A 47,132-nucleotide genomic window follows, 5' to 3' on the forward strand; every position below is an offset into this window, starting at 1 on the left:
CCCGGCGATCGAGGCCCAGCAGGCCGAACGCCTTGCACGGCTGCGCGCCGACCGCGACCGGGCGGCCGTCGACACGGCGCTCGCCGCGCTGAAGAAGGCCGCCGAGGGCACGGACAACGTGCTCTACCCGATGAAGGACGCCCTCAAGGCCCGGGCCACGGTCGGCGAGGTCTGCCACGCGCTGCGCGAGGTCTGGGGCACGTACGTCCCGACCGACGCGTTCTGATCTTCCGCGATACGAAACACACGGGCGGAGTGTCGTACCCGCGTGCGACACTCCGATCCATGCTGGGTGTCACCGATCTTCCGACCTATCTCGTGGGTCTCGTCCTCATCATCCTTCTGCCGGGGCCGAACTCGCTGTACGTGCTGTCCGTCGCCGCCCGCAAGGGCACCCGGACCGGGTACAAGGCCGCCGCCGGCGTCTTCACCGGCGACGCGGTCCTGATGACGCTGGCCGCGCTCGGCGCCGCCTCGCTGCTCCAGACCACGCCCCTGCTCTTCATGATCGTGAAGTACGCGGGCGCGGGCTATCTGGCCTGGATGGCGTACGGGATGCTGCGGACGGCGTGGTCGATGTGGCGCGGCCGGGACGAGGAGCGCGCCGCGTCCGCCGAGGAGCCCGCACAGGCCCCGACGGCGCCGGGAGAGCACCCGTACCGCCGGGCGCTGATCATCAGCCTCTTCAACCCGAAGGCGATCCTCTTCCTGATCTCGTTCTTCGTGCAGTTCGTGGACCCGGGATACGCCTATCCGGCGCTGTCCTTCCTCGTCCTCGGCACGCTGCTCCAGATCAGCAGCTTCCTCTACCTCACGATGCTGATATTCGGCGGCACCCGGCTCGCCACCGCGTTCCGGCGCCGCAGGCGGCTCTCGGCGGGGGCGACCTCCGCGGCGGGCGCGCTCTTCCTCGGCTTCGCCGCGAAACTCTCGCTCAGCAGCGCCGCTTGACCCTGACACGGTGTGAGGCCGTTCCGTAGGAGTCGTCATGTTCACCATCGGAGACTTCGCCCGGCACGGGCGGGTGTCGGTCCGGATGCTGCGCCACTACGACGCCATCGGACTGCTGCGCCCGGCCCACGTCGACCCCCACAGCGGCTACCGCTTCTACGAGGCGGACCAGCTCGCCCGCCTCAACCGCGTCATCGCGCTCAAGGAGCTCGGCTTCACCCTCGAACAGGTGGGGTCGATCCTCGACGAGCAGATCGGCGCGGAGGAGCTGCGCGGCATGCTGCGCCTGCGCCAGGCCGAGCTGGAGACGGCCCTGGCGGAGGCGGCGGGACGGCTGGCCCAGGTCGGCGCGCGGCTCCGAGCCATCGAGAGCGAGGGGCACATGCCCACGCAGGACGTCGTGATCAAGAGCATTCCGCCGGTACGGCTCGCCGAGCTGAGCGGGGTGGCGGCCGGGTTCGGCCCCGGGGAGATCGGCCCGGTCATCCAGCCGCTGTACGAGCAGCTGTGCGGGCGCCTGGAGGCGGCGGGAATCACGGGGTTCGGCCCCGGGATCGCGTACTACGAGGACGCGGGGCGGGGTGACGGCTCGGTCGTCGTCCACGCGGGGATGACCGTCCCGGCGGGTACGGAGGAGGTGGCCGGCGTCGACATCGTCGTGCTGCCCGGGCTGGACGAGGCGGCGACCGTCGTGCACAGGGGGCCGATGGAGGAGCTCCTGCCGACCGTCCAGACCCTGGCCACCTGGATCGACGCCAACGGCTACCGCTCGACGGGGTACTCCCGCGAGCTGTACCTGGAAGTCCCGGAAGACCGCGCGAAGTGGGTGACGGAACTCCAGGAGCCCGTCACCCGCGCCTAGCGCGAACGACCCGCGCGTGGCGCGCCGAGCGACCCGCGCCCGACGTCAACGACTCGCCTGACGTCGAACGACCCGCGCCCGGCGTCGAACGGCCCGCGCCCGGCGCGAACAGGAGGTGGGGCCCGCCCGGACGCTCGCCGGGCGGGCCCCACCTCCACCTCATTTCGCCAGCGCCCGCTTCAGCTTCAGCGCGCGGCGGGCGAGGCGGCGGACCCTGGGGTGGCGGGGGACCGGGAGACCGCCCGGGAGGCCCAGGACGGTGAGACGGCGGCGCTTGAAGCAGTGCCGCGTCCGCTCCGCGAGCGGCCCCGACAGATGGGCCACCGCCGCCCCCCGTAGATCCGGCCGGATCCTGGGCTGCATCGCGAAGCCGACCGCCGCGACCAGACCCTTCAGGGCCTCCTCGTCCGGGAGGGAGGCCGGCGCCCCGCTCTCCTCCAGGTCGGGGACGAGCACGTCGACGAGGGTGGCCGGGACGCGGTTGCTGTTCTGGAACGGGGTCAGCCGCTCCAGGAGCGTCCGGGTGCCGACCCGGGCCACCGGGATCCCGTAGAAGGCGTGCGCCGTCATCAGCGCCGTCGAGAAGCAGCCCACCACCAGCGCGGGACGCTGCTCCCGGTACACCACCTCGGCGAGCACCGGCCGGTCGAGTACGGTCAGTTCGGCGCCGAGCGCCTCCGCCTCCCGCGCGAGCCGCCGCGTCCAGGCGTCCGGCGCGGTGGGGTGCGGTTTGAAGACGAGCCGCCGGTGCCCGCGCGCGATCGCGCCGCGGACCATCCGTACGTGCAGCTCCTCCTCCTCGGCCGGGGTGAGCAGGGAGAGCGCCGCCAGGTACTGGCCGAGCAGCAGCGCCGGGCCCTCCTCCCCGGCGGCGGGGCCGGCGGAGTCGGCGAGCTCCGCGACCACCTTGGTGAAGGCCTCCGTCTCCACCACCTCGGCCGTCGGCCCGAACTCGCCGAGCAGCAGGGGCGCGAGCCCGGGCACCAGGTCCAGATGGAGCAGCCGCCGCACCCGGTCGCCCACCAGCGGGTCGATCTTGTTACGGGTCGGGCCGTAGCTCATCAGACCGTCGGCGTACACGTCGAGCGCCGCCTCGGGGAAGAGCCGGGCGATCGTCAGCGCCGGCGCCACCTGCACCGACTCCAGGGCGAGTTCGATCCGGTCGTCGCCGAGCCCCCACAGCAGCCGCAGATGGCGTTCGAGCAGCGGCACGTCGTCCGCGCGGGGCGTCCAGCCGGCCGGGTGGAGCGGCGAGATCGCCTCGTTCCAGGACAGCACCTCGTCGAAGCGGCCGCGCAGCCGCTCGAAGCCGGGCATCGCGTCGAGGGCGGGCGTGGTCTCCGGTACCGCCGCGTTGTTGCCGACGAGCAGCAGCCGCCGGTCGGCCGGGCCGAAGCAGCCGCTGTCCAGGGCGGCGGCGAGCGTCGTCGCGCCGTAGAGCGTGGACGCGTAGAAGATCTGGGTGGTCCTCACGCGGCGGCCCCCGAACCCGCGGTCGGGGCGGGGGAGCCCGCGCGGCGGCGGCGCAGCTTGCGCAGCACGCCCGCCCGCTCCTCGTCCATCGAGGACAGGGCCTCGCCGAGCACGTCCTGCGGCATGCGCCGAAGCGCCGCCGCACTCATCGACCGCAATTTCTTCGCCACCGCCGGTTCGAATCGTCCAATGGAGGAGACGTGGTGCGAAATGAGGGCGCAATAGGTACGCACGGCTTTCGGAAGAAGCCGGTCCGCGTCCACGTCGTTCGCTGTTTCCTCGATCACCTGGTCGAAGGCCCGGATGAAATCGAGCTGGCGGATATCGCCGATCTGCGTGAGCGAGGTGGAGACTCCCCGCCGGTAGAAGATCCCGAGCGTGCTCACCGCGGCGAAGGAGTCCGCCTCCCGGTGCAGCTTCCAGATCCACGGCCGGTCCTCCGCCGTCCGCAGCCCGGGGGTGAAGTGGAGCAGCCCGCGGTCGAGCAGCCTTCGGTGGTACATCCCCGCCCAGGCGTACGGGTAGTCGACCGAGGTCGTCCGGTGGGCCGGCAGGATCGCGTCCCGGGGGCGCAGCAGCTCGCCCCGTCGCGCGATCGGGGCGCGCTTCACCGACCGGCTCCGGTCCGTGTTCACCACGTGGTCGGTGCGCAGGAAGTCGCAGTCCAGCTCCTCCATGGCCGTCACCAGGCGGGACAGATGACCGGGGGCGAGCCAGTCGTCGCCGTCGAGGAAGGCGAGGTAGCGGCCGCGGGCGGCGTCGAGGCCGGTGTTCCGCGCGGTGGCGAGCCCCTCGTTCTTCTCGTGCCGGAGCAGGACGGCCCCCGGGATCTCGCGCGCGGCCCGGTCGAGGATCTCCGGCGTTCCGTCCGTCGAGCAGTCGTCGACGAGAAGGAATTCGAAGTCCTCGCGGGCGTTCGCGCGCAGGCTTGTCAGGGTGTCGGGGGCGTATGTCTGCACGTTGAAGAACGGCACGACGACGGAGAGCTTGACCACCCGGCCGACGCTAGGCGCCGCCCCGGCATTCGTTCTGGCCGACAGAGGGATGTTCGGTGAACACGAAGAGGCGGGCGGCTTAACCGCCCCCGATCCCGGCCGTTTTCAGCGTGCGGAGATGCTCTGTTCACCGTTTGTTGTGGCTCAGTTGGGCCGGGAAACAAAATGCCCTTCTAGCGTCCTCGACGTGCCATCACGTACCCATGAACGAGTGCGCGTCGCCGTACTCGCCGACTCCGACACCCGGTGGAAATGGGGCGCGCTCACCGCGCGCCGCATCGCGGCCGCCGAGCCCACCGGCTTCGTCCTGCGGGGCCGGGCCACGCCCACCGCGCGGCAGCTCGCCGAGACCGGGGTGTCCACGACGCCCCCGCGCGAGGTGACGGGCGCGGAGTTCCTTCGTGAGGTACGGGACGGGGAGTACGACCTCGTCGTGCTCGCCCTCGTCGGCGGCACGGTCCGCGCGGTCCTCCAGGGGATCGCCGAACTGGGCCTGGAACGCCGCCCGGTGATCGTCACCGGTTATGTCGGAGTCGTCTACGAGAAGCTCGCCGACGGCCTCCTGCTGCGCCACGGCGCGGACGTCGTCCTCGCCAACTCCCGCCACGACGCGGAGCGTTTCCGCGCCGTGTACGAAGGAGTGGGCGCCGACGCCTCGTCGGTGGTGGAGGCCGCGCTGCCGTTCCTCGGCGGTGCGCCCTACGCCCCCGAGGCCGGCCGGGACACCCTCGTCTTCGCCGCCCAGCCGTCCGTGCCGGTCACCCGCGCCGACCGCGCGTACCTGCTCCGCAGGCTCGTCGAGCACGCCCGGCTGCATCCGGCGCGGGAGGTGCTGCTCAAGCTCCGCTCCAAGCCGGGCGAGCACACGACGCACCTGGAGGAGCTGCCGTACCAGAAGCTGGTGCGCGACCTGGAGACCCCGCCCAACTTCCGTCTGGTGTACGGACACATGGGCGAGGTCCTGGACCGCACCGACCTGCTGGTCACGGTCTCCTCGACGGCCGCGCTCGAAGCGCTCCACCGGCGGATCCCCACGGCGATCCTCAGCGACATGGGCGTGCGCGAGGTCCTCGGCAACCACCACTTCATCGGCTCGGGGCTGCTCACCTCCTTCGACCGGCTCGACGCGGACGTGCGCCCGGAGCCGGACGAGGAGTGGCTCGCCCGGCAGGGCGTGGCGTCCGACGGAGGCTACGAGAAGGCCTTCGACGCGGCCCGTGACCGGGTCGCCGAGCTGCTCGCCGGTCCGGCGCTGCCCCCGATCGACCCCTACTACACAGCGGAGACGGCCCCCGGCTACCTGCCCGGGATCCTCGCCCGCCACCGCCTCGACGTGACGGCGGCGGCACCCCGCGACAGCGGGCTGCGCCGGATCGTCCGGGAGGCGGCGCGGGGCGCGTACCGCCACGGCGTGCAGCGCGTGGCCCCCGTCATCCGCCGCCTTGGAGAACTGTGATGTCCACGACCGTGCTTGCCGTCATCCCCGCGCGGGGCGGTTCCAAGGGCGTCCCCGCCAAGAACCTGGCTCCGGTCGCCGGCGTCCCCCTGGTCTCCCGCGCGGTCCGCGCGTGTCTCGGTGCCCCCCTGGTCACGGACGTCGTCGTCTCCACGGACGACGCGGCGATCGCCTCGGCGGCCCGCGCGGCCGGCGCGGAGGCGATCCACCGCCCGGCCGCTATCGCGGGCGACACGGCGACCAGCGAGTCGGCCGTCCTGCACGCGATGGACGCCTTCGAGGCGACCAGCGGGCGCCGCGCGGACGTGGTCCTCCTCGTCCAGTGCACGAGCCCCTTCATCACGGCGGGCGAGGTGAACGAGGCCGCCGAGCGCGTCGCCTCGGGCGCGGCCGACACCGCCCTGACGGTGGCCCCGAGCCACGGCTTCCTCTGGCGCGAGGAGCTCGACGACACCGGCGCGGGGGGCGGCTACGGCGTCAACCACGACAAGGCGCACCGCCCCCGCCGGCAGGACCGGGAGGCCGAGTACCTGGAGACCGGCGCCGTCTACGCGATGACCGCCGAGGGCTTCCGTACCCACCGGCACCGCTTCTTCGGCACCACCGGCCTCGTCGTCACCGATCCCGCCCGGGTCCTGGAGATCGACGACCCGCACGACCTGGCCCGTGCCCAGGCGCTCGCGCCGCTGCTCGACACCCCGGTCACGCCCGGCTTCGACGAGGTCGACGCCGTGGTCCTCGACTTCGACGGCACGCAGACCGACGACCGTGTCCACCTCGACTCCGAGGGGCACGAGTTCGTCTCCGCGCACCGCGGCGACGGCCTCGGCATCGCCGCCCTGCGCCGCGCCGGCATGCCGGTCCTGATCCTCTCGACCGAGCAGAACGCCGTCGTCGCCGCCCGGGCCCGCAAGCTCAGGATCCCCGTCCTGCACGGCATCGACCGCAAGGACCTCGCCCTCAAGCAGTGGTGCGAGGAACAGGGCATCGACCCGCAGCGCGTCCTCTACGCCGGCAACGACGTCAACGACCTTCCGTGCTTCCACCTCGTCGGCTGGCCCGTCGCGGTGGCGAGCGCGCACGACTCCGTACGGGCCGCCGCCCGTGCGGTGACCCTCACCCCCGGTGGCTCCGGAGCCGTCCGCGAGATCGCGGCCTGGCTTCTCGGACCCGAGCTCCACACCCCCAACTCCTAAGGAACACCAGAACCATGACCACTCGCCTCCGCACCTTCGGCAGCAAGACCGCGGGCCCCGGCCACCCCGTCTACATCACCGGTGAGATCGGCATCAACCACAACGGCGACCTCGAGAACGCCCTCGCGCTGATCGACGTGGCCGCCGAGGCCGGCTGCGACGCCGTGAAGTTCCAGAAGCGCACGCCCGAGATCTGCACCCCGCGCGACCAGTGGGACATCGAGCGCGACACCCCCTGGGGCCGGATGACCTACATCGACTACCGCCACCGCGTGGAGTTCGGCGAGGACGAGTACCGCGCCATCGACGAGCACTGCGAGAAGCGCGGCATCGACTGGTTCGCCTCCCCGTGGGACACCGAGGCCGTCACCTTCCTGGAGAAGTTCGACGTCCCGGCCCACAAGGTCGCCTCCGCCTCCCTCACCGACGACGAGCTGCTGCGCTCGCTGCGCGCCACCGGCCGTACGGTCATCCTCTCCACGGGCATGTCGACGCCGAAGCAGATCCGCCACGCCGTCGAGGTCCTGGGCAGCGACAACATCCTGCTCTGCCACGCGACGTCCACGTACCCGGCGAAGGCCGAGGAGCTCAACCTCACCGTGATCAACACGCTGAAGGAGGAGTACCCGAACGTCCCGATCGGCTACTCCGGCCACGAGACGGGCCTCCAGACCACGCTGGCCGCCGTCGCGCTCGGCGCCACCTTCGTCGAGCGTCACATCACCCTCGACCGCGCCATGTGGGGCTCCGACCAGGCCGCCTCCGTCGAGCCGCAGGGCCTGCAGCGCCTGGTCCGCGACATCCGCACCATCGAGACCGCGCTCGGTGACGGCGTCAAGAAGGTCTACGAGTCGGAGCTCGGCCCCATGAAGAAGCTCCGCCGGGTCCAGGGGTCTGTCGCCGCATGACCGGCCGGCTGGCGTTCGTCGAGAGCCCGGTGCAGCTCCTGAACGTCCTGGAGTGGGCGCACGCCCAGTCCCTCGCCGTCGGGGGCACGACCGCCCCCGACGGCCGGGGGGCCGCGACACCCGCCGGCTCCCAGGAGCCGGACTCCGCCCCTCCTCTTGGCGGGGCGGGTCCGGCGGGGGCCCCGGCGGACCTCACCCTCGTCGTGCTCTCGCCGACCGACCCCATGTCGCGCGGCCAGCTGCGCCGGATGGCCCAGCTGGCCCGCGACGACGGGTTCACGGTCCACTGGCAGGAGGCCCGCGGCGCCCGCGGCTCCCTCCTGCGGACGCTGCGGGAGCTCGCTCCGCTGCTGCGGACGGCGGAGCGCGTGATCGTCGGGGACCCGTTCTCCCGCTACGTCCAGCTCCTGCTCACGCTCTTCGCGCCGAAGCGGCTGACCGTCGTCGACGACGGCACCGCGACCATGGAGTACGCCGCCCAACTAGCCCGTGGCGAGCGGCTGGTGCGCTGGCACCGGCGCGGCAGCCGGGGGCCCCGCGAGTTCGCGCTCGCCCCGGTCACCGCCGCCGCGCGCCGCAAGCTCGCCCCCACCCCGCGCCGTACCGTCGAGATCTTCACCTCGCTCCCGGTCGAACCGCCGCCCGGCACCACCGTCACCCCGAACACCTTCGCCTGGACCCGGTCCCGGTTCGGCCCGCCCCGCCTCACCAAGGGCGCGGACCTGGTCGGCACCTCGCTGGTCGAGACGGGTGTGGTCGATCCCGACCAGTACGCGGGGGTCGTCGCCGAGCTGGCCCGTACCCACGGCGCCACCCGTTACTTCGCGCACCGCCGTGAGGCCACCGAGAAGCTGCACCGGATCGCCGTGGAGACCGGTCTGGAGATCGTCCGGCCCGACCTGCCGCTGGAGCTGATCGCCCGGCGTGGCCCGATCGGCCGTACGGTGGTCAGTTTTCCCTCGACCGTCGTACACACCCTGCCGCTGGCCCTGGCCGGCACGGGGGTGAAGGTCGCCGTCTGCGAGATCGCGCCCGAGTGGCTCAAGGAGAACGCGTCCCCGCGGGCGCAGGGCTTCCTGGCCGGTGTCGCGGGCACGGCGGCCCACGAGGTCGACCGCCTCACCGCACAGTCCTCACAACGGCTCGAATTCGGGTGAGCTTACCCACACGGGATGGTCGTCAAGCCTGGTAAACCGAGATTCTTTCCCCTAACGGGCTGAACTTTTCGTGATCAACGGGCAGTTGATCTCTGAAGGGGCCTACCCTTCAAAAGGTGAACCAGTTGAAGTCCCGTGAGCCCGGCTCCGTCGCTCTGCCCGGAACGCTGTCCCCGTCGCTGCGCGCCGAACTGATCGCCTTCCGCCGCGACTTGCACATGCACCCCGAGCTCGGCAACCAGGAGTTCCGTACGACCGCGGCCCTCAAGGCCCGTCTCGAGGCCGCGGGACTCATGCCCAGGATCCTCGCCACGGGCACCGGCCTGGTGTGCGACATCGGCACCTGGAACCGCGAGCGGCCCATGCTGGCGATCCGCGCCGACATCGACGCGCTGCCCATCCCGGACGTGAAGACCGTCCCGTACCGCTCCACCGTGCCCAACCGCGCCCACGCCTGCGGTCACGACGTCCACACCACGACCGTCCTGGGCGCCGGGCTGGTCCTCGCCGAGCTCGACCGGCAGGGGCTGCTTCCCAACGCCGTACGGCTGATCTTCCAGCCCGCCGAGGAGGTGCTGCCCGGCGGCGCCGCCGACGCCATCGAGTCCGGGGTACTGGACGGGGTCGGCCGGATCATCGCCGTGCACTGCGACCCGAAGGTGGACGCCGGCCGGATCGGCCTGCGCCCCGGGCCCATCACCTCCGCCTGCGACCGGCTCGAGGTCACCCTCGACGGCCCCGGCGGCCACACGGCCCGCCCGCACCTCACCACCGACCTGGTCACCGCCGCCGCCCGGATCGCCGTCGACGTCCCCGCGCTGCTCGCCCGCCGGGTGGACGCCCGTTCCGGGCTCGCGGTGACCTGGGGCCGTATCGAGGCCGGCCACGCCTGCAACGTCATCCCGCAGCACGCCGAGCTCTCCGGCACCGTCCGCTGCCTCGACCTCCCCGGCTGGCGCGAGGCCCCGGACCTGGTGCACGCCGCGATCGACGAGATCGCCACCCTCCACCGCGCCAAGTCGACCATCAACTACGTGCGCGGAGTCCCGCCGGTCGTCAACGACCCGGTCATCACCGAGCTGCTCCGCGACGCCATGACCGCCCGCCGCGGAGCGGAGCAGGTGGAGGACACCGAGCAGAGCCTGGGCGGCGAGGACTTCTCCTGGTACCTGGAGCATGTCCCGGGCGCCATGGCCCGCCTGGGCGTCCGTACCCCTGGTGACCCGACACGCCGGGACCTCCACCGCGGCGACTTCGACGTGGACGAGGCGGCGATCGAGGTCGGCGTCGAGCTCTTCACCGCCGCGGCCCTGATCGACGCCGCTCCGAGGCTCTGAACACGCCGGAGAACGGTTCATCCGTCCGGCCCAGCCGCCCGCGTGCCGTCGCGCGGGACCAGCCCGAACCCCGGTACCAGGGTGTATAACCGGGCGTGCCGGGCCGGACGCCGTCGGTGGCCTTCCTGGCCGGTTCGCGACGATCCGATAACGACTCATGAACGGGTCTTTAACTGACATCTACGCGCGTTACGATCCACGCGAAACCAGCGCCGGAAGAGGCGCTTTCGGTCAGTCTCGAAGGGACCCTCCTCTTGCGCCGGGTATCCAAGATCGTTTCCGCGTCCGCAGTGACCGCGGCCCTCGCTCTCACGGCCACCGCTTGTGGTGAGTCGTCCACCGACTCCGGTTCCGACTCGGGCACCATCAAGGTCGGTATGGCCTACGACGTCGGCGGTCGTGGCGACAACTCGTTCAACGACTCCGCCGCCCGCGGCCTCGACAAGGCCAAGGCCGACCTGGGTGTCGAGACCAAGGAGCTCACCGCCAAGACCGGTGAGACCCCGGCCGACCGCGAGCAGCGCCTCGCCTCCCTCGCCGAGGGCGGCTACAACCCCGTCATCGGTGTCGGCTTCGCCTACAAGGACGCGATCGACAAGACCGCTGCCAAGTTCCCGAAGACCACCTTCGGCCTCGTCGACTCGGTCTCCGACCTGAAGAACGTCGACTCGATCGTCTTCACCGAGGAGCAGGGCTCGTACCTCGCCGGTGTCGCGGCCGCCCTCAAGTCCAAGGACGGCAAGATCGGCTTCATCGGCGGCGTCGACATCCCGCTGATCAAGAAGTTCGCCGCCGGCTTCCAGCAGGGCGTCAAGGACACCAACCCGAACGCCACGGTCCAGATCCAGTACCTGTCCACCGGCACGGACATGTCCGGCTTCGGTGCTCCGGACAAGGGCAAGGCCGCCGCGAAGGGCATGCTCGACAAGGGCATCGACGTCATCTACGCCGCCGCGGGCGGTTCCGGCGCCGGCGCCATCGAGGCCGTCGCCGCCAAGTCCGGCACCTGGGCGATCGGCGTCGACTCGGACCAGGCCAAGGACCCGGCCCTGTCGAAGTACGCCGGCTCGATCCTCACCTCGGTCGTCAAGAACGTCGACACCGGTGTGTTCGAGCTCGTCAAGTCCGTCCAGGACGGCAAGCCGCTGACCGGCACGCACGTCTACTCGCTCGCCGAGAACGGTGTCTCCCTCACCACCACGGGTGGCCACCTCACGGACATCCAGGCCAAGCTGGACGAGGCCAAGAAGAAGATCGTCGACGGTCAGATCAAGGTCGCCACGACCCTCTGACATCCGTCGGAGGGGGGCCCGGAGAGCGGCTTCGGCCGACACTCCGGGCCCCCTTCACGCGTATGCCCGCGGGCAGTTGAACGATTTTCCTGATGCTACGCGCGTAGCGCGCGGCCCACAGGGTATTTTTCGCCACCGACAGCGCCTGCGTCTCCCGCCGAATCCTCCTCACGCTCCCTGCCTAGGAGAGTGCGTCATCAAAGCCTCCAGCCCCAGCAGTCCGAACGCCGTAGAACTCCGCGGCATCACCAAGCGTTTCCCCGGAGTCGTGGCCAACCACGACATCGACATCACCGTGCGCCGCGGCACCGTGCACGCCCTCGTGGGCGAGAACGGCGCGGGCAAGTCGACCCTGATGAAGATCCTCTACGGCATGCAGAAGCCGGACGAGGGCACCATCACGGTCGACGGCGAGCAGGTGACGTTCCACAGCCCCGGCGATGCCATCGTCCGCGGCGTCGGCATGGTGCACCAGCACTTCATGCTCGCGGACAACCTCACGGTCCTCGAGAACGTCGTCCTCGGCTCCGAGAAGCTGTACGGCATCGGTGACAAGGCCCGCGCCAAGATCAAGGAGATCTCCGACGCGTACGGCCTCGGCGTCCGTCCCGACGTCCTCGTCGAGGACCTCGGTGTGGCCGACCGTCAGCGCGTGGAGATCCTCAAGGTCCTCTACCGCGGCGCCCGCACCCTGATCCTCGACGAGCCGACCGCCGTGCTCGTCCCGCAGGAGGTCGACGCGCTCTTCGACAACCTGCGCGAGCTCAAGGCCGAGGGCCTGACGGTCATCTTCATCTCGCACAAGCTGGGCGAGGTCCTGTCGGTGGCCGACGAGATCACCGTCATCCGGCGCGGCACCACGGTCGGCACCGCCGACCCGCAGCACACCACCACCAAGCAGCTCGCCGAGCTGATGGTCGGCGCCGAGCTGCCCTCCCCGGAGACCCGCGAGTCGACGGTCACCGACGTGCCGATGCTGACGGTCGAGGATCTGTCGCTCAGCGCTGTCGACCCCGACGGCGTGGTCCGTGCGGTCCTCGACGACATCACCCTCACCATTCACAAGGGTGAGGTGCTCGGCATCGCCGGCGTCGAGGGCAACGGCCAGTCCGAGCTCGTCGACACGATCATGGGCATGCGCAACGCCGACCGGGGTGTCGTGACCCTCGACGGCGCCGACATCTCGTCCGCCCCGACGCGCAAGCGGCGTGAGGACGGCATCGGCTGCATCCCCGAGGACCGCCACCGGCACGGTCTGCTCCTGGAGGCCCCCCTCTGGGAGAACCGCATCCTCGGCCACGTCACCGAGAAGCCCAACTCCAAGGGCGCCATCCTCGACCTCAAGGCCGCCCGCAAGGACACCGAGCGGATCGTCCGCGAGTACGACGTCCGTACCCCCGGCATCGAGGTCACCGCTGCCTCCCTGTCCGGCGGAAACCAGCAGAAGCTGATCGTCGGCCGCGAGATGAGCCACGACCCCAAGCTGCTGATCGCCGCGCACCCCACCCGTGGCGTGGACGTCGGCGCGCAGGCGCAGATCTGGGACCAGATCCGCGCGGCGCGCCGGGAGGGCCTGGCGGTCCTGCTGATCTCCGCCGACCTCGACGAGCTGATCGGCCTCTCCGACACCCTGCGCGTCATGTACCGCGGGCGTCTGGTCGCCGACGCCGACCCGGCGACCATCACGCCGGAGGAGCTGGGCTCGGCCATGACCGGCGCCGCCGCCGGCCACCTTGAGCACGATGAGAGCCCTGAGGGCACCGACGGCCCGGAGGACGAGGCCCGATGAAGAAGTTCGACAAGGAGCGGGTGCTCCTGGGCATCGCGGCGCCGCTGCTCGCGATCGTCGCCGCCTTCCTGATCACCGCACTGGTGCTCGCGGCCACCGGCAAGGAGCCGTTCAGCGCCTTCGGCATCATGTTCGACTACGGCATCAAGTCGGACAGCCAGGTCTACATCATCAACAAGGCGACGACGTACTACCTGGCGGGCGTCGCGGTGGCCATCGGCTTCCGCATGAACCTGTTCAACATCGGTGTCGACGGTCAGTACCGTCTCGCGGCCTTCTTCGCCGCCGCCGTCGGTGGCGCGCTGACCCTGCCGGGCATCGTCCAGATCCCGCTGATCATCATCACCGCGATGATCGTCGGCGCCATGTGGGCGGGCATCGCCGGTGTCCTGAAGACCACCCGGGGCGTCAGCGAGGTCGTCTCGACGATCATGCTGAACTTCATCGCGACCGCGATCATCGGCTACCTGCTCCAGCCCGGCCGCCTCGGCCACCTGGACGCGGCCGGCACCGAGGTCGCCACGAGCGCGCTCCCGGAGTCCTCGCACTTCTTCGAGTTCCCGACCACGCCGACCCCGATCTACGGCTTCGTCGTCGTCGCGGCCATCGCCGGCGTCGCGTACTGGTTCACGCTCGCCCGCACCCGCTTCGGCTTCGACCTGCGCACCGTCGGCCAGTCCGACACCGCCGCCGCGGCCAGTGGTGTCAACGTCAAGAAGATGGTCGTCACCTCCATGCTGATCTCGGGCGGCATGGCCGGTCTGATCGGTATGCCGACCCTGCTCAACGACTCGTACGAGTACGGCGGCGGCTTCCCCGTCGGCATCGGATTCACCGGTATCGCGATCGCCCTCCTCGGCCGCAACCACCCGATCGGCATCGCGCTCGCCGCGATCCTCTGGGCCTTCCTGGAGCGCGGCGGCCAGCAGCTGGAGTTCGAGGACTACGACCGGGAGATCGTCGGCGTCATGCAGGGCGTCATCGTCCTCTGCGTCGTCATCGCCTACGAAGTCGTCCGCCGCTACGGCATCAAGCGCCAGCAGCGTCAGGTCGGCGAGAAGCTCGCGGCCCAGGCCCGTTCCAACAACTCGACGGAGGTGTCGGCGTGACCGCCACGGCGACTTCCACCCCGCCGCCCGCCGCGCCCAAGGCGTCCGGTGGCAAGGGCGGCCGCACCCGCCTCTCCCTTCCCTGGATCCTGCTGATCGTCGCGGGCGGGCTCATCGCCCTCTCCGCCGTCCGGGCCATCACCGGGGCGCAGGACCTCACCTCCGCCGGCCAGATCAGCGCCGCGCTCTCGCTCGCGGTGCCGATCGGCCTCGCCGGTCTCGGCGGTCTGTGGGCCGAGCGCGCGGGCGTGGTCAACATCGGCCTCGAAGGCATGATGATCCTCGGCACCTTCTTCGGTGCCTGGGCCGGCTGGCAGACCAGCCCCTGGCTCGGCATCCTCGCCGGCGTCGTGGGCGGCATGCTCGGCGGTCTGCTGCACGCGGTCGCCACCGTCACCTTCGGCGTCGACCACATCATCTCGGGCATCGCGATCAACATCCTGGCCGTCGGTTTCACCACCTACCTCGCCAAGCTGTGGTTCAACACCGGCGAGGCCGCGGCCAAGGGCGGCAGCCCCAAGCAGTCCCCGCCGGCCGACGAGATCACCTCGGTCACCGTGCCAGGTCTCTCCGACTGGCTGGCCGACATCGAGAAGCACCACTGGTTCCTGGTCTCGGACGTCGCCGGCATCCTCGGCGGTCTGGTCACCAACCTCTCGCTGGTCACGATCCTCGCCGTGCTGCTGGTGATCGGCACGTTCTTCGTGCTGTGGAAGACCTCGTTCGGTCTGCGGCTGCGCTCCTGCGGTGAGAACCCGATCGCCGCCGAGTCGCTGGGCGTCAACGTCTACAAGTACAAGTACATCGCCGTGATCGTCTCCGGCGGTCTCGCCGGTCTCGGTGGCGCCTTCCTCTCGCTGGTCACCTCGCACATCTACAACGAGGGCCAGACCGGCGGCCGCGGTTACATCGGCCTCGCGGCGATGATCTTCGGCAACTGGCGGCCGGGCGGCCTCGCCATGGGCGCGGGCCTGTTCGGCTTCGCCGACGCGCTCCAGCTGCGCAGCGGCGGCGAGTCCGTGCACGCGCTGCTCCTGCTGCTGTTCGCCGCGCTCGTGGCCATCGCCGCGTGGAAGGCGTACAAGAAGCGCTGGATCACCTCGTCGATCGCCATCGTCATCGGTGTCGGCGTCTTCATCTGGTACCTCGGTACCGAGACCGTCCCGGTCGAGTTCGTCAGCGCGACCCCGTACGTCGTGACCCTGCTGGTGCTGTCGCTCTCCGCGCAGCGTCTGCGGATGCCCAAGGCGGACGGCATGCGGTACCGCAAGGGCGAGGGCAAGTGACGCCCGCCGGCCGGGAGCCCGACTGGGAGCTGCTGCGGGTCACGGCCAGGGACGCCATGTCCCGTGCCTACGCCCCGTACTCCGGTTACCCGGTCGGCGCCGCCGCGCTCGTCGACGACGGACGGGTGGTCTCCGGCTGCAACGTGGAGAACGCCTCGTACGGCATCGGGCTGTGCGCGGAGTGCGGGCTCGTCTCGCAGCTCCAGGCGACCGGCGGCGGCCGGCTGACCCACTTCGTCTGCGTGGACGGCCAGGGCGGGCCCCTGGTGCCGTGCGGACGGTGCCGGCAGCTGCTGTACGAGTTCGGCGGCGCCGAACTCGTCCTGGAGACCCCGGCCGGGTTCGTCACGCTGGCCGAGATGCTCCCGCAGGCCTTCGGCCCCGGCCACCTCGCGAAGTAACACAGCGGAGCGGCCCTTCCGGCACGATGGGAAGGGCCGCTCCTCCTTTCCCCCTCTATGCGCGTAGAAAGAGGCACCACCATGGACGTCATCTCCGTCATCCGCACCAAGCGGGACAAGGGCGAGCTGAGCCCGGAGCAGATCGACTGGGTCATCGACGCCTACACCCGCGGTGTGGTCGCAGACGAGCAGATGTCCGCCCTGGCCATGGCCATCCTGCTCAACGGCATGAACCGCGCGGAGATCGCCCGCTGGACCGCCGCGATGATCGCGAGCGGCGAGCGCATGGACTTCTCCTCGCTCTCCCGCCCCACCTCCGACAAGCACTCCACCGGCGGTGTCGGCGACAAGATCACCCTCCCGCTCGCCCCGCTCGTCGCCGCCTGCGGCGCGGCCGTCCCGCAGCTCTCGGGCCGGGGCCTCGGCCACACCGGCGGCACGCTCGACAAGCTGGAGTCGATCCCCGGCTGGCGCGCGCTGCTCTCCAACGAGGAGATGCTGAACGTCCTGGACACGACCGGCGCGGTGATCTGCGCGGCGGGCGACGGCCTGGCGCCCGCGGACAAGAAGCTCTACGCGCTGCGCGACGTCACCGGCACGGTGGAGGCGATCCCGCTGATCGCCTCCTCGATCATGTCGAAGAAGATCGCCGAGGGCACGGGTTCGCTGGTCCTGGACGTGAAGGTCGGCTCCGGCGCCTTCATGAAGAACCTCGCGGACGCGCAGGAGCTGGCCCACACGATGGTCGGCCTGGGCACGGACAGCGGCGTGAAGACGGTCGCACTGCTCACCGACATGTCGACCCCGCTCGGCCTGACCGCCGGCAACGCCCTGGAGGTCCGCGAGTCGGTCGAGGTCCTGGCGGGCGGCGGCCCGGCGGACGTCGTCGAGCTGACGATCGCGCTGGCGCGCGAGATGCTCGACGCGGCCGGTATCAAGGACGCGGACCCGGCGAAGGCGCTGGCGGACGGTACGGCGATGGACGTCTGGCGCCGCATGATCGCGGCCCAGGGCGGCGACCCGGACGCGACCCTGCCGGTCGCCCGCGAGCAGCACGTCGTGACGGCCTCTTCCTCGGGAGTCCTGACCCGCCTCGACGCGTACGACATCGGCATCGCCGCCTGGCGGCTCGGCGCGGGCCGCGCCCGCAAGGAGGACCCGGTGCAGGCGGGCGCGGGCGTCGAGCTCCACGCGAAGCCGGGCGACACGGTCACGGCGGGCCAGCCGCTGCTGACCCTCCACACGGACACCCCGGAGAAGTTCGACTACGCCCTGAAGTCCCTGGACGCCTCCTGGGACATCGCGCCCGAGGGCACGGCGTTCACCCCGAACCCGATCGTCCTGGACCGCATCGCCTGAGGACTATGCCCCTAACACATTCCGGGTGAACGGGACCGGTGGACCGCCACCGGTCCCGTTCGGCATGCTGGGATCGGTGACGACCGACTGAGGAGCACACCATGGGCGCACTCGCCGTCGAGCCCGGGCAGGGCTGGGACGACCTCGTCCGTCTCTGGCACGAGATGGACTGGCCCGAGGGCTGCAAGGTGGAGATCATCGAGGGGATCATCACCGTGGCGCCTTCGCCCGCCAACCAGCACAACGGCATCGCCAACAAGCTCCAGCGTCGGCTGTATCAGGCGATTCCCGAGGATTGGGGCGTTTACCAGACTCAGGCGGTCGCCATCCCGACGCGCTCGGGGATGTACATTCCAGACCTGTTGGTGACCCCCGAAGTGGCTCTCGACGAACCTGGCCACTACATCCCGGCTACGGCAGCCGAACTCGTTGTCGAGATCACGTCGCAGTCGAACGCCAACCATGACCGCATCAGTAAAGCGGCGGGATACGCCACGGCAGGCGTGCCGCTGTATCTGCTCATCGATCGGTGGGCACCAGGTGGCCCGACGGTGACCCTGTTCGGCGAACCGCGGAGCGACGTCTACCGGGTGCTGCGCGCCGTGAAGTTCGGCGAGGAGATCCACCTCCCCGCCCCCTTCGACCTGACGATCGACACCGGCACGTTCCCGATCTAGGCGCCCCCTGCGGGGCTCCGATGAGTTCCGCCCGCGGCGCGGGTCTTCCTGGTGTGGACACCAGTCAACCGCTCGTACTGACCCTCGCCCCCCGCGCCACCCCCGAGGAGGTCGCCCGGCTGTGCGCCCTGCTCGAAGGGGCGCCGCCCGCCGACGTGATCTGCGACGTCGGCGGGCTGGCGCACGCCGATCTCGCCGCCGTCGACGCCCTCGCCCGTCTGCGGCTCACCGCCGGGCGGGCCGGGCATCGGTTGCGGTTCGAGGGCGCCGGCCGTGAGCTGCGGCTGCTCCTCGGCCTGGTCGGGCTCGCCGACCTCCTCGTCTGACTACGCCTCCAGGCGCTCCGGAAGGTCGAACAGCGGGAACCACCGCTTGGTGTCCAGGAAGAAGTCCATCCCGCCGACCTTGCCGTCCCGCATCTCCAGGACGATCAGGGCCCACGGGCTGTAACCGCCCTCCGGGTCCGGGTGGTAGTGCGCGAACGCCGGCGAACCGTTCGCCACGGTCGGCACCAGCTTCGAGCCCCGGCAGACGTCGCCGACCCCCAGCATCCAGCCCACGATGTCGTCGTGGCCGCGCAGCCACAGGTCGTACGGCGGCATGGACATCGTCGCGTCCTCGTGGAGGAGCGCGGTCAGCGCCTTCATGTCGTACCCCTCGAAGGCCGCGACGTAGCGCTCCAGGAGCTCCTTCTGCTCCTCGTCCAGCGGGTCCGCGGGGTCCGAGGCCGCCGGCTCGTTCTCGGCGATCGTCGCGCGCGCCCGCTGGAGCGCGCTGTTGACCGAGGCGACCGAGGTGTCGAGCAGCTCGGCGACCTCGCCGGCCTTCCAGGCGAGCACCTCGCGCAGGATCAGCACGGCCCGCTGCTTCGGCGGCAGGTGCTGGAGGGCGGCGACGAACGCCAGCCGCACGGTCTCGCGGGACACCGCGGTCTCGGCCGGGTCGGCCACCGAGGGGAGCACCCGGCCGTCCGGGACCGGCTCCAGCCACGTGATCTCCGGCCGGGCGTTCAGCTGGGCCTGGGCGACGGGCGTCGCGGCCGTCAGGTCCATCGGCCGGGCCCGCCTGTTCCCCGCGTTGAGCGAGTCCAGGCAGACGTTCGTCGCGATGCGGTAGAGCCAGGAGCGCAGACTGGAGCGCCCCTCGAAGGAGTCGAAGGAACGCCAGGCGCGGACCATCGTGTCCTGGACGGCGTCCTCGGCCTCGAAGGAGGATCCGAGCATCCGATAGCAGTAACCGGTCAGCTCTGTGCGGTACTTCTCCAGCTCGGAGTTCCGGTCCTCGGTCGCCAGGTCACTCATGCAGGTCCACCCCACTCGCCCCTCACCGGCACCGGTGCTGTGCCGATGAGGGGAAGCTACCGCAGCCCACTGACAACAGGGGTCAGGTTCCCGGCTTCCGTCCGTAGACGTACACGTCGTCGCCGTTCCTGAGCAGGTTCCAGTAGGCCTTGGCGTCGGCCGGACGCATGTTGACGCAGCCGCCGGAACCCGGCGGGTTCCACATGGACTTGGTGGTGGAGTGGAAGGCCTGGCCGCCGTCGAAGAACTGCGAGTACGGCATGGACACGTGGTAGATCGTCGACCAGTGGTTGATGTTGCGCCAGTAGATCTTCTTGGCGCCGGTGCGGGTCTCGGTGCCGTCCTTGCCCGTACGGACCGGTACCGGGCCGAACTTCAGCTTCGAGCCGTCCTGGATCCAGGACAGCTGCCGCGTCAGGTCGACGCAGGCGATCCGGCCCTTGTTGGTCGGACACTTCCCGGCCTTGTTCGGGTTCTTGCCGGCCGCCTTCTGCTGCAGCATCGTGTCCATCGTCCGCCAGGTCAGCGGCCCCGCGTACCCCATGGTCGGGGTGATGCCGTGCGTGCGCTGGAACGACTGGATGGCCTTGCAGTCGGCGAGCGACTGCTTCCCGTCCGCCGTCCGCCCGAGGAACTTCTCCACCTGCTTCTGGTACGGCCCCGTCGTCACGTTGCACGACGCCGCCTGGGCCGTACCCGAGCCGAGGGCGACCGTCAGCGGCACCACCATCGAGGTGATGCCGAGGACGATCCCCGCCCGCTTCTTTATCCCGTGCATGATCACCAACTCCCCCTTGGGTCCTATGACTCATGACGAGCGGGGGAGCGTTCTGGTTGTAACGGATCGGGTATCGATTCAGTGCGCCGTACGGAGCTGGACCCGCCGTGCCTCGGCCCGCGCGCTGTGACTGCCGTACAGGGTGATCGACACGACGCCGAGGACCGCGACGATGCCCAGGAGGACCGTGCCGGCCCAGCCGCCGGAGTGGAAGGCGATCGCGCCGAGCGTGCCGCCCACGCTGCTGCCGATGTAGTAGGCGGACTGATAGAGCGCCGAGGCCTGCGCGCGGCCGGTCTTCGCGGTCCGGCTCACCGAGGAGGAGGCGACCGCGTGCCCGGCGAAGAAGCCGGCCGTGATCAGGACCAGGCCGAGCAGGACGGCGGCGAGGGCGTCGGAGAGCGAGAGCAGCAGGCCTGCCGCGGTGGTGGAGACGGCCAGGTAGAGCGCCCCGCGCCGGCCGAGACGGCCGACCAGCCTGCCCGCGGCGGCCGAGGAGGCCGTGCCGACCAGGTAGACCAGGAAGATCGAGCCGATGACGCCCTGGGGGAGCGAGAACGGGGCCTCGACCAGCCGGTAGCCGATCACGGTGTACACCGCGCCGAACACCGTCATGAACAGGGCGCCGATCGCGTACAGACGCATCAGGAGCGGATCGGCGAGGTGGCCGCGGACCGTCGCCGCGAGCCGCTTCGGGTTGAGCGAACCCGGGGTGAAGTGGCGGGCCTTGGGGATGAGGACCCGGAAGGCGACCGCGCAGGCCACCGCCATCAGACCGACCGCGAGCAGTCCGGCGCGCCAGCCCCACATCTGGGCCACCCAGCCGGTGACGATCCGGCCGCTCATGCCGCCGATCGAGTTGCCCGCGACGAACAGACCGATCGCGGCGACCAGCGCCTTGGGCCGCACCTCCTCGGCCAGGAACGCCATCGCCGAGGCCGGAAGCCCCGCGAGCGCCGCGCCCTGGACGGCGCGCAGGGCGACCAGCCACTCCAGGCTCGGGGCGAAGGGGACCAGCAGTCCGACGCCGACTGCGACGGCCAGCGAGACGGTCATCATCCGGCGTCGGCCGAAGCGCTCGGACAGGGCGCTCATCGGCAGGACGAGGAGGGCGAGGGCGCCCGTCGCGGCGGAGACCGTCCAGGAGGCGGCGGAGGCGCTCGCGCCGAACTCGGCGGAGATCGCGGGGAGGAGGGCCTGGGTGGAGTAGAGGAGCGCGAAGGCGGCGAGACCGGCGGCGAAGAGCGCGAAACTCATCCGGCGGTGACCGGGGGCTCCGGGGGCGAGGCGGGTGTCGGCGACCGTGCTGGTGGCGGCCGCCTTGGTACTGGCGGAAGGCATGTCTCGAACGTAGGACGATTCGTTTCATGCGTCCAATGCATGGAACTGCTGTAATCGTTCCTATGGTGCATGAGTACAGGTCACAGGGTCGGCTGTCACCGAGTAGTTACGAAGAAGACATGGGGCTGCTGCTCGCGCCTCGGCTCGCGTACTTCGCGGCGGTGGCCCGGCACGAGCATGTGACCAGGGCGGCGGCCGAGATGGGCGTGCCGCAGTCGACGCTCTCGCGGGCGATGGTCCGGCTCGAACAGGACCTGGGGGTGGCCCTCTTCGCCCGCAAGGGCCGGACGGTCTCGCTCACCCCGGCCGGCCGGACGTTCCTCGGCTCCGCCGAGCGGGCGCTCGCGGAGGTGGAGCGGGCGGCCGACTCCGTACGGGCGGACGCGGACCCGACGGCGGGGCGGGTCGCGTTCGGCTTCCTCCACACGATGGGCTCCGAGACCGTGCCCGGGCTCATCCGCGCCTTCCGGGTGGACCATCCCAGGGTCCGCTTCACCCTCGTCCAGAACTACGGCGAGGCCATGATCGAGCGGCTGCGCGCCGGTGACCTGGACCTGTGTCTGACCTCGCCCGTCCCGGACGCCCCCGACCTCGTGGCCCGCCGGCTGGACGAACAGCGCCTGAGGCTCGTCGTCCCCGACGACCACCGGCTCGCCTCCCGCAAGCGGGTCCGGCTCGCGGAGGCGGCGGAGGAGACCTTCGTGACCCTGGAGCCCGGCTACGGGCTGCGGCGCATCACGGACGACCTGTGCGCCGAGGCGGGCTTCACGCCGCGCGTCGCCTTCGAGGGGGAGGAGGCGGAGACCCTGCGCGGCCTGGTCGCGGCGGGGCTCGGCGTCGCCCTGCTGCCGCCGCCCGCGGTGCCGCGGCCCGGCGTCGTCGAGCTCACGGTGACGGCGCCGCGCGCGGTCCGCGAGATCGGTGTGGCCTGGCTCGACGGCCACCCGGACACGGCCCCGGTCGCGGCCTTCAAGAAGTTCCTCCTGAGCAAGCGCGGCACCCTCCTCCCCGACTAGGCCCTGTCGTCGAAATGGCCCAGGGCGCGCCGCCGCCCTACCGGCGCGGTGTGCCGCCGAAGCCCGCCGCCAGGGGCATCCGCAGTCCCAGCGGCGGCGGGGCCGCCAGCGCGTCCGCGACCGGGCGGGCGTAGGCGCGGGCGAAGAGGGAGCCGAGGACGAAGTCCGCCGCCAGGGCGTGGACTTCGTCGCGGTACTGGCGCAGTGCGTGGCCGTCCGAGTGGACCTCGAAGCGGCAGGTGTCGCGGTTGGTCTTCTTCGCCCGCTCCGCCAGCCGGTAGGACAGCTCAGGGTCCGTCCTGGAGTCGTTCGTGCCGTGCACGACCAGGATCCGGCGCCCCACCAACTGCCGTACCGGCTCCGGCTCCGCCGCCACGTCGTCCTCCGGCAGCCACGGCGCGAGCGCCAGCACCACGTCGACCGCCGGGTGCCCGGCCGCCCGCAGTGCCGCCCGCGCGCCCATCCCGTGTCCGGCCAGGCAGACCGGGACGTCGCCGTAGCGCCGTACCGCCTCCGCCACCGCCCAGGACGCGTCCGAGGCCAACTGCGAGTCCGTACCGTTCCAGCCGCGCCCCCGGTAGCGCACCACGTGCGCCACAAGGCCCTCCCCGCGCCCCGCCCTGACCAGCCGCCGGCCCAGCGGCAGCAGCGCCGCGTGCGCCCTGGCCGAGGCGCCCCGGGCGGACGCCACCTCCCCGTCCGGGAGGAGCAGGACCACACCGCCCACCGCGCTACCGGGGTGCGATGCGCCGACGGGCCGTCCGAGCCGGGGTGTCCGGCTGCCGGCAGTCCCTACGAGTGCGGAGTGCGCCATGGCAGAACAGTCTCAGAAGCCGAGGTGTACGCCATCCGTACGCGCGGTCACTGTTACGTATCGACGAGCGAGTTGAGGAGGGGCGCTCTACGCGCGTAGGGGCTAGAGTGCGGAAATGACGAGCCAGACCTCCAACGTCCCCACCGCGGACCAGATCCGCCGCGCCCCGAAGGTGCTCCTCCACGACCACCTCGACGGCGGACTGCGCCCCGGCACGATCATCGAACTCGCCCTCGCGCAGGGCTACACCAACCTTCCCGAGACCGAGCCCGACAAGCTCGGCATCTGGTTCCGCGAGGCCGCCGACTCGGGCTCCCTGGAGCGCTATCTGGAGACCTTCGCGCACACGTGCGCCGTCATGCAGACCCGCGAGGCCCTCGTCCGGGTCGCCGCCGAGTGCGCGGTGGACCTCGCGGAGGACGGTGTCGTCTACGCGGAGGTGCGCTACGCCCCCGAGCAGCACCTGGAGGCCGGGCTCACCCTGGAGGAGGTCGTCGAGGCCGTCAACGAGGGCTTCCGCGAGGGCGAGCGCCAGGCCAGGGCGGACGGTCACCGCATCCGGGTCGGCGCGCTGCTGACCGCCATGCGGCACGCCGCCCGCGCCCTGGAGATCGCCGAACTCGCCAACCGCTACCGCGACTCCGGCGTCGTCGGCTTCGACATCGCGGGCGCCGAGGCCGGCTACCCGCCCACCCGCCACCTCGACGCCTTCGAGTACCTCAAGCGGGAGAACAACCACTTCACGATCCACGCCGGCGAGGCCTTCGGGCTGCCGTCCATCTGGCAGGCCCTGCAGTGGTGCGGCGCCGACCGGCTCGGGCACGGTGTCCGCATCATCGACGACATCGAGGTCGCCGACGACGGCTCGGTGCGCCTCGGCCGGCTCGCCGCGTACGTCAGGGACAAGCGCATCCCGCTGGAGATGTGCCCGACGTCGAACCTCCAGACCGGCGCGGCGGACTCGATCGCGGAGCACCCCATCGGCCTGCTCCGCCGGCTGCATTTCCGTGCCACCGTCAACACCGACAACCGGCTGATGAGCGGTACGAGCATGAGTCGGGAATTCGAGCAGCTGGTCGAGGCCTTCGGTTACACGCTCGATGACATGGCATGGTTCACGGTCAATGCGATGAAATCAGCGTTCATTCCTTTCGATGAACGTCTCGCCATGATCAATGACGTCATCAAGCCCGGATATGCCGAGCTGAAGTCCGAATGGCTGTTCCAGCAGACCGCCACGACCAGCGAGTCTTCTCCCCAGGCGGGCTGAGGGAGGGCTTCGGAAATAGGAACAGGGCGGCCGGGGAACATACGCTCGGCCGCCTTTCGGTGTTTGCGGAGGCGTCATCCGGTGGCTAGGTTGCTAAGCCGCTCTGCATTCCCCGAAATTACCTGCTTTCCCCGAAGCATCACGATCCCCAAGATCCCCAAGGATGATTTTCTGATGAAGCAGTCTGCCGCCAAGACGCTCGGTGTCGCCGCTCTCGGTGCCGCTTTCGCCGCTGCCGCCGCCGGCACGGCCACCGCCGCCCCGGCGCTGCCCTCCGCCGACGGCGCGCTCGGCATGGTCACCTCGGCCGTGCCGCTGGGCGACGGCCTCACCGAGCTCCCCGACGGCGCCGCCGAGTCCCTTCTCTCCGGCGAGTCGTCGGTCGACCAGGGCGTCAAGACCCTGCCGGCCGCCGCCGGTCAGGCCACCCAGCACCTCCCGCTGGACGCCGCCAACGGCCCGCTGGCCAACACCCCGGTCGGCGGCCTGCTCGGCGGCCTGCCGATCGGCGCCCTGCCGCTCGGCTGATCACGCCGTACGCACACCGATGGGGCGCTCACCCGAAGCCGGGTGAGCGCCCCATCGGCGTAGGTACGTACGTCCTGCTGCCCCTACCAGGCCGTGCTCGCCTGCTTCTCCGCCGGCAGCAGCAGCCAGAGCGCCAGGTACAGCAGGAACTGCGGCCCGGGCAGCAGGCACGAGACGAGGAAGATGACCCGCATGGTGGTGGCCGAGGTGCCGAAGCGCCGTGCCAGCGCTGCGCACACTCCGCCGATCATGCGTCCGTCACGGGGGCGGACAAGTGCGGCCATGGTGGGCTCCTTCGGGAGGTCTTCCGGAAGCCGCTCCTGCGGGCCTCCGATGACTCCATACTCGCCCCGGACCGGAGGACAAAGCGTCGGTCTACGGGGCGATCCCGACCCTGGGAATCGTCGGGGTAGGCCCCTGAGAACCCTCGTCCCGCAGCAGGGCCGAACCCCGGCCGGGCCTGGTCCCCGAGGAGGACCGGCCGGCGCCCGACGCCCTCCGGCGGCGCAGCCGCGCCCGTCCGGCCGGGACCAGCAGCACATGGGCGAGCGCCACCCCGGCGGCGTTCAGGAGCAGTGAGTCGATGTCCACGACCTGCCCGGGCACGGCGGTCTGCAGCAACTCGACCGCGAGCGACACCAGCGCCCCTGCCGCGACCGTACGGGCCAGCGACGCCCACGGCGACACATGGAGCCGTCCGTCGGCCATCGGGAGCAGGACACCGAGCGGGGCCAGGAGCAGCAGCCCCTCGCCGATCCGGCGGACCGCCTCGGCGGGACCGAGCGCGAGATCCGCCTCGATCCCGGCCAGTGGGGTCAGGTTCGGCGCGGTCACCCAGGCCACGTCACGTGGGCGGAGCGTGACCCATGCGACGAGCAGCAGATGCGCGAGGAGGAGGGCGAACCCCGCCACGCGTACGACCATGGCGGCACTGCCGCCCGAACCTTGACGCTGCACGCCCCCCAAGACGCGCCCCGTCCCGGAATCGGTTCCGCCGGGGGCGGAACAGCTGCGTCAGGATGGAGACGGGCTCGGCAGAGCCGTCGTCGGGGCCGCCGACTCCGGGCGCTCCTTCAGCTCGGTGGTGCACGCGTACCGGCGCGGCGGGTAGGGGCCGGGACCGCCGAGGACCACGCTCGCCTCACCCGCGCCCGCCGAACTGTGCGCCAGGGTGCAGACGATCTGCGACAGCGCCGTCGGCGTCAGGTCCTCGGGCTGCCGGCTCAGCCGCAGCGTGGCCGGCGGATCGCCCTTGTATCCGCCGGTGACCACCAGCGGGCCCTTGACGGCCGTCGAGAAGCCGGCCTGCCGCTCGCTCTCCGAGGGATCGCCCAGCAACTGTGCGAGCAGCGCCGAGGCGGTGGGCACCGGGTCCCCGTCCGCCTTCTCCTCCGGCAGCGGGGTCCGCCGGTCCACCTCCTCCAGCTGCGACCCGCACAGCAGGAAGACCTGGACCGGGACACCCGTCGTCTGGGTGGTGACCCCGTCGCCCGTGACGCTGCACGGCACCCGCGAGGGGGCCGCCCCGGCGTCCACCGGCACCGACGTCGTCCTGATCCCGCACCCGGAGGCGAGCGCGGCCGTCACGACGGCCGCCGCCACCACTCCCGTACGTACTCCCGTACGGCGAAGCCGGCTCAACTCTCCTCCACCTCGTCCTGCTCGCTGTCCTGCGGAAGCCGCAGGACGAACACCGCGCCGTCGCCGTCCGGCGAGTTCGCGGCGGTGATCGAACCGCCGTGGATCAGCGCGTTCTCCATGGCGATGGACAGACCCAGACCGCTGCCCTCCGACCGGGGCCGGGACGCGCTCGCCTTGTAGAAGCGGTCGAAGACATGCGGCAGGACCTCCTCGGGGATGCCCGGACCGTGGTCCCGTACCTCGATCACCAGCTCGCCGTCCTCCGTACGGATCGCCACCCGCACCGGCGAACCGCCGTGCTTGAGCGCGTTGCCGATGAGGTTGGCCAGGATCACGTCGAGCCGGCGCGGGTCGAGCCGCGCCATGATCCCGCGCTCGGCGTCCAGCTCCACGGCGTCCAGCCAGGCCCGGGCGTCGATGCACGCCGTGACCTGGTCGGCGACGTCGACGTCGTCCAGGACGAGCCGCGCGGTGCCCGCGTCGAAGCGGGTCACCTCCATCAGGTTCTCCACCAGGTCGTTCAGCCGCCGGGTCTCGCTCACCACGAGCGCCACGGCCGGCGCGATCATCGGGTCGAGGGAGTCCTGCTCGTCCTCCAGGACCTCGGTCACGGCCGTCAGCGCCGTCAGCGGCGTACGCAGCTCATGGGACATGTCCGCGACGAAACGCCGGCTGGATTCCTCCCGCGCGCTCATGTCCGCGACCTTCTTCTGCAGGGACTCGGCCGCCCCGTTGAACGTCCGTGACAGATCGGCCAGTTCGTCCGTGCCCGAGACCCGCAGCCGGGTGTCGAGCTTCCCCTCGCCCAGCTGGCGGGCCGCCTCGCCGAGACGGTGCACGGGGCGCAGCACCGTGGTGGCCGCGGCCTGCGCGAGGAGCGCGGAGCCGACGAGTGCGAGCGCCGTCGCGATCCCCAACGACCAGGCGAGCGAGTTCAGATCGGCCCGCTCGGCCTCCAGGGACTTGAACATGAAGCCGGTGGGCCCGCCGCCCGCGATCCGCGTCCCGCCGACCAGGTACGGCGTCTTCCCGCGCTGCGTCCGCTGCCAGAACAGGTGGTACGGGCTGGTGTCGCCCTCCATGACCGGCCGCTCGGTGTCCACCGCGACCCGCAGCGAGTCCGGTACGTCGGCCAGGGTGAACGTGTCCGGGTTCGAGGCCCCGATGATCGGCTTGCCCGCGTCCCGCTCCCCGAGCAGCAGCACGCTGTACCCCGCGCTGCCGCTCGCCATCTGTTCGGCGGTACGCCGCAGGTCGTCCTCGGTGGGACGCAGCGGCAGCGTGGCGGCCCGGTTCTGCATCTCCTGCCGGAAGTCGTTCAGCGCCCCGTCCTGGGTCCTGGTCAGCACCGCCTCGCGGTTCAGCCAGTAGGCGATCCCGGACGCGGAGACCGCGGCCGTGAGCGCGACGAGCGCGAAGACGACGACCAGCCGCAGACGCAGGCTGGTGAAGCGCAGCCCGGTGAATATCGCTCGTCTCACGCAGGGACGTCCAGCCGGTAGCCCACGCCCCGTACGGTGCGGATCAGGGTCGGCGAGGACGGCACGTCCTCCACCTTGGCGCGCAGTCGCTGGACACAGGCGTCGACCAGACGCGAGTCGCCCAGGTAGTCGTGCTCCCAGACCAGGCGCAGCAACTGCTGGCGCGACAGGGCCTGTCCGGGCCGGCGGCTCAGTTCGAGGAGCAGCCGCAGCTCGGTCGGCGTGAGCTGCAGATCCTCCCCGTTCTTCGTCACCGTCATCGCGGAACGGTCGATGACCAGCGAGCCGAAGGTCGCCGAGTCGGTGGACTCCCGCTCGCCGCGCCGCAGTACGGCCCGGATACGGGCGTCCAGGACCCGCCCCTGGACGGGCTTGACCACGTAGTCGTCCGCGCCGGACTCCAGACCGACGACCACGTCGATGTCGTCACTGCGAGCGGTGAGCAGGATGATCGGCAGCTGGTCGGTGCGCCGGATGCGCCGGCACACCTCGAAGCCGTCGATCCCGGGCAGCATGACGTCCAGCACGACCAGGTCCGGACGCTGCTCCTTGAGCAGCTTCAGGCCGTCCTCGCCCGTCGCCGCGGTGGCCACTCGGTGGCCCTGGCGTGACAGGGAGAGTTCGAGGGCCGTGCGGATGGCGTCGTCGTCCTCGATCAGCAACAGGAAAGGCACGGACGCCATTCTGTCGCATCCGGCCACCTGAGTTCGACTGTGCGGCGGGACCGGGCCCTGTGACAGGTCTGTGACAGTCGGCGGACACCGCGATGAAGTGGCCCGGGCAAGCTTCTTGGCACACGGACAGAAACACACTCCAACCGACGGGGGGCGCGAAATGAACGCACTGCACAGCACCACCTCAAGCGCAGTTGTCACGCGTCTCCACGATGCCGTCGTGCGGAGCCCGGAGAAGTCCGGCGCGGCAGTGAACGGACGGGGGTGCGTTCGCAGCGTCGGGCGTCAGCACAGGGCGCCGTACATGGTCGCCGTGGCTGACGGGGGAGCGGCGTACGGGGAGGCCACGGGGGAGCGGCAGTCGGGGTCGGAGGCGGAGTTCACCGCCTACGTCCAGGAACGCCGCGCCTCCCTGTACGCCACCGCCTACCACCTGACCGGTGACCGGTTCGAGGCCGAGGACCTGCTGCAGAGCGCGCTGTTCTCGACGTACCGCGCCTGGGACCGCATCAGCGACAAGGCGGCGGTGGGCGGCTATCTGCGCCGCACCATGACCAATCTGCACATCAGCGCGTGGCGCCGGCGCAAGCTGAACGAGTACCCCACCGAGGAGCTGCCGGAGACGGCGGGCGACACGGACGCGATGCGGGGGACCGAGCTGCGCGCGGTGCTGTGGCAGGCGCTGGCCCGGCTGCCCGAGCTCCAGCGCACGATGCTGGTGCTGCGCTACTACGAGGGCCGTACGGATCCGGAGATCGCGGAGATCCTGGACATCAGTGTCGGCACGGTGAAGTCGAGCATCTGGCGCTCCCTGCGCCGGCTGCGCGAGGACGAGGTCCTGAGCTTCGGCCGTGACGAGGAGGAGTCCTTCGGCGAGCTGGTGGCCTGAAGGTCGGGGGGCAACGGGGGAAACACGGGGGAACGTACGGGGGTACGGGGGAAAACAGCGCGGGTCGGACAAGCCGGGGGGGCTTGTACGACCCGCGTTTCTCGTCGTGGTGCCGGCGCCCGTCACGGTCATGACGGTCATGCCGTGGGCCCTTACGCCCGTGCCGGTTACGCCCGTGCAGCCGGGGTCCGGTGGCGGCCCGCCGCTGCCGCGGCCAGGCGCCCCAGGGCCTCCTGCTTGGCGCAGGGGTGGGCGCCCAGAGCCGTCTGACGGGCCACGATGGAGCGCTCCGAGCGCATCAGGCGCCAGCCGCGGCGCAGCAGGAACGGGACCGACTTGCGGCCCTCCCTGAGGTCGCGCAGGAGACGGCGGCGGAACGTCGTCGACGGGCGGCCGCGCAGGCACAGCGCGTCGGCGAGGACGCCGAGCTCCTGGCAGCGCTCCACGATCTCCGCCGCGAAGATCCCCTCCGCGACGAACAGCGGGGTCCGGCCGATGTCCAGGGCCTCGTGGCCCACGCGCGCGCTGGTGGCGAGGTCGTACACGGGGACGTCCGTACGGCCCGTGCGGCACAGCTCCACGATCGCGGCGACGGCGACGTCCGCGTCCCAGGAGTGTGGGGAGTCCCAGTCGATGTCGGCGCTGCCCGCGACGAGCGGGAGCGTCGGGTCGTCGCACTCCTTGTAGAAGTCGTCGAGGCGCAGGACCGGGAGACCGGCGACGGCGGCGAGGGACGACTTGCCGGAGCCTGAGGGGCCCGCGAGCAGGACGACACGGGTCGGGATCGGTAGGGAACTCACGGGACACCAGTGTGAAGCATTCCCCCGGTCAGGGGACCCCCGAGGGAGGGGGTTGGTATCCAGCATCACACCTCAACTACGCTCGGTGCCTCATCGGTTACCCGACGTCGAAGGACTCCCATGGCGCGTCACAAGCAATCCAGGACCCCCGGCCGCGGGGCCGCCCTGCTGAAGGCAGGGCTGACCGCGACGGCGGCGGGAGCGGCGGTGCTCGGCATGGGCGCCACGGCGGCGCAGGCGGCTGCCCCGCTGCCGCTGCCGGTCGACTCGCTCGCCGGCAGCGACATCGCCTCGGCCCTCGGGGCCACCGGCCACGCCGTGGGTCCGCTCACGAACCTTCAGCTCGACCCGCTGGCGAACACCGGGGTCGACCCCCTGGACAACGGCGTCGGCACCCAGGTCGCCGACTTCAAGCCGGTGGGCACGAACGTGGTGACGGACCACGTCACGAAGGGCGGCGGTCTGGACGACCTGCCCCTGGTCGGCGAGGTGACGGGACTGCTTCCGGCGACGTAGGAGCCGCCTGGGGGGCCTGCCGCGTCGGGCGAGCTGCCGCACGATCGCCCCGGGTGCGACCATCGTCGGATGCGAGAGACCGATGAGCTGGTCGACGTGGACGATCCGGCGTGGCCGGAGCTTCAGGGGATTCTCAGGGCGAGCTCCGTGCCGGTCCACGTGCTGCCCGGCGACATCGACGAGGGCCGCCGAACCCTTCTGCACATGCAGGTCAGCGCGCGATCGGTGCTGGGCGCACTGGCGTTGAACACCGGCGGACTGCTCGTGGACGGCGGATGGGTGCGAGTGTTCGGTGGGGGTTCGGGCTCGGTCGCGGAGGGGCGGCTCCTGAGTCTGGCGCAGGTCAACCGTTTTCCCACGGACTTCGACCCCGGCTGGCGTCCCGCGGCAGGACTTGTCGTCGGCCACGACGTCCTCGGAGGGGTCTTCGCGTTGAACGGCGGCGATCCCGCGGCCGCCGGCTGCCCTGGGGCGCCTGGTCAGATGACGTAGTTCGCTCCCGACACCCTGGCGTGGGAGGCGATGGAGATGGGCCACTCCGGGTGGGTCTCCTGGCTGCTCTCGGGCAGGCTGGAGACGTTCTACGACGGACTGCGCTGGCCCGGCTGGAGTGAGGAGACCGCGGCCCTGGCTGTCGGGCAGGGTCTTTCCGTCTATCCGTTCCTGTGGTCCGAGGAAGCGCACGCCGACCTCGCCGCCACGAGTCGGCGGCCGGTGCCGATGCGCGAGGTGCTCGGAGTCGCAGCGGACTTCGCCCGGCAGATGGGACCGTCCGATCCCGGGTTCCTGGGCGACGTGTGACTGGCTTCGCTGCGGGCGCGGTGGAGCAGGAGAGGGCATGAGAAACGGCCCCCGGGTGGTTCCGGGGGCCGTTTCTCGCGCTGTCGGTACCGCCCGGCGACGGCCGCAGCGGGTGCCGCTAGTACGCCGAGCCGCTCGCGCCCAGCGAACCCGTCGGGTGCCAGACCGTCTTCGTCTCCAGGAAGGCCGTCATACGGTCCGTGCCCGGGGACTCCGTGAAGTCCACGGCGCGCGGGCGCAGGACGCGCTTGAGGTTGTCCGCCGCCGCGATCTCCAGCTCGCGGGCCAGATCCGTGTCCGCGCCCGTCAGGTCGATCGCGTTGACGTCCTGGTGGGCCGCCAGGTGCGGGCCCATCTCCGCGGCCTTGCCGGAGAGGATGTTCACGACACCGCCCGGCAGGTCGCTGGTGGCCAGGACCTCGCCGAGGGAGAGCGCCGGAAGGGGCGCCTTCTCGCTCGCGATCACCACCGCCGTGTTGCCGGTCGCGATCACCGGGGCGATGACCGAGACCAGGCCCAGGAAGGTGGAGTCCTGCGGGGCGACGACCGTGACCACGCCCGTCGGCTCGGGGGTCGACAGGTTGAAGTACGGGCCCGCGACCGGGTTCGCCCCGCCCACGACCTGGGCGATCTTGTCCGTCCAGCCCGCGTACCAGACCCAGCGGTCGACGGCCGCGTCGACGACCGCGGCCGCCTTGGACTTCGACAGGCCCTCCGCGTCCGCCACCTCGCGGACGAACTGCTCCCGGCGGCCCTCCAGCATCTCGGCGACGCGGTAGAGGACCTGCCCGCGGTTGTACGCCGTCGCGCCCGACCAGCCGCCGAACGCCTTGCGCGCCGCGACGACCGCGTCACGGGCGTCCTTGCGGGAGGAGAGCGGCACGTTCGCCAGCCACTTGCCCTTCGAGTCCGTCACCTCGTACACCCGGCCGCTCTCGGAGCGGGGGAACTTGCCCCCGACGTACAGCTTGTAGGTCTTGAAGACGTTCAGGCGCCCGGCGGCGGAGCCGCCTTTTTCGACACTGCGCTGCTCAGACATCGAGGTAGGCCTCCAGACCGTGACGGCCACCCTCGCGGCCGAAGCCCGACTCCTTGTAGCCGCCGAAGGGCGAGGTCGGGTCGAACTTGTTGAACGTGTTGGCCCAGACGACGCCCGCCCGGAGCTTGTTGGCCACGGCCAGGATCCGCGAGCCCTTCTCCGTCCAGATGCCGGCCGACAGTCCGTACTGGCTGTTGTTGGCCTTGGCGACCGCCTCGTCCGGCGTACGGAACGACAGCACGGACAGGACCGGGCCGAAGATCTCGTCGCGGGCGATGGTGTGCGCCTGCGTGACGCCCGTGAAGAGCGTCGGGGCGAACCAGTAACCGGCGGCCGGGATCTCGCACGCGGCGGTCCAGCGCTCGGCGCCCTCCGCCTCGCCCCGCTCGACCAGCGTGGTGATGCGGGCCAGCTGCTCGGACGAGTTGATGGCGCCGATGTCGGTGTTCTTGTCCAGCGGGTCACCGAGACGGAGGGTGGAGAGCCGCCGCTTCAGGCTGTCCAGCAGCTCGTCCTGGATCGACTCCTGGACCAGCAGGCGCGAGCCCGCGCAGCAGACCTGGCCCTGGTTGAAGAAGATGCCGTTGACGATCCCCTCGACGGCCTGGTCGATGGGGGCGTCGTCGAAGACGATGTTCGCGCCCTTGCCGCCCAGCTCCAGGGTCACCTTCTTGTGCGTACCGGCGACGGAGCGGGCGATCGACTTGCCGACCGCCGTCGAGCCGGTGAAGGCGACCTTGTTCACGTCGGGGTGCTCGACGAGCGCGGCGCCCGCGTCCCCGTAGCCGGGAAGGATGTTGACGACGCCCTTCGGCAGCCCCGCCTGACGGCAGATGTCCGCGAAGAACAGGGCGGAGAGCGGGGTCGTCTCGGCGGGCTTCAGGACGACCGTGTTGCCGGTCGCGAGCGCCGGGGCGATCTTCCACGCCAGCATGAGCAGCGGGAAGTTCCACGGGATGACCTGGCCGGCCACGCCCAGCGGCCTCGGGTTCGCCCCGTAGCCCGCGTGGTCGAGCTTGTCGGCCCAGCCCGCGTAGTAGAAGAAGTGCGCGGCGACCAGCGGGAGATCCGCGTCGCGCGTCTCCTTGATCGGCTTGCCGTTGTCCAGGGTCTCCAGGACGGCCAGCTCGCGGCTGCGCTCCTGGATGATCCGGGCGATCCGGAAGAGGTACTTGGCGCGCTCGGAGCCGGGCAGCGCCGACCACTTCTCGAACGCCTTCCGTGCCGCCCTCACCGCGCGGTCGACGTCCTCGGCGCCCGCCTGGGCGACCTCGGCGAGGACCTCCTCGGTGGCGGGGGAGACGGTCTTGAAGACCTTGCCCTCGGCCGCGTCGACGAACTCGCCGTCGATGAACAGGCCGTAGGAGGGAGCGATGTCGACGACGGAGCGGGACTCGGGCGCCGGTGCGTACTCGAATGCAGATGCCATGATGATCAGTCCACCGTCACGTAATCGGGGCCGGAGTAGCGGCCGGTCGCCAGCTTCTGACGCTGCATGAGCAGGTCGTTGAGCAGGCTGGAGGCACCGAAGCGGAACCAGTGGTTGTCCAGCCAGTCCTCGCCGACGGTCTCGTTGACCAGGACCAGGAACTTGACGGCGTCCTTGGTGGTGCGGATGCCACCGGCCGGCTTCACGCCGATCTGGACGCCGGTCTGCGCGCGGAAGTCGCGCACCGCCTCCAGCATCAGGAGCGTGTTGGCCGGGGTGGCGTTGACCGCGACCTTGCCGGTCGAGGTCTTGATGAAGTCGGCGCCCGCCATCATGCCGAGCCAGGAGGCGCGGCGGATGTTGTCGTACGTGGAGAGCTCGCCGGTCTCGAAGATGACCTTCAGGCGGGCCTCGCCGGAGGCCTCCTTCACGGCCTGGATCTCCTCGTAGACCTTCAGGTACTTCCCCGAGAGGAACGCCCCGCGGTCGATCACCATGTCGATCTCGTCGGCCCCGGCGGCGACGGCGTCGCGGGTGTCCGCGAGCTTCACGTCGAGCGCGGCGCGGCCGGCCGGAAAGGCGGTGGCGACGGAGGCGACCTTGACGGCGGAGCCCTTCAGGGCGGCCTTGGCGGTGGCCACCATGTCGGGGTACACGCAGACCGCGGCGGTCGCCGGGGTCGTGCGGTCGGTCGGGTCGGGATTGACGGCCTTGGCGGCGAGCGCCCGGACCTTGCCCGGGGTGTCCGCGCCTTCGAGCGTCGTCAGATCGATCATGGAAATGGCCAGGTCGATGGCGTAGGCCTTGGCCGTGGTCTTGATCGAGCGGGTGCCGAGGGACGCGGCGCGCGCCTCCAGGCCGACGGCGTCGACGCCGGGCAGCCCGTGGAGGAAGCGGCGCAGCGCACTGTCGGACGCGGTCACGTCGGCGAAAGCAGATGCTGCGGATGCAGTGGTGGGCATGGTCACCAGTCGAGCATATCTACGCGCGTAGCGGCCTGTACAGCCCCACGGTTCCCCGAGCGGGTTCGTGGCCTCTGTCACAGCGCCGTGACATGGAGCGGACAACTCCCGAATACAAGATCACTAACTTCGTTCTCGCAGCCAGCCAGAACTCACCGGCCCCAACCGAACGAGATGTCAGCGGCATGCGGCTCTTCCCACCCGACCTGTACTGATTCACAGGAGTCGTTATGCGCACCGCCCTTCGCACCGCCGTCGCCGCCGCCCTCCTCGCGGGCGTCGCCGCCACCCCGGCCCTCACCGCCGGCACCGCCTTCGCCGCCGACGCGAAGCCGAAGACGGCTGCCGTGCCCACCGCTGACGCGAAGCCGGCGACCGACGCCCGGCCGGCCATCGACGACCCCGCCGGTCTCGTCCGCACGGAGACGCTCCCCGGCGGGACCATCGCCAAGATCTACAAGGTCGGTGTGACGCACCACCGCGCCGAGCTGTTCTTCGAGGGCAACCCCGTCGGTGTGATCGACGCCAACGGCCGCCCGGCGGCCGGCAACGACAACGGCACCTTCTTCGTGCTCTACGGGGACGGCCGCACCCTCTCCTGGGTGGGCAACTACCTCTCCGGCGCGGACCTCTGGACCTACGAGCTCGCCGACGGCACCCTCCTCGAACTCGGCATGGCGCAGGACGGGCGCTACGGCCTCCAGCTGATCGAGAACGGCAGGGGCCGCGGCTTCACCTACCTGTACAGCGACCGTTCGGTCTGGACGTACGGCAAGGCCGTGGTCGTCCTGGAGAGCGACGGCGGATTCGCCGCGTACATCCCCGGCTCGAAGGTCCAGGCGGCCCCGAAGCCCGTGAAGAACGACACCCCGGCCCCGCTCCCCAAGCCGAAGCCGACGCCGTCCCCGGCCGGTCCCGAGGACGGCGCGCTGTTCGGCCGGCAGGACCTGGGGCACGGCTACAAGGGCGACGTCTACCGCAAGGGCGGCGACCTCACCGCGAAGATCTTCAAGGGGGGCAAGGAGGTCGGCCGGCTGTCGGCGAACCAGACGGACAAGACCTTCGAGAAGAAGGTGTTCGGCGACGAGATCGAGGTGACGCTCTCCTGGAACGGTGAGCTGCGCGCGGACTGGCTCGCCGACCGGCGGCAGGGCACGTCCCCGCAGACCACGAAGACCACGCAGACCACCGTCGTGCCGCAGGGCGGTGTCGCCGCCGGTGCCGAGTTCGGCGCGGAGACGGACCGGACCCTGCTCGTGGCCGGCGCGGGCGCCGCGTCCCTGGCCGCCGCCGGCCTCGGCTTCGTCGCCTTCCGCCGCCGTACCGCGGGCTCCCGCGGCTGACCGCCGTACCGCCACCGACCCGAGACCTGCCGCCGACCCGAGACCTGCCACCGATCCGAGACCTGCCACTGACCCGAGCAGGAGCACCACCCCACCCCGGCCGGCCGTCGCACCCACACCCCGTGCGACGGCCGGCCGCACCCCGTTCGGAGCCGCGCCGTGAACCGCCGTACCGCCGCCCCCGCCCTGTTCGTCCTCGCCGCCCTGGCCGCCCTCAGCGGCTGCGCCGGTGCCGCCGGGCCGGTGACCGACCCGCCGGCGAAGGTCGCCGAGACCCGGTCGCCCGCGCCGACGGCGTCCGTCGCCCCGCTGCCGCGCTCGGAGCCGGTCCGGGTCCGGCTGCCCGCCGCCGGGGTCGACACCGCGCCCACCGGCCCGGTCCTGCGGCTGGGACTGGCCGGGGACGGCACCGTCGAGGTCCCGTCCGAGACGGACGCGGAGCGCATCGGCTGGTACGACAAGGGCGTGACGCCCGGCGAGACCGGCCCCGCGGTCCTGATCGGCCACTTCGACACCGCCCGGGGCCCCGCCGTGCTCAAGGACGTCGCGAAGGTCCGCGTCGGGGACGAGATCACCGTCACCCGCGCCGACGGCACCGATGCCGTCTTCCGCGTCCGCGAGCTGGAGCAGGTCGACAAGAAGGCGTTCCCGACCCGGAAGGTGTACGGGGACACGCGACGGCCCGAACTGCGGCTGATCACCTGCGGGGGAGAGCTCGCCGACGGCCACCGCCCCGACAACATCATTCTCTACGCCGATCTGGTCGCCCGAGCCGCCTGAGCCCGGCCGCGGGCGCTGAGGCAGAATCGGCCTCATGACGAGCCCCCAGCCGCCCGCCGAGCCGGCCTACGCAGACCGTGTCTTCCGTTCGCCCTTGGGGATCGCGGGCGGTGTCCTGCTGATCGGGCTGACCGGCTGGTTCTGCGTCGACGCGATGATCCGGGGCACGGGCCGCACCCCGTGGGTGGCCCTCGCGAGCCTGCTGCTCCTGGTACCGCTCGTCGTGGCGTTCACGATCCGCCCCGCGGTGTACGTCAACGAGGACCGGCTGCGGATCCGTAACCCCTTCCGGTACGTCACGCTGCCCTGGGCCTCGGTCGCGGACGTCCGCGCCGGGTACTCCAGCGAGGTGTTCACCCAGGACGGCGGCAAGTTCCAGCTCTGGGCCGTTCCCGTCTCGCTGCGCCAGCGCAAGCAGGTGGCCCGGCGCCAGGCGCGCGCCTCGCAGGACGATCCGCACGGCCGTACCTCGGTCAACGCGCGCGTGGACGACCGGGGCCGGCTCGCTCCGGCCGATCAGACCATCGCCGACCTGCGGGAACTCGCGGAGCGGTGCGCGACGCGCCCGGAGGCGCAGGGCGAGCCGCGGGTGCGCTGGGCGTACGAGATCCTCGCGCCGGCGGCCGCGGGGCTCGTCCTGCTCGTGATCCTCCTCGCGACCGGCTGAGCGTCCCCACGGAGCCTTCGCGCGACCGGCTGAGCGTTCTCACGGAGCCTTCGCGCGACCGGCTGAGCGTCCCCACGGCGTTCTGCCCGTCAGCGGCTGAGCGTTCTCACGGCGCGCCCGGCCAGACCAGCAGCATGTGTCCGCCGAGCCATGCCGAGGACAGGGCCGCCCCGCCGAGCACCAGGGCGGCCGCAGGGCGGCGGGCGCGGCAGACCGCGCGTGCGAGCGGGAGCAGCAGCGGGAAGCCGGGCAACAGGAACCGGGCGCGGGGGAAGTACACGCCCCCGCTGCCCAGGACCACCAGGAGCAGCACCCCCGAGAAGACCAGCAGCGGCAGCGGCTGCCGGTCGGCGACGCAGAGCGGGAACAGCAGCGCGGCGGCGATCAGCACGAGCGAGACCACGACCAGGAACAGCTGCGGGTCCTCGGCGTAGACGAGATGCCTGCGCAGCTGACGCAGGGTCACCGTGCCGCCGTCCCAGGTGTTGCTCCAGCTCCGCTGTACCGCGAAGTAGCCGTCCCAGCGCCCCACCCGCAGCCCCACCCAGCCGACGTAGCCCAGCCAGCCCAGGGGAGCGGCGAGGGCGGCGGCGAGCGCGGGGCGGCAGCCGCGGCGGGCCGCGAGCAGCCCCGCGACCGTGACGGCCGCGGCGACCGCGACCCCGGTCGGCCGGGTCAGCCCCGCCCCGACGGCCAGCCCCGCCGCCCAGGCCCAGCGCCCGTCCAGGACGGCGTACAGCGACCAGGCCGCCAGCGCCGTGAACAGCGACTCCGTGTACCCCATCCACTGGACGACGGCGACCGGCAGCGCGCCCCACAGCACCGCGAGGACCGTGCCCGCCCGGCGCCCGTACAGCCGGTCGCCGACCGCGAAGATCCCCCAGGCGGCGGCCAGCGAGCAGAGCACCGCCAGGACCAGGCCCACGGAGGCGGGTGAGCCGGGGGCGACCACCGCCACCGCCCTGACCAGGGTCGGGTAGAGCGGGAAGAACGCCATCGTCCGGTCGCCCGGCGGCTCGCCGGGCTCGGGCGTGTAGCCGTGGTCGGCGATCCCGAGGTACCAGCGCGAGTCCCAGGACGTCGCCAGGGCCGGCCAGATGCCGTGGCCCCGCAGATGCGCCCAGCGGCCGAGCACCAGCAGCCCCAGGAGCCGTACGGCCAGATAGCCGGCCAGTGCGGGCGCGGCGTGGCGCAGGGTGCCGCGTACCCGTTCCGGGAGGCGCTCGCCGGGCGGCGACGGCGGCCGCCGGGAGGCGGGAACGGTCGGTCGGACGGTCAGGACCGGGGGCACTGGGGCGGCTCCAGGAACGCTCGGCGGGCTACCGGGTCACCCTGGCCGGAACCACCTGATCGCGGGACGCGCGTTGCGCCGGCTGCCGTACCGAATTCACCCGTACGGGACGGCGCACCGGCGCCCGTACGGGATACGGCGAGGCCCGTACGGAACCGTTTCCGTACGGGCCTCACGCGGAGCTCGGGCCGCTACAGACCGGCCGCCTCCGACAGGTCGCGCTTGATCGCGGCGAGGATCTCGGCGCCCTTCGCGCGCGCCGTCTCCAGCTCGCTCGCGTCGGCGACCGGGACCACGACCTCCAGGTAGCACTTGAGCTTGGGCTCCGTGCCGGACGGGCGGACGATCACCCGGGCCTTGTAGTCGCCCTCCAGGTAGTAGCGCAGGCCGTCCGTCGGGGGCAGCGACTCGGTGCCCTTCGTCAGGTCCTCGGCCGTGGTGACCGTCAGACCCGCGAGGTGGACCGGCGGCCGCGCGCGCAGCGTGCTCATCGCGTTCGCGATGATGCCCAGGTCCTCCACCCGCACCGACAGCTGGTCCGTGGCGTGCAGCCCGTGGGCCACCGCCAGGTCGTCCAGCAGGTCGGTCAGCGTACGGTCCTGCTCCTTGAGCTCCGAGGCCAGCTCGGCGACGAGCAGCGCCGCCGTGATGCCGTCCTTGTCGCGGACGCCCTCGGGGTCGACGCAGTAGCCCAGCGCCTCCTCGTAGCCGTACCGCAGACCGTCGACGCGGGCGATCCACTTGAAGCCGGTCAGCGTCTCCTCGTGGCCGACGCCCGCCGCCTCGGCGATCCGGCCGAGCAGCGAGGAGGACACGATCGACTCGGCGAACACGCCCCGCGCGCCCTTGTGCACCAGGTGCGCGGCGAGCAGCGAGCCCACCTCGTCGCCGCGCAGCATCCGCCAGCCGCCCTCGGCCGCCGGGTCCGGCACGGCCACGGCGCAGCGGTCGGCGTCCGGGTCGTTGGCGATCACGATGTCGGGGGCCACGGCGCGGGCCGCCTCGAAGGCGAGGTCCATCGCGCCCGGCTCCTCCGGGTTCGGGAAGGCGACCGTGGGGAACGCCGGGTCCGGCTCGGCCTGCTCGGCGACGAGCGCGGGCGGCGGGAAGCCGGCGCGGGCGAAGGCGGCCGTGAGGACGTCCTTGCCGACGCCGTGCATCGCCGTGTAGACCGTCCGGACGGACCGCGCGGAGCCCGGGCTCAGGACGGCGTCCGTGCGGGCCAGATAGGCCTCCAGGACCTCGTCGCCGAGGGTCTCCCAGCCGGTCTCCGGGCGGGGGACGTCGTCCAGGGAGCGCACCGCGTCGATCTCGGCGGCGATCTCGGCGTCGGCCGGCGGCACGATCTGCGAGCCGTCGCCCAGGTAGACCTTGTAGCCGTTGTCGCGCGGCGGGTTGTGGCTCGCGGTCACCTCGACACCGGCGACGGCGCCCAGATGCCTTATGGCGTACGCGAGGACGGGCGTCGGCAGCGGGCGGGGGAGCAGGGCCGCGCGCAGTCCGGCGCCGGTCATCACGGCGGCGGTGTCGCGGGCGAAGTCGGCCGACTTGTAGCGGGCGTCGTAGCCGATCACCACGAGGCCGCCCTCCTGGCCCTTCGCCTTGAGGTACGCGGCGAGTCCGGCGGCGGCCCGGATGACGACCGAGCGGTTCATCCGCATCGGCCCCGCGCCCAGCTCGCCGCGGAGTCCGGCGGTGCCGAACTGGAGGGTGCCGCTGAAACGGGCGGCGAGCTCGTTGCTCGTGCCGGCATCGATGAGCTTCGCGAGTTCCTCGCGGGTCTCACTGTCGGGGTCCTCGGCGAGCCAGGCCTTGGCCCGGGCGAGGAGGTCGTCGTCCTGCGTCACGGTGTGCCTTTCGGGGAGGCGGGCGGCGGGTGGGTGCGGGGTGGGCCGCTGCGCGGAGCCTTTCCCCACCCCGCCCCTTCCCGAACCGGGGCCCCGCCCCGGACCCCGCGCCTCAGGCGCCGGGCGGAGAATCCAGCCCGCCCGGCGTTCGAGGGCACGGCCGCAGGCCGTACGGGGGTCCGGGGGGCAGAGCCCCCGGTCACGGGAAGGGGCGGGGCGGGGAAAGAGACCCCGCGCAGCGATCCCTGCGAGCCGGGAGGATCAGATCCGGTCGAGGACCCGCGTCAGCAGCTCGCCCATCCGGGCGGCCGAGTCGCGGCCGGCCTGGAGGACCTCCTCGTGGTTCAGCGGCTCGCCGGAGAGCCCCGCCGCCAGGTTGGTGACCAGGGAGATGCCCAGGACCTCGGCGCCCGCCTCGCGGGCCGCGATGGCCTCCAGGACGGTGGACATGCCGACCAGGTCGCCGCCCATGACGCGGACCATGTTGATCTCGGCCGGGGTCTCGTAGTGCGGCCCGGGGAACTGCACGTAGACGCCCTCTTCGAGGGTCTCGTCGACCTCCTTGCACAGCGCGCGCAGCCGCGGCGAGTACAGGTCGGTGAGGTCCACGAAGTTCGCGCCGACGATCGGCGAGGCGGCCGTCAGGTTGATGTGGTCGCTGATCAGGACCGGCTGGCCGGGGCGCATGCCCTCGCGCAGACCGCCGCACCCATTGGTCAGGACGACGGTCTTGCAGCCGGCGGCGACGGCGGTACGCACCCCGTGGGCGACGGAGGCGACGCCCCGGCCCTCGTAGAAGTGGGTGCGGCCCAGGAAGACCAGGACGTGCTTGGCGCCGATCTTGTACGAGCGGACCTTGCCGCCGTGTCCCTCGACGGCCGGCGGCGGGAAGCCGGGCAGCTCGGTCACGGGGAACTCGGCCTCCGGAGCGCCGAGCGCGTCGACGGCCGGCGCCCAGCCGGAGCCCATGACGAGGGCCACGTCGTGGGTCTCGATTCCGGTCAGCTCGCGAAGTCGCGCGGCAGCGGCCTCGGCGGCCTCGTACGGGGTGGCAGTTGCGTTCACTGACTCTCTCGCCTCGGGGAGGGGGGTCCGAGGGGAGCCCCGGACGGATTTCCTACGCGCAGAAGCGTAGCCCGAGAATTCCTACGCGCGTAGATGACGTTGCGGACGGACATGCGATCGTTGTCTTGTCGTTTCCGACAAACGACCGGCCGGGAGGTGCCCCCGAGCCGTGCCGGAGGCGCGGCGAAGTGCAGGGCCGCCCGGCCCCGGTTCGCCCCGGCGAGCCCGGTCCGCACCGCGCTGACCTGGTCTTTCGGGGCGCTGCCGCGCAGCCCGGGGCGCTGCCGCGCGGGGAGCCGACGCGCGTAGCGCGCGTCCGCGTCAGCAGGGGCGCTTGCGCAGCTCCATCACGTAGTCGTGCGGCGCGCCCGCAGACTCGGCCGCGTCCGCGACCTCGCCCAGGTAGCGGGCGGAGGGAAGCCCGCCCTCGTACGCGTTCAGGACGTACACCCAGGCCGGCTCGTCGCCGTCCAGGGTGTGCACGCGCACCCGCATCCGCCGGTAGATGTCGAGGCCGACACCCTCCCAGCGGTCCATCGACTCCTCGTCCATGGGAGCGATGTCGTACAGCGCCACGAAGACCTGGGAACGAGGCGCCTCGACGATGGTGGCCAGCGCGCCCTCCCAGCCCATCTGCTCGCCGCCGAAGGTCAGCCGCCAGCCGTTCAGCCAGCCGGTGCCGCGCAGCGGGGAGTGCGGGGCGCGGCGGGTCATGAGCCGCGCGTCGAGGTTGCCGGCGTACGCGGCGTAGAGCGACATGGGATCGAGGGTACGGGAGGGGACAGGGTGTCCGGGGAAGTCGGCGGCCGGGGACGCGGCGGCGAGCGTACGGCTCCACCCGCCGGGACCGTGCGGAGGCCGTACGGAGGCCCCGGCGAGAGTCCAGCCCCGGCGTACGGGACAATGGGGTACGCACTTGAAGCGTGCGGGACAATGACGTACGCACTGCATCCCAGCGGGGGGACCCCCCGGCAGAACGAGAGCGCGAGGCGTAGATCCCAGTGACCCGGATCGTGATCATCGGCGGCGGACCCGGCGGATACGAGGCTGCCCTGGTGGGCGCCCAACTCGGCGCGGAGGTGACCGTCGTCGACTGCGACGGTCTGGGCGGCGCGTCCGTCCTGACCGACTGCGTCCCCTCCAAGACGCTCATCGCGACGGCCGAGGTGATGACGACCTTCGACTCCTCGTACGAGGAGCTGGGCATCATCGTCGCCGACGACACCCCGCACGTGGAGCAGGCCGCCCGCGTCGTGGGCGTCGACCTCGGCAAGGTCAACCGCCGGGTGAAGCGCCTCGCCCTGGCGCAGTCCCACGACATCACCGCCTCCGTCACCCGGGCCGGCGCCCGGGTGCTGCGCGGCCGCGGCCGGCTCTCCGGCCGACAGGCCGTGGACGGCTCCCGCCAGGTGATCGTGACCTCCGCCGACGGCACCGAGGAGGTGCTGACCGCCGACGCCGTGCTGATCGCGACCGGCGGCCACCCGCGCGAGCTGCCCGACGCCCAGCCCGACGGCGAGCGGATCCTCAACTGGACGCAGGTCTACGACCTCAAGGAGCTCCCCGAGGAGCTCATCGTGGTCGGCTCCGGTGTGACCGGCGCCGAGTTCGCCGGCGCCTACCAGGCCCTCGGCTCCCGCGTCACCCTGGTCTCGTCCCGTGACCGCGTGCTGCCGGGCGAGGACCCGGACGCCGCCGCGGTCCTGGAGGACGTCTTCCGCCGCCGCGGCATGAACGTCATGGCCCGCTCCCGCGCCGAGTCCGCGAAGAGGGTCGGCGACCGGGTCGAGGTCACCCTCTCCGACGGCCGGGTCATCTCCGGCACCCACTGTCTGATGGCCGTCGGCGCCATCCCGAACTCGGCCGGAATGGGTCTGGAGGAGGCCGGGGTCCGGCTGAAGGACTCCGGGCACATCTGGACCGACAAGGTCTCCCGCACCTCCGCCCCCGGCGTCTACGCGGCCGGCGACGTCACCGGCGTCTTCGCGCTCGCCTCGGTGGCGGCCATGCAGGGCCGGATCGCGATGTACCACTTCCTCGGCGACGCGGTGACCCCGCTGAACCTGAAGACGGTCTCCTCGAACGTCTTCACCGACCCGGAGATCGCGACCGTCGGTTACACGCAGGCCGACGTGGACGCGGGCAAGATCGACGCCCGGGCCGTCAAGCTGCCGCTCCTGCGCAACCCGCGCGCGAAGATGCAGGGCATCCGGGACGGCTTCGTCAAGATCTTCTGCCGCCCGGGCACCGGGATCGTGGTCGGCGGCTGTGTCGTCGCCCCCCGGGCGAGCGAGCTGATCCACCCCATCTCGATCGCGGTCGACAACAATCTGACGGTGGAACAGATCGCAAACGCTTTCACCGTGTACCCCTCCCTGTCGGGCTCGATCGCGGAAGTGGCACGGCAGTTGCACACCCGAAAGGCGACGGGCGAGGGCTGACGGCCCTCCCGCCTGGGGCGATCTGGACAACCCCCGGCAAGCCGGGGCATGGAACGATCAACGACGGGGCTTCCCATACCACTTGGAGGCCCCGTCTGTGCGCATCTTCCTCAATCCGGCGCATAGTGCTGAAAAGTGTCGGCCGCTCAGGTTACTGTCAGTTTCGTGTTCGCTGCAGAACGTCGTCAGTTGATCCTCGAAATGGTGCGCGCCAACGGAGCCGTGTCGCTCCGTGAGCTCGCCCGCGTCGTCCAGACCTCAGAAGTGACCGTACGGCGAGACGTGCGGGCACTGGAGGCAGAAGGACTCCTCGACCGCCGGCATGGCGGTGCGGTACTGCCGGGCGGTTTCACGCGAGAGTCCGGCTTCCCGCAGAAATCCCATCTCGCGACCGCGGAGAAGACGGCCATCGCCGACGTCGCCGCGAGCCTCGTCGAAGAGGGTGAGGCCATCGTCGTCGGCGCCGGGACGACCACGCAGGAGCTGGCGCGCCGGCTCGCCCGCGTGCCCGGCCTGACCGTCGTCACCAACTCGCTGCTCGTCGCCCAGGCGCTGGCGCACGCCAACCGGGTCGAGGTCGTCATGACCGGCGGCACGCTGCGCGGCTCCAACTACGCGCTGGTCGGCAGCGGGGCCGAGCAGTCCCTCCAGGGGCTGCGGGTCTCCCGGGCCTTCCTCTCCGGCAGCGGTCTGACCGCCGAGCGCGGTCTGTCCACCTCCAACATGCTCTCCGCGAGCGTGGACCGGGCGCTGGTGCAGGCGGCGGCGGAGGTCGTGGTCCTGGCCGACCACACCAAGCTCGGCACCGACACCATGTTCCAGACGGTGCCGACGGACGTGATCACCCGGCTGGTCACCGACGAGCCCCCGGCGCACGACGACCGGGCCGCGACGGAGCTCCAGGCGCTGGCCGACCAGGGCGTCCAGATCGCCGTGGCCGGCACGGGCGTGGGCGGTGAAGCGGTCCCCCCGCCCGGACGCCCCCGCCGCGACGTGCCCCTTCCGGGGCAGCGGGGACGCCACCCCAACGGTCAACTCCGCAGCGCGGGCGGGGCATTGACGAGTGAGGTGCTCGCCCCCGAGCGCGCGGCGCGGGTGGCGGACATGCGCAGGCGCTGAGACGCGCTCTGGGGATCCAGGGGCCCCTCCCCCAGGGGGCCGCCGGCCTTCCCGCTCAGCGCTTCAGACCCCGCAGGGTCAGGGCAAGGAGACGGTCGGCCAGCTCCTCGTCCTCGGGAGACTGTTCGGCGGCCAGCACGATCGCGTTGGTGAGCTGCATCAGATCCCCGATCGACACGTCGTCGCGTACGGTCCCGGCCTCCCGGGCCCGCGACAGCAAGGTCTCGCCGGCCGCGCGCAGCGGCACACCGCACTGAGCGAGCGCCGAACTCGCGTCCCGCGAGCCGGACATGGCCGTCATCAGCGCCCGCGAGAGTCCGCGGTACTCACCCGCATGGGTGATCAGGGAGCGCAGCCACTCCACGAGCGCCGGGCACGGCTCGTCGGCCTCCGCCAGCTCCCGGCCACGCTGGAGCAGTGCGGCCAGAGCCTCCTGGAAGACGGCGTTGATCAGCGCCTCGCGGGTGGGGAAGTGGCGGTAGAGCGTGCCGATCCCGACCCCCGCACGACGGGCGACGTCCTCCAGGGAGGCATCGGTGCCGTGCTCGGCGAAGACGGCACGGGCTTCGGTCAGCAGCCGCTCGTGGTTGCGGCGCGCGTCGGCGCGCATGGGGCCTCCCCTCCGGATACGGGCGAAGGGCCCGCAGGCGGTGCGCCTACGAGCCCTTCGTACGGTACCTGCGCCAACCCGCGCCCACGCGCGGGTTCCTGACGCGGTGATCAGTCCTTGATCTCGCAGATCGCGGCGCCGGACGTCACCGACGCGCCGATCTCCGCCGACAGCCCCTTGATCGTGCCGGAGCGGTGGGCGTTGAGGGGCTGTTCCATCTTCATGGCCTCCAGGACGACGATGAGGTCGCCTTCCTTGACCTCCTGGCCCTCCTCGACAGCGATCTTGACGATCGTTCCCTGCATCGGGGAGGCGAGGGTGTCGCCGGAGGCCGTCGGGCCGGACTTCTTCGCGGCGCGGCGCTTCGGCTTGGCGCCCGCGGCCAGACCCGTACGGGCCAGGGACATGCCGAGCGAGACGGGCAGGGAGACTTCGAGACGC

The 47,132-nt window shown here is 71.6% G+C and carries 47 protein-coding genes and 1 pseudogene; 27 read left to right on the forward strand and 21 right to left on the reverse strand.

The features are described from left to right. The 3 genes from M5362_RS32200 to M5362_RS32210 all read left to right on the forward strand — a co-directional run. On the forward strand, positions 1-226 hold a 226-nt coding region (locus M5362_RS32200), incomplete at its 5' end, for a methylmalonyl-CoA mutase family protein (protein ID WP_260231468.1). 59 nt (positions 227-285) lie between these two features. Next, a complete protein-coding gene (gene leuE, locus M5362_RS32205; protein WP_260231472.1) occupies positions 286-951 on the forward strand; it encodes a leucine efflux protein LeuE in 666 nt (221 codons plus the stop codon). Between the two features lie 37 nt (positions 952-988). Continuing rightward, a complete protein-coding gene (locus M5362_RS32210; RefSeq protein ID WP_260231474.1) occupies positions 989-1,813 on the forward strand; it encodes a MerR family transcriptional regulator in 825 nt (274 codons plus the stop codon). Positions 1,814-1,972: 159 nt separating this feature from the next. Here the strand turns inward: M5362_RS32210 and M5362_RS32215 are convergent, their stop codons facing one another. Beyond that, entirely contained in the window at positions 1,973-3,286 is a 1,314-nt protein-coding gene (locus tag M5362_RS32215) for an alpha-2,8-polysialyltransferase family protein (RefSeq protein ID WP_260231476.1), read from the reverse strand. Further along, positions 3,283-4,281 carry a glycosyltransferase family 2 protein gene (locus M5362_RS32220; RefSeq protein ID WP_260231477.1) on the reverse strand — a complete coding sequence of 333 codons (999 nt, stop codon included), beginning with the start codon at positions 4,279-4,281 and terminating at the stop codon, positions 3,283-3,285. Before M5362_RS32220 ends, M5362_RS32215 begins: the two co-directional genes overlap by 4 nt. A gap of 187 nt (positions 4,282-4,468) precedes the next feature. Here M5362_RS32220 and M5362_RS32225 point away from each other — a divergent pair, with 187 nt between their 5' ends. The 13 genes from M5362_RS32225 (at position 4,469) to M5362_RS32285 (ending at position 18,574) form a co-directional block, all read left to right on the forward strand. Beyond that, positions 4,469-5,737, forward strand: a complete 1,269-nt coding sequence (locus tag M5362_RS32225) for a DUF6716 putative glycosyltransferase (RefSeq protein ID WP_260231478.1) — start codon at positions 4,469-4,471, stop codon at positions 5,735-5,737. Further along, positions 5,737-6,933 carry an acylneuraminate cytidylyltransferase gene (locus M5362_RS32230; RefSeq protein ID WP_260231479.1) on the forward strand — a complete coding sequence of 399 codons (1,197 nt, stop codon included), beginning with the start codon at positions 5,737-5,739 and terminating at the stop codon, positions 6,931-6,933. Before M5362_RS32225 ends, M5362_RS32230 begins: the two co-directional genes overlap by 1 nt. 14 nt (positions 6,934-6,947) lie before the next feature. After that, positions 6,948-7,841 carry an N-acetylneuraminate synthase family protein gene (locus M5362_RS32235; protein ID WP_260231480.1) on the forward strand — a complete coding sequence of 298 codons (894 nt, stop codon included), beginning with the start codon at positions 6,948-6,950 and terminating at the stop codon, positions 7,839-7,841. Beyond that, positions 7,838-8,998, forward strand: coding sequence for a hypothetical protein (locus tag M5362_RS32240; protein ID WP_260231482.1), 1,161 nt, complete (start codon positions 7,838-7,840; stop codon positions 8,996-8,998). Before M5362_RS32235 ends, M5362_RS32240 begins: the two co-directional genes overlap by 4 nt. A gap of 116 nt (positions 8,999-9,114) precedes the next feature. Then, on the forward strand, positions 9,115-10,335 hold the full coding sequence (locus M5362_RS32245; protein WP_260231483.1) for a M20 family metallopeptidase: 1,221 nt from the start codon (positions 9,115-9,117) through the stop codon (positions 10,333-10,335). 254 nt (positions 10,336-10,589) lie between these two features. Then, positions 10,590-11,627, forward strand: a complete 1,038-nt coding sequence (locus M5362_RS32250) for a BMP family protein (RefSeq protein WP_260231484.1) — start codon at positions 10,590-10,592, stop codon at positions 11,625-11,627. Between the two features lie 196 nt (positions 11,628-11,823). Beyond that, a complete protein-coding gene (locus tag M5362_RS32255) occupies positions 11,824-13,416 on the forward strand; it encodes an ABC transporter ATP-binding protein (RefSeq protein ID WP_260231536.1) in 1,593 nt (530 codons plus the stop codon). Then, positions 13,413-14,525 carry an ABC transporter permease gene (locus M5362_RS32260; RefSeq protein WP_260231486.1) on the forward strand — a complete coding sequence of 371 codons (1,113 nt, stop codon included), beginning with the start codon at positions 13,413-13,415 and terminating at the stop codon, positions 14,523-14,525. The genes M5362_RS32255 and M5362_RS32260 overlap by 4 nt, the downstream gene beginning before the upstream one ends. Further along, positions 14,522-15,811, forward strand: coding sequence for an ABC transporter permease (locus M5362_RS32265; protein WP_260231488.1), 1,290 nt, complete (start codon positions 14,522-14,524; stop codon positions 15,809-15,811). The genes M5362_RS32260 and M5362_RS32265 overlap by 4 nt, the downstream gene beginning before the upstream one ends. Beyond that, positions 15,808-16,212 carry a cytidine deaminase gene (locus M5362_RS32270; protein WP_260231489.1) on the forward strand — a complete coding sequence of 135 codons (405 nt, stop codon included), beginning with the start codon at positions 15,808-15,810 and terminating at the stop codon, positions 16,210-16,212. Before M5362_RS32265 ends, M5362_RS32270 begins: the two co-directional genes overlap by 4 nt. A gap of 81 nt (positions 16,213-16,293) precedes the next feature. Beyond that, the gene (locus M5362_RS32275) at positions 16,294-17,571 is read left to right on the forward strand and encodes a thymidine phosphorylase (protein WP_260231491.1); all 1,278 of its coding nucleotides are present in this window, start codon (positions 16,294-16,296) and stop codon (positions 17,569-17,571) included. 101 nt (positions 17,572-17,672) lie between these two features. Continuing rightward, positions 17,673-18,248, forward strand: coding sequence for a Uma2 family endonuclease (locus tag M5362_RS32280; protein ID WP_260231493.1), 576 nt, complete (start codon positions 17,673-17,675; stop codon positions 18,246-18,248). A gap of 20 nt (positions 18,249-18,268) precedes the next feature. Further along, positions 18,269-18,574: an STAS domain-containing protein gene (locus tag M5362_RS32285; protein WP_260231494.1), complete on the forward strand. Its 306-nt coding sequence runs from the start codon at positions 18,269-18,271 to the stop codon at positions 18,572-18,574. Here M5362_RS32285 and M5362_RS32290 read toward each other — a convergent pair whose 3' ends face one another. The 3 genes from M5362_RS32290 to M5362_RS32300 all read right to left on the reverse strand — a co-directional run bounded on the left by M5362_RS32290 (position 18,575) and on the right by M5362_RS32300 (position 21,668). Next, positions 18,575-19,549, reverse strand: a complete 975-nt coding sequence (locus M5362_RS32290) for a sigma-70 family RNA polymerase sigma factor (RefSeq protein ID WP_260231499.1) — start codon at positions 19,547-19,549, stop codon at positions 18,575-18,577. 82 nt (positions 19,550-19,631) lie between these two features. Further along, entirely contained in the window at positions 19,632-20,279 is a 648-nt protein-coding gene (locus M5362_RS32295; RefSeq protein ID WP_260231537.1) for a L,D-transpeptidase, read from the reverse strand. 126 nt (positions 20,280-20,405) lie between these two features. After that, positions 20,406-21,668 carry an MFS transporter gene (locus M5362_RS32300; RefSeq protein ID WP_260231500.1) on the reverse strand — a complete coding sequence of 421 codons (1,263 nt, stop codon included), beginning with the start codon at positions 21,666-21,668 and terminating at the stop codon, positions 20,406-20,408. 62 nt (positions 21,669-21,730) lie between these two features. On the opposite strand from M5362_RS32300, the gene M5362_RS32305 reads away from it, so the two are divergent. Next, entirely contained in the window at positions 21,731-22,684 is a 954-nt protein-coding gene (locus M5362_RS32305) for a LysR family transcriptional regulator (protein WP_260231501.1), read from the forward strand. A gap of 37 nt (positions 22,685-22,721) precedes the next feature. On the opposite strand, the gene M5362_RS32310 is transcribed toward M5362_RS32305, so the two are convergent. Then, on the reverse strand, positions 22,722-23,498 hold the full coding sequence (locus M5362_RS32310) for an alpha/beta hydrolase (RefSeq protein ID WP_260231505.1): 777 nt from the start codon (positions 23,496-23,498) through the stop codon (positions 22,722-22,724). A 115-nt stretch (positions 23,499-23,613) separates the two neighbouring features. Between M5362_RS32310 and M5362_RS32315 the strand changes: the two genes are divergently transcribed. Together M5362_RS32315 and M5362_RS32320 are read left to right on the forward strand one after the other, a co-directional pair. Then, positions 23,614-24,768, forward strand: a complete 1,155-nt coding sequence (locus M5362_RS32315; RefSeq protein ID WP_260231506.1) for an adenosine deaminase — start codon at positions 23,614-23,616, stop codon at positions 24,766-24,768. Between the two features lie 174 nt (positions 24,769-24,942). Beyond that, positions 24,943-25,296, forward strand: coding sequence for a hypothetical protein (locus tag M5362_RS32320; RefSeq protein WP_260231507.1), 354 nt, complete (start codon positions 24,943-24,945; stop codon positions 25,294-25,296). Between the two features lie 83 nt (positions 25,297-25,379). Here the strand turns inward: M5362_RS32320 and M5362_RS32325 are convergent, their stop codons facing one another. The 5 genes from M5362_RS32325 to afsQ1 form a co-directional block, all read right to left on the reverse strand. Then, positions 25,380-25,580, reverse strand: a complete 201-nt coding sequence (locus tag M5362_RS32325) for a PspC domain-containing protein (protein WP_260231509.1) — start codon at positions 25,578-25,580, stop codon at positions 25,380-25,382. A 91-nt stretch (positions 25,581-25,671) separates the two neighbouring features. Further along, positions 25,672-26,220, reverse strand: a complete 549-nt coding sequence (locus M5362_RS32330) for a VanZ family protein (protein WP_260231510.1) — start codon at positions 26,218-26,220, stop codon at positions 25,672-25,674. A gap of 90 nt (positions 26,221-26,310) precedes the next feature. Then, entirely contained in the window at positions 26,311-26,937 is a 627-nt protein-coding gene (locus tag M5362_RS32335) for a hypothetical protein (RefSeq protein ID WP_260231511.1), read from the reverse strand. Next, positions 26,934-28,418, reverse strand: a complete 1,485-nt coding sequence (locus M5362_RS32340) for a HAMP domain-containing sensor histidine kinase (RefSeq protein WP_260231513.1) — start codon at positions 28,416-28,418, stop codon at positions 26,934-26,936. Before M5362_RS32340 ends, M5362_RS32335 begins: the two co-directional genes overlap by 4 nt. Then, complete coding sequence (gene afsQ1, locus M5362_RS32345) at positions 28,415-29,092, reverse strand: two-component system response regulator AfsQ1 (protein ID WP_181019089.1); 678 nt, start codon at positions 29,090-29,092, stop codon at positions 28,415-28,417. The genes M5362_RS32340 and afsQ1 overlap by 4 nt, the downstream gene beginning before the upstream one ends. A 160-nt stretch (positions 29,093-29,252) precedes the next feature. Between afsQ1 and M5362_RS32350 the strand changes: the two genes are divergently transcribed. Next, positions 29,253-29,981: a SigE family RNA polymerase sigma factor gene (locus tag M5362_RS32350; protein WP_260231515.1), complete on the forward strand. Its 729-nt coding sequence runs from the start codon at positions 29,253-29,255 to the stop codon at positions 29,979-29,981. Positions 29,982-30,148: 167 nt separating this feature from the next. On the opposite strand, the gene M5362_RS32355 is transcribed toward M5362_RS32350, so the two are convergent. After that, positions 30,149-30,847, reverse strand: coding sequence for a uridine kinase (locus M5362_RS32355; protein WP_260231517.1), 699 nt, complete (start codon positions 30,845-30,847; stop codon positions 30,149-30,151). Between the two features lie 54 nt (positions 30,848-30,901). Here M5362_RS32355 and M5362_RS32360 point away from each other — a divergent pair, with 54 nt between their 5' ends. Together M5362_RS32360 and M5362_RS32365 are read left to right on the forward strand one after the other, a co-directional pair. Further along, positions 30,902-31,297 carry a hypothetical protein gene (locus M5362_RS32360; protein WP_260231518.1) on the forward strand — a complete coding sequence of 132 codons (396 nt, stop codon included), beginning with the start codon at positions 30,902-30,904 and terminating at the stop codon, positions 31,295-31,297. 69 nt (positions 31,298-31,366) lie between these two features. Further along, positions 31,367-32,098, forward strand: a pseudogene (locus M5362_RS32365) (DUF2625 domain-containing protein). Positions 32,099-32,216: 118 nt separating this feature from the next. On the opposite strand, the gene M5362_RS32370 reads toward M5362_RS32365, so the two are convergent. Genes M5362_RS32370 through deoC form a run of 3 tightly spaced genes read right to left on the reverse strand, consistent with a single transcriptional unit; the run spans position 32,217 to position 35,528 of the window. Next, positions 32,217-33,137 carry an aldehyde dehydrogenase family protein gene (locus tag M5362_RS32370; protein ID WP_260231519.1) on the reverse strand — a complete coding sequence of 307 codons (921 nt, stop codon included), beginning with the start codon at positions 33,135-33,137 and terminating at the stop codon, positions 32,217-32,219. Next, the gene (locus M5362_RS32375) at positions 33,130-34,566 is read right to left on the reverse strand and encodes an aldehyde dehydrogenase family protein (RefSeq protein WP_260231521.1); all 1,437 of its coding nucleotides are present in this window, start codon (positions 34,564-34,566) and stop codon (positions 33,130-33,132) included. The genes M5362_RS32370 and M5362_RS32375 overlap by 8 nt, the downstream gene beginning before the upstream one ends. 5 nt (positions 34,567-34,571) lie before the next feature. Then, positions 34,572-35,528, reverse strand: a complete 957-nt coding sequence (deoC, locus tag M5362_RS32380) for a deoxyribose-phosphate aldolase (protein WP_260231523.1) — start codon at positions 35,526-35,528, stop codon at positions 34,572-34,574. Positions 35,529-35,758: 230 nt separating this feature from the next. Between deoC and M5362_RS32385 the strand changes: the two genes are divergently transcribed. The 3 genes from M5362_RS32385 (at position 35,759) to M5362_RS32395 (ending at position 38,318) form a co-directional block, all read left to right on the forward strand. Then, a complete protein-coding gene (locus M5362_RS32385; protein WP_260231524.1) occupies positions 35,759-36,871 on the forward strand; it encodes a hypothetical protein in 1,113 nt (370 codons plus the stop codon). A 159-nt stretch (positions 36,872-37,030) separates the two neighbouring features. Further along, positions 37,031-37,651, forward strand: coding sequence for a class F sortase (locus tag M5362_RS32390; RefSeq protein ID WP_260231527.1), 621 nt, complete (start codon positions 37,031-37,033; stop codon positions 37,649-37,651). 34 nt (positions 37,652-37,685) lie between these two features. Beyond that, the gene (locus tag M5362_RS32395; RefSeq protein ID WP_260231528.1) at positions 37,686-38,318 is read left to right on the forward strand and encodes a PH domain-containing protein; all 633 of its coding nucleotides are present in this window, start codon (positions 37,686-37,688) and stop codon (positions 38,316-38,318) included. A gap of 106 nt (positions 38,319-38,424) precedes the next feature. Here the strand turns inward: M5362_RS32395 and M5362_RS32400 are convergent, their stop codons facing one another. From M5362_RS32400 to M5362_RS32415, 4 genes are all read right to left on the reverse strand, one after another. Beyond that, positions 38,425-39,609: a hypothetical protein gene (locus tag M5362_RS32400; protein WP_374214561.1), complete on the reverse strand. Its 1,185-nt coding sequence runs from the start codon at positions 39,607-39,609 to the stop codon at positions 38,425-38,427. A 191-nt stretch (positions 39,610-39,800) separates the two neighbouring features. Beyond that, complete coding sequence (locus M5362_RS32405; protein ID WP_260231529.1) at positions 39,801-41,456, reverse strand: phospho-sugar mutase; 1,656 nt, start codon at positions 41,454-41,456, stop codon at positions 39,801-39,803. 261 nt (positions 41,457-41,717) lie between these two features. Further along, a complete protein-coding gene (locus M5362_RS32410; protein ID WP_260231530.1) occupies positions 41,718-42,521 on the reverse strand; it encodes a purine-nucleoside phosphorylase in 804 nt (267 codons plus the stop codon). A 321-nt stretch (positions 42,522-42,842) separates the two neighbouring features. Continuing rightward, positions 42,843-43,280, reverse strand: a complete 438-nt coding sequence (locus tag M5362_RS32415) for a gamma-glutamylcyclotransferase (protein WP_260231531.1) — start codon at positions 43,278-43,280, stop codon at positions 42,843-42,845. 242 nt (positions 43,281-43,522) lie between these two features. Between M5362_RS32415 and M5362_RS32420 the strand changes: the two genes are divergently transcribed. Both M5362_RS32420 and M5362_RS32425 read left to right on the forward strand, forming a co-directional pair. Further along, positions 43,523-44,962 carry an NAD(P)H-quinone dehydrogenase gene (locus M5362_RS32420; RefSeq protein WP_260231532.1) on the forward strand — a complete coding sequence of 480 codons (1,440 nt, stop codon included), beginning with the start codon at positions 43,523-43,525 and terminating at the stop codon, positions 44,960-44,962. 165 nt (positions 44,963-45,127) lie between these two features. Beyond that, on the forward strand, positions 45,128-46,081 hold the full coding sequence (locus M5362_RS32425; RefSeq protein WP_260231533.1) for a DeoR/GlpR family DNA-binding transcription regulator: 954 nt from the start codon (positions 45,128-45,130) through the stop codon (positions 46,079-46,081). 55 nt (positions 46,082-46,136) lie between these two features. Here the strand turns inward: M5362_RS32425 and M5362_RS32430 are convergent, their stop codons facing one another. Both M5362_RS32430 and M5362_RS32435 read right to left on the reverse strand, forming a co-directional pair. Beyond that, positions 46,137-46,691, reverse strand: coding sequence for a TetR/AcrR family transcriptional regulator (locus tag M5362_RS32430; RefSeq protein WP_260231534.1), 555 nt, complete (start codon positions 46,689-46,691; stop codon positions 46,137-46,139). Between the two features lie 110 nt (positions 46,692-46,801). Next, positions 46,802-47,132 (reverse strand): biotin/lipoyl-containing protein (locus M5362_RS32435; RefSeq protein ID WP_260231535.1); only part of this gene is annotated, 331 nt, incomplete at its 5' end.

The organism is Streptomyces sp. Je 1-79 (genome assembly GCF_025195125.1).
Taxonomy (GTDB): Bacteria; Actinomycetota; Actinomycetes; order Streptomycetales; family Streptomycetaceae; genus Streptomyces.

Excerpts from the sequence above, each read along its gene's own strand:
- leuE (WP_260231472.1), top strand. The coding sequence starts at position 286 with ATGCTGGGTGTCACCGATCTTCCGACCTATCTCGTGGGTCTCGTCCTC.
- M5362_RS32210 (WP_260231474.1), top strand. The coding sequence starts at position 989 with ATGTTCACCATCGGAGACTTCGCCCGGCACGGGCGGGTGTCGGTCCGG.
- M5362_RS32230 (WP_260231479.1), top strand. The coding sequence starts at position 5,737 with ATGTCCACGACCGTGCTTGCCGTCATCCCCGCGCGGGGCGGTTCCAAG.
- M5362_RS32235 (WP_260231480.1), top strand. The coding sequence starts at position 6,948 with ATGACCACTCGCCTCCGCACCTTCGGCAGCAAGACCGCGGGCCCCGGC.
- M5362_RS32240 (WP_260231482.1), top strand. The coding sequence starts at position 7,838 with ATGACCGGCCGGCTGGCGTTCGTCGAGAGCCCGGTGCAGCTCCTGAAC.
- M5362_RS32260 (WP_260231486.1), top strand. The coding sequence starts at position 13,413 with ATGAAGAAGTTCGACAAGGAGCGGGTGCTCCTGGGCATCGCGGCGCCG.
- M5362_RS32275 (WP_260231491.1), top strand. The coding sequence starts at position 16,294 with ATGGACGTCATCTCCGTCATCCGCACCAAGCGGGACAAGGGCGAGCTG.
- M5362_RS32280 (WP_260231493.1), top strand. The coding sequence starts at position 17,673 with ATGGGCGCACTCGCCGTCGAGCCCGGGCAGGGCTGGGACGACCTCGTC.
- M5362_RS32285 (WP_260231494.1), top strand. The coding sequence starts at position 18,269 with ATGAGTTCCGCCCGCGGCGCGGGTCTTCCTGGTGTGGACACCAGTCAA.
- M5362_RS32290 (WP_260231499.1), bottom strand. The coding sequence starts at position 19,549 with ATGAGTGACCTGGCGACCGAGGACCGGAACTCCGAGCTGGAGAAGTAC.
- M5362_RS32295 (WP_260231537.1), bottom strand. The coding sequence starts at position 20,279 with ATGGTGGTGCCGCTGACGGTCGCCCTCGGCTCGGGTACGGCCCAGGCG.
- M5362_RS32300 (WP_260231500.1), bottom strand. The coding sequence starts at position 21,668 with ATGCCTTCCGCCAGTACCAAGGCGGCCGCCACCAGCACGGTCGCCGAC.
- M5362_RS32305 (WP_260231501.1), top strand. The coding sequence starts at position 21,731 with ATGGTGCATGAGTACAGGTCACAGGGTCGGCTGTCACCGAGTAGTTAC.
- M5362_RS32310 (WP_260231505.1), bottom strand. The coding sequence starts at position 23,498 with ATGGCGCACTCCGCACTCGTAGGGACTGCCGGCAGCCGGACACCCCGG.
- M5362_RS32315 (WP_260231506.1), top strand. The coding sequence starts at position 23,614 with ATGACGAGCCAGACCTCCAACGTCCCCACCGCGGACCAGATCCGCCGC.
- M5362_RS32320 (WP_260231507.1), top strand. The coding sequence starts at position 24,943 with ATGAAGCAGTCTGCCGCCAAGACGCTCGGTGTCGCCGCTCTCGGTGCC.
- M5362_RS32325 (WP_260231509.1), bottom strand. The coding sequence starts at position 25,580 with ATGGCCGCACTTGTCCGCCCCCGTGACGGACGCATGATCGGCGGAGTG.
- M5362_RS32330 (WP_260231510.1), bottom strand. The coding sequence starts at position 26,220 with ATGGTCGTACGCGTGGCGGGGTTCGCCCTCCTCCTCGCGCATCTGCTG.
- M5362_RS32350 (WP_260231515.1), top strand. The coding sequence starts at position 29,253 with ATGAACGCACTGCACAGCACCACCTCAAGCGCAGTTGTCACGCGTCTC.
- M5362_RS32355 (WP_260231517.1), bottom strand. The coding sequence starts at position 30,847 with ATGCTGGATACCAACCCCCTCCCTCGGGGGTCCCCTGACCGGGGGAAT.
- M5362_RS32360 (WP_260231518.1), top strand. The coding sequence starts at position 30,902 with ATGGCGCGTCACAAGCAATCCAGGACCCCCGGCCGCGGGGCCGCCCTG.
- M5362_RS32370 (WP_260231519.1), bottom strand. The coding sequence starts at position 33,137 with ATGTCTGAGCAGCGCAGTGTCGAAAAAGGCGGCTCCGCCGCCGGGCGC.
- M5362_RS32375 (WP_260231521.1), bottom strand. The coding sequence starts at position 34,566 with ATGGCATCTGCATTCGAGTACGCACCGGCGCCCGAGTCCCGCTCCGTC.
- deoC (WP_260231523.1), bottom strand. The coding sequence starts at position 35,528 with ATGCCCACCACTGCATCCGCAGCATCTGCTTTCGCCGACGTGACCGCG.
- M5362_RS32385 (WP_260231524.1), top strand. The coding sequence starts at position 35,759 with ATGCGCACCGCCCTTCGCACCGCCGTCGCCGCCGCCCTCCTCGCGGGC.
- M5362_RS32395 (WP_260231528.1), top strand. The coding sequence starts at position 37,686 with ATGACGAGCCCCCAGCCGCCCGCCGAGCCGGCCTACGCAGACCGTGTC.
- M5362_RS32415 (WP_260231531.1), bottom strand. The coding sequence starts at position 43,280 with ATGTCGCTCTACGCCGCGTACGCCGGCAACCTCGACGCGCGGCTCATG.
- M5362_RS32430 (WP_260231534.1), bottom strand. The coding sequence starts at position 46,691 with ATGCGCGCCGACGCGCGCCGCAACCACGAGCGGCTGCTGACCGAAGCC.